At 59.1% G+C, this 57,671-nt stretch carries 52 protein-coding genes (1 of these 52 running past the window's edge); 20 read left to right on the top strand and 32 right to left on the bottom strand.

The window, feature by feature from the left end; all coding sequences use genetic code 11:
• The 3 genes in view from fdhF to D777_RS14385 are tightly spaced (at most 22 nt apart) and all read right to left on the bottom strand, a layout consistent with a single transcriptional unit that may run on beyond the window.
• A protein-coding gene (fdhF, locus tag D777_RS14395; RefSeq protein WP_036133602.1) for a formate dehydrogenase subunit alpha crosses the window boundary here: on the bottom strand, positions 1 to 962 show its start. It extends 1,939 nt beyond the left edge of the window; 962 of the gene's 2,901 nt are visible here — the first part of the coding sequence; the start codon lies at positions 960 to 962; its stop codon lies off the left edge, out of view.
• 22 nt (positions 963 to 984) lie between these two features.
• Entirely contained in the window at positions 985 to 2,523 is a 1,539-nt protein-coding gene (locus D777_RS14390; protein WP_036133598.1) for a formate dehydrogenase beta subunit, read from the bottom strand.
• A 9-nt stretch (positions 2,524 to 2,532) separates the two neighbouring features.
• Positions 2,533 to 3,009 carry a formate dehydrogenase subunit gamma gene (locus D777_RS14385; protein ID WP_036133595.1) on the bottom strand — a complete coding sequence of 159 codons (477 nt, stop codon included), beginning with the start codon at positions 3,007 to 3,009 and terminating at the stop codon, positions 2,533 to 2,535.
• A gap of 82 nt (positions 3,010 to 3,091) precedes the next feature.
• Here D777_RS14385 and D777_RS14380 point away from each other — a divergent pair, with 82 nt between their 5' ends.
• Complete coding sequence (locus tag D777_RS14380; protein WP_036133593.1) at positions 3,092 to 4,168, top strand: substrate-binding domain-containing protein; 1,077 nt, start codon at positions 3,092 to 3,094, stop codon at positions 4,166 to 4,168.
• 13 nt (positions 4,169 to 4,181) lie between these two features.
• Here the strand turns inward: D777_RS14380 and D777_RS14375 are convergent, their stop codons facing one another.
• Positions 4,182 to 4,808, bottom strand: a complete 627-nt coding sequence (locus D777_RS14375; protein ID WP_036133589.1) for a YbhB/YbcL family Raf kinase inhibitor-like protein — start codon at positions 4,806 to 4,808, stop codon at positions 4,182 to 4,184.
• A 146-nt stretch (positions 4,809 to 4,954) separates the two neighbouring features.
• Here D777_RS14375 and D777_RS14370 point away from each other — a divergent pair, with 146 nt between their 5' ends.
• Positions 4,955 to 5,695 (top strand): spermidine synthase, encoded by a 741-nt coding sequence (locus tag D777_RS14370; protein ID WP_036133585.1) that lies wholly within the window; start codon positions 4,955 to 4,957, stop codon positions 5,693 to 5,695.
• Positions 5,696 to 5,770: 75 nt separating this feature from the next.
• On the top strand, positions 5,771 to 5,941 hold the full coding sequence (locus tag D777_RS18075; RefSeq protein ID WP_201443388.1) for a hypothetical protein: 171 nt from the start codon (positions 5,771 to 5,773) through the stop codon (positions 5,939 to 5,941).
• A gap of 30 nt (positions 5,942 to 5,971) precedes the next feature.
• Here D777_RS18075 and D777_RS14365 read toward each other — a convergent pair whose 3' ends face one another.
• Positions 5,972 to 7,360: an alanine/glycine:cation symporter family protein gene (locus tag D777_RS14365; protein WP_036133583.1), complete on the bottom strand. Its 1,389-nt coding sequence runs from the start codon at positions 7,358 to 7,360 to the stop codon at positions 5,972 to 5,974.
• Between the two features lie 23 nt (positions 7,361 to 7,383).
• Positions 7,384 to 7,944 carry an LOG family protein gene (locus D777_RS14360; RefSeq protein WP_036133580.1) on the bottom strand — a complete coding sequence of 187 codons (561 nt, stop codon included), beginning with the start codon at positions 7,942 to 7,944 and terminating at the stop codon, positions 7,384 to 7,386.
• A 155-nt stretch (positions 7,945 to 8,099) separates the two neighbouring features.
• Here D777_RS14360 and D777_RS14355 point away from each other — a divergent pair, with 155 nt between their 5' ends.
• The 5 genes from D777_RS14355 to D777_RS14335 all read left to right on the top strand — a co-directional run bounded on the left by D777_RS14355 (position 8,100) and on the right by D777_RS14335 (position 14,542).
• A complete protein-coding gene (locus tag D777_RS14355; RefSeq protein WP_036133576.1) occupies positions 8,100 to 10,235 on the top strand; it encodes a NosR/NirI family protein in 2,136 nt (711 codons plus the stop codon).
• Between the two features lie 76 nt (positions 10,236 to 10,311).
• Positions 10,312 to 11,622 carry an NAD(P)/FAD-dependent oxidoreductase gene (locus D777_RS14350; protein WP_036133572.1) on the top strand — a complete coding sequence of 437 codons (1,311 nt, stop codon included), beginning with the start codon at positions 10,312 to 10,314 and terminating at the stop codon, positions 11,620 to 11,622.
• 45 nt (positions 11,623 to 11,667) lie between these two features.
• Positions 11,668 to 13,392 (top strand): potassium/proton antiporter, encoded by a 1,725-nt coding sequence (locus D777_RS14345; protein ID WP_036133570.1) that lies wholly within the window; start codon positions 11,668 to 11,670, stop codon positions 13,390 to 13,392.
• Between the two features lie 116 nt (positions 13,393 to 13,508).
• Positions 13,509 to 14,063 carry a L,D-transpeptidase family protein gene (locus tag D777_RS14340; protein WP_227501787.1) on the top strand — a complete coding sequence of 185 codons (555 nt, stop codon included), beginning with the start codon at positions 13,509 to 13,511 and terminating at the stop codon, positions 14,061 to 14,063.
• A gap of 197 nt (positions 14,064 to 14,260) precedes the next feature.
• On the top strand, positions 14,261 to 14,542 hold the full coding sequence (locus D777_RS14335) for an Lpp/OprI family alanine-zipper lipoprotein (RefSeq protein ID WP_036133564.1): 282 nt from the start codon (positions 14,261 to 14,263) through the stop codon (positions 14,540 to 14,542).
• A gap of 61 nt (positions 14,543 to 14,603) precedes the next feature.
• Here D777_RS14335 and D777_RS14330 read toward each other — a convergent pair whose 3' ends face one another.
• The 8 genes from D777_RS14330 to D777_RS14295 all read right to left on the bottom strand — a co-directional run bounded on the left by D777_RS14330 (position 14,604) and on the right by D777_RS14295 (position 22,892).
• Positions 14,604 to 15,395, bottom strand: coding sequence for a slipin family protein (locus D777_RS14330; protein ID WP_036133561.1), 792 nt, complete (start codon positions 15,393 to 15,395; stop codon positions 14,604 to 14,606).
• A 20-nt stretch (positions 15,396 to 15,415) separates the two neighbouring features.
• Positions 15,416 to 16,858 (bottom strand): NfeD family protein, encoded by a 1,443-nt coding sequence (locus tag D777_RS14325; protein WP_036134386.1) that lies wholly within the window; start codon positions 16,856 to 16,858, stop codon positions 15,416 to 15,418.
• Positions 16,859 to 16,903: 45 nt separating this feature from the next.
• On the bottom strand, positions 16,904 to 17,656 hold the full coding sequence (locus tag D777_RS14320) for an SDR family oxidoreductase (RefSeq protein ID WP_036133558.1): 753 nt from the start codon (positions 17,654 to 17,656) through the stop codon (positions 16,904 to 16,906).
• 47 nt (positions 17,657 to 17,703) lie between these two features.
• Positions 17,704 to 18,756 carry a L,D-transpeptidase family protein gene (locus D777_RS14315; RefSeq protein ID WP_036133554.1) on the bottom strand — a complete coding sequence of 351 codons (1,053 nt, stop codon included), beginning with the start codon at positions 18,754 to 18,756 and terminating at the stop codon, positions 17,704 to 17,706.
• A 50-nt stretch (positions 18,757 to 18,806) separates the two neighbouring features.
• Complete coding sequence (locus tag D777_RS14310; RefSeq protein ID WP_036133550.1) at positions 18,807 to 19,376, bottom strand: TMEM165/GDT1 family protein; 570 nt, start codon at positions 19,374 to 19,376, stop codon at positions 18,807 to 18,809.
• Positions 19,377 to 19,623: 247 nt separating this feature from the next.
• Positions 19,624 to 21,015 carry a DHA2 family efflux MFS transporter permease subunit gene (locus D777_RS14305; RefSeq protein WP_036133547.1) on the bottom strand — a complete coding sequence of 464 codons (1,392 nt, stop codon included), beginning with the start codon at positions 21,013 to 21,015 and terminating at the stop codon, positions 19,624 to 19,626.
• 6 nt (positions 21,016 to 21,021) lie between these two features.
• The gene (locus D777_RS14300; RefSeq protein ID WP_036133544.1) at positions 21,022 to 21,447 is read right to left on the bottom strand and encodes a MarR family transcriptional regulator; all 426 of its coding nucleotides are present in this window, start codon (positions 21,445 to 21,447) and stop codon (positions 21,022 to 21,024) included.
• Positions 21,448 to 21,608: 161 nt separating this feature from the next.
• Positions 21,609 to 22,892, bottom strand: coding sequence for an MFS transporter (locus tag D777_RS14295; protein WP_036133540.1), 1,284 nt, complete (start codon positions 22,890 to 22,892; stop codon positions 21,609 to 21,611).
• Between the two features lie 275 nt (positions 22,893 to 23,167).
• Here D777_RS14295 and D777_RS14290 point away from each other — a divergent pair, with 275 nt between their 5' ends.
• From D777_RS14290 to D777_RS14275, 4 genes are all read left to right on the top strand, one after another.
• Positions 23,168 to 24,070, top strand: a complete 903-nt coding sequence (locus D777_RS14290) for a helix-turn-helix transcriptional regulator (RefSeq protein WP_036133537.1) — start codon at positions 23,168 to 23,170, stop codon at positions 24,068 to 24,070.
• A gap of 12 nt (positions 24,071 to 24,082) precedes the next feature.
• On the top strand, positions 24,083 to 25,813 hold the full coding sequence (locus D777_RS14285) for an ExeM/NucH family extracellular endonuclease (protein WP_036133533.1): 1,731 nt from the start codon (positions 24,083 to 24,085) through the stop codon (positions 25,811 to 25,813).
• Positions 25,814 to 25,946: 133 nt separating this feature from the next.
• Entirely contained in the window at positions 25,947 to 26,834 is an 888-nt protein-coding gene (locus D777_RS14280) for an alpha/beta fold hydrolase (protein ID WP_036133530.1), read from the top strand.
• A gap of 162 nt (positions 26,835 to 26,996) precedes the next feature.
• Complete coding sequence (locus D777_RS14275; protein WP_036133527.1) at positions 26,997 to 28,067, top strand: AraC family transcriptional regulator; 1,071 nt, start codon at positions 26,997 to 26,999, stop codon at positions 28,065 to 28,067.
• Here D777_RS14275 and queE read toward each other — a convergent pair whose 3' ends face one another.
• Both queE and queC read right to left on the bottom strand, forming a co-directional pair.
• On the bottom strand, positions 28,068 to 28,724 hold the full coding sequence (queE, locus tag D777_RS14270; RefSeq protein WP_036133524.1) for a 7-carboxy-7-deazaguanine synthase: 657 nt from the start codon (positions 28,722 to 28,724) through the stop codon (positions 28,068 to 28,070).
• The gene (queC, locus tag D777_RS14265; protein ID WP_036133521.1) at positions 28,724 to 29,389 is read right to left on the bottom strand and encodes a 7-cyano-7-deazaguanine synthase QueC; all 666 of its coding nucleotides are present in this window, start codon (positions 29,387 to 29,389) and stop codon (positions 28,724 to 28,726) included. The genes queE and queC overlap by 1 nt, the downstream gene beginning before the upstream one ends.
• A gap of 187 nt (positions 29,390 to 29,576) precedes the next feature.
• On the opposite strand from queC, the gene D777_RS14260 reads away from it, so the two are divergent.
• A complete protein-coding gene (locus tag D777_RS14260) occupies positions 29,577 to 30,110 on the top strand; it encodes a 3'-5' exonuclease (RefSeq protein WP_036133519.1) in 534 nt (177 codons plus the stop codon).
• Positions 30,111 to 30,123: 13 nt separating this feature from the next.
• Here D777_RS14260 and D777_RS14255 read toward each other — a convergent pair whose 3' ends face one another.
• Positions 30,124 to 30,363: a hypothetical protein gene (locus D777_RS14255; protein ID WP_036133517.1), complete on the bottom strand. Its 240-nt coding sequence runs from the start codon at positions 30,361 to 30,363 to the stop codon at positions 30,124 to 30,126.
• Between the two features lie 547 nt (positions 30,364 to 30,910).
• Here D777_RS14255 and D777_RS14250 point away from each other — a divergent pair.
• Positions 30,911 to 31,183 carry a hypothetical protein gene (locus D777_RS14250; protein ID WP_036133514.1) on the top strand — a complete coding sequence of 91 codons (273 nt, stop codon included), beginning with the start codon at positions 30,911 to 30,913 and terminating at the stop codon, positions 31,181 to 31,183.
• A gap of 33 nt (positions 31,184 to 31,216) precedes the next feature.
• Here the strand turns inward: D777_RS14250 and D777_RS14245 are convergent, their stop codons facing one another.
• Genes D777_RS14245 through D777_RS14235 form a run of 3 tightly spaced genes read right to left on the bottom strand, consistent with a single transcriptional unit; the run spans position 31,217 to position 35,751 of the window.
• Positions 31,217 to 31,630, bottom strand: a complete 414-nt coding sequence (locus D777_RS14245; protein ID WP_036133511.1) for a response regulator — start codon at positions 31,628 to 31,630, stop codon at positions 31,217 to 31,219.
• Positions 31,631 to 31,665: 35 nt separating this feature from the next.
• Complete coding sequence (locus D777_RS14240; protein WP_036133508.1) at positions 31,666 to 32,226, bottom strand: hypothetical protein; 561 nt, start codon at positions 32,224 to 32,226, stop codon at positions 31,666 to 31,668.
• Between the two features lie 36 nt (positions 32,227 to 32,262).
• Positions 32,263 to 35,751: a response regulator gene (locus tag D777_RS14235; RefSeq protein WP_150112665.1), complete on the bottom strand. Its 3,489-nt coding sequence runs from the start codon at positions 35,749 to 35,751 to the stop codon at positions 32,263 to 32,265.
• Between the two features lie 171 nt (positions 35,752 to 35,922).
• Here D777_RS14235 and D777_RS14230 point away from each other — a divergent pair, with 171 nt between their 5' ends.
• Entirely contained in the window at positions 35,923 to 36,930 is a 1,008-nt protein-coding gene (locus tag D777_RS14230) for a hypothetical protein (protein ID WP_150112655.1), read from the top strand.
• A 14-nt stretch (positions 36,931 to 36,944) separates the two neighbouring features.
• On the opposite strand, the gene D777_RS14225 is transcribed toward D777_RS14230, so the two are convergent.
• Positions 36,945 to 37,193, bottom strand: a complete 249-nt coding sequence (locus tag D777_RS14225) for a hypothetical protein (protein WP_036133497.1) — start codon at positions 37,191 to 37,193, stop codon at positions 36,945 to 36,947.
• 208 nt (positions 37,194 to 37,401) lie between these two features.
• Between D777_RS14225 and D777_RS14220 the strand changes: the two genes are divergently transcribed.
• On the top strand, positions 37,402 to 37,746 hold the full coding sequence (locus D777_RS14220) for a hypothetical protein (RefSeq protein WP_036133492.1): 345 nt from the start codon (positions 37,402 to 37,404) through the stop codon (positions 37,744 to 37,746).
• A 2-nt stretch (positions 37,747 to 37,748) separates the two neighbouring features.
• Here the strand turns inward: D777_RS14220 and D777_RS14215 are convergent, their stop codons facing one another.
• Positions 37,749 to 39,035 (bottom strand): EstA family serine hydrolase, encoded by a 1,287-nt coding sequence (locus D777_RS14215; protein WP_036133488.1) that lies wholly within the window; start codon positions 39,033 to 39,035, stop codon positions 37,749 to 37,751.
• Positions 39,036 to 39,162: 127 nt separating this feature from the next.
• Positions 39,163 to 40,380 (bottom strand): GGDEF domain-containing protein, encoded by a 1,218-nt coding sequence (locus tag D777_RS14210; protein ID WP_051669124.1) that lies wholly within the window; start codon positions 40,378 to 40,380, stop codon positions 39,163 to 39,165.
• A 143-nt stretch (positions 40,381 to 40,523) separates the two neighbouring features.
• On the opposite strand from D777_RS14210, the gene ybaK reads away from it, so the two are divergent.
• Positions 40,524 to 40,994 (top strand): Cys-tRNA(Pro) deacylase, encoded by a 471-nt coding sequence (gene ybaK, locus D777_RS14205; protein WP_036133483.1) that lies wholly within the window; start codon positions 40,524 to 40,526, stop codon positions 40,992 to 40,994.
• A 99-nt stretch (positions 40,995 to 41,093) separates the two neighbouring features.
• Here ybaK and D777_RS14200 read toward each other — a convergent pair whose 3' ends face one another.
• The 9 genes from D777_RS14200 to D777_RS14160 all read right to left on the bottom strand — a co-directional run bounded on the left by D777_RS14200 (position 41,094) and on the right by D777_RS14160 (position 54,265).
• Positions 41,094 to 43,337: an NADP-dependent isocitrate dehydrogenase gene (locus tag D777_RS14200; RefSeq protein WP_036133480.1), complete on the bottom strand. Its 2,244-nt coding sequence runs from the start codon at positions 43,335 to 43,337 to the stop codon at positions 41,094 to 41,096.
• Positions 43,338 to 43,650: 313 nt separating this feature from the next.
• Positions 43,651 to 45,642, bottom strand: coding sequence for an acetoacetate--CoA ligase (locus D777_RS14195; RefSeq protein WP_036133478.1), 1,992 nt, complete (start codon positions 45,640 to 45,642; stop codon positions 43,651 to 43,653).
• Between the two features lie 16 nt (positions 45,643 to 45,658).
• Positions 45,659 to 46,438: a 3-hydroxybutyrate dehydrogenase gene (locus tag D777_RS14190; RefSeq protein ID WP_036133475.1), complete on the bottom strand. Its 780-nt coding sequence runs from the start codon at positions 46,436 to 46,438 to the stop codon at positions 45,659 to 45,661.
• 12 nt (positions 46,439 to 46,450) lie between these two features.
• The gene (locus tag D777_RS14185; RefSeq protein ID WP_036133472.1) at positions 46,451 to 47,815 is read right to left on the bottom strand and encodes a TRAP transporter large permease; all 1,365 of its coding nucleotides are present in this window, start codon (positions 47,813 to 47,815) and stop codon (positions 46,451 to 46,453) included.
• A complete protein-coding gene (locus D777_RS14180) occupies positions 47,815 to 48,453 on the bottom strand; it encodes a TRAP transporter small permease subunit (RefSeq protein ID WP_036133469.1) in 639 nt (212 codons plus the stop codon). The genes D777_RS14185 and D777_RS14180 overlap by 1 nt, the downstream gene beginning before the upstream one ends.
• Positions 48,454 to 48,567: 114 nt before the next feature.
• On the bottom strand, positions 48,568 to 49,620 hold the full coding sequence (locus D777_RS14175; RefSeq protein WP_036133468.1) for a TRAP transporter substrate-binding protein: 1,053 nt from the start codon (positions 49,618 to 49,620) through the stop codon (positions 48,568 to 48,570).
• A gap of 324 nt (positions 49,621 to 49,944) precedes the next feature.
• A complete protein-coding gene (locus tag D777_RS14170; RefSeq protein ID WP_036134384.1) occupies positions 49,945 to 51,357 on the bottom strand; it encodes a sigma-54 interaction domain-containing protein in 1,413 nt (470 codons plus the stop codon).
• Positions 51,358 to 51,504: 147 nt separating this feature from the next.
• On the bottom strand, positions 51,505 to 53,616 hold the full coding sequence (locus D777_RS14165) for a 3-hydroxybutyrate oligomer hydrolase family protein (RefSeq protein ID WP_036133465.1): 2,112 nt from the start codon (positions 53,614 to 53,616) through the stop codon (positions 51,505 to 51,507).
• A 286-nt stretch (positions 53,617 to 53,902) separates the two neighbouring features.
• Positions 53,903 to 54,265, bottom strand: a complete 363-nt coding sequence (locus D777_RS14160; protein WP_036133462.1) for a DUF6164 family protein — start codon at positions 54,263 to 54,265, stop codon at positions 53,903 to 53,905.
• Between the two features lie 87 nt (positions 54,266 to 54,352).
• Here D777_RS14160 and D777_RS14155 point away from each other — a divergent pair, with 87 nt between their 5' ends.
• From D777_RS14155 to D777_RS14145, 3 genes are read left to right on the top strand one after another with little or no spacing between them, the layout of a single operon-like run.
• Positions 54,353 to 55,768: a DUF2868 domain-containing protein gene (locus tag D777_RS14155; protein WP_036133459.1), complete on the top strand. Its 1,416-nt coding sequence runs from the start codon at positions 54,353 to 54,355 to the stop codon at positions 55,766 to 55,768.
• Positions 55,765 to 57,195, top strand: a complete 1,431-nt coding sequence (locus tag D777_RS14150) for a GTPase/DUF3482 domain-containing protein (protein ID WP_036133456.1) — start codon at positions 55,765 to 55,767, stop codon at positions 57,193 to 57,195. Before D777_RS14155 ends, D777_RS14150 begins: the two co-directional genes overlap by 4 nt.
• A 49-nt stretch (positions 57,196 to 57,244) precedes the next feature.
• Positions 57,245 to 57,640 (top strand): ectoine synthase, encoded by a 396-nt coding sequence (locus tag D777_RS14145; protein ID WP_036133452.1) that lies wholly within the window; start codon positions 57,245 to 57,247, stop codon positions 57,638 to 57,640.
• Positions 57,641 to 57,671 lie beyond the last annotated feature (31 nt).

Below are 57,671 nucleotides of genomic sequence, written 5' to 3'. Positions count from 1 at the left end.
GACACCGCGCGCCAGGGCTCTTCGATGGATTCCCGGATCATGGGCTCACAGATGCGATCCTTGTGGGTGGCATAGCCGAACGCGAACCGGCCTTTCACACAGGCATGGCCATGGTTGGCGTCTCCGCCCTTGTACGGCACCATCCGTATCAGCTGGCCTCCCTTCATTTCTGCCTTGAAGGAACAGCCGACGCCGCAGTAGGCACAGGTGGTCACCACGCTGTGCTCTGGCTGGCCGGCGTCAATCACGCTCTTTTCCATCAGCGTCGAGGTGGGGCAGCTCTGCACACAGGCGCCGCAGGACACGCACTCGGAATCCATAAACGGCTCACTCTGGCCAGCGGACACCTTCGAGTCAAAACCACGTCCTTCGATGGTCAGGGCAAACGTACCCTGAACCTCTTCACACGCCCGCACACAGCGTGAGCAGACAATGCACTTGCTTGGATCAAAGCTGAAATAGGGGTTGGAATCGTCGGTTTCGGCAGCCAGATGGTTTTCACCCTCAAAGCCGTAACGCACCTCCCGCAAGCCTACCGCGCCAGCCATGTCCTGCAGCTCACAATCGCCGTTGGCCGGGCAGGTAAGGCAATCCAGGGGGTGGTCGGAGATGTACAGCTCCATGATGTTCCGGCGCAGCTTCGCCAACTTGCCGTTCTGGGTGGTGACCGCCATACCGTCGGCCACCGGCGTCGTACAGGAAGCCGGATAACCCCGTCGGCCTTCTATTTCCACCGCGCACAGCCGACAGGAACCGAAGGCCTCGAGGTTATCAGAGGCACAGAGTTTGGGAATCTGGATACCCAGCAGGGTCGCGGCCCGCAGCACGGATGTGCCTTCCGGCACCTCGATGTCATACCCATCGATGGACAGTGAGACAGTGTTTTCCGACGTTGCCGGCGGTGTGCCGTAATCCAGGTCCGGCTTCAGGGCGGGTTTTCCGGGATCAAAATATTGCAGCATGATGTGCCTCCACTCGATTCGGTCAACCCGCCAGGTCGTCCGGGAAATGTTTGATCACACTCTGCACCGGGAAAGGGGTCATCCCTCCCATGGCACAGAGCGACCCATCCACCATGGTGTCACACAGGTCTTCCAGCAGGCCCAGATTGGCCTCCCGGTTCTCACCAGATCGAATACGATCAATCACCTCCACACCACGCACTGAGCCAATCCGGCAAGGCGTGCACTTACCGCAGGATTCAACGGTGCAGAACTCCATGGCGAACCGGGCCTGCTCGCCCATGTCCACGGAATCGTCAAACACCACCACACCGCCATGGCCGATACCGGCCCCGAGTTCGGCAAAGGCCTCGTAATCCAAGGGGGTACCCCACTGGCTTTCCGGCAGGTAGGCCATCAGGGGGCCTCCCACCTGCACCGCCTTCATGGGCCGACCGGTGGCGGTACCGTCGCCAAAATCTTCCAGCAGCTCTTTGAGCGGAACGCCGAAGGCCAGTTCGATCAGCCCGCCGCGGCGAATATTGCCCGCCAGCTGAACCGGCAGGGTGCCCCGGGAACGGCCCATGCCATAGTTGGCGTAGGCCTCACCACCTTTGGCCATAATGAACGGCACCGCCGCCAGGGACAGCACGTTGTTGACCACCGTGGGCTGGCCGAAAAGGCCGACAATCGCCGGTAGCGGCGGTTTTGCCCGCACCAGCCCGCGCTTGCCCTCGAGGCTTTCCAGCAGGGAAGTTTCCTCGCCACAGATGTAGGCGCCGGCACCAAGCCGGACCTCCAGGTGAAAGGCTCGGCCGCTGCCAAAGACATCGTCACCGAGATAACCCGCCGCCTCGGCCCGGGCGATGGCCTCATTGAGCATCCGATGGGCGACCGGGTATTCCGAACGCAGATAGATATAGCCCTGCGTAGCACCCACCGCCATGCCGGCGATGGCCATGCCTTCGATCAGCATGTATGGATCGCATTCCATCACCAGACGGTCAGCAAAGGTGCCGGAATCCCCTTCATCGGCGTTGCAGACGATGTATTTTTGCTGCTGCCTGGGCTGATCGTGCACGGTCTGCCACTTGATGGCGGTCGGGAAGGCGGCTCCGCCACGGCCACGCAGGCCCGAGGTTTTCACCTCATCGACGATGCCTTGCGGTTCCATGGCCGCAGCGCGGGCCAGACCCTCGAAACCGCCATGGCTACGATAATCGTCCACCGATAACGGGTCGGTAAGTCCGATACGGGCGAAGGTCAGTCGCTGCTGCCGTTTCAGGTAGGAATGTTCTTCGATATTGCCGAGGCACCGCTCATGCCCCGACTGGCCGTCCAGCAACCCGGCGCCGATCAGGCCGGCAACGTCGTCAGGTTCGACAGGGCCATAGGCCACACGCCCCTGGCCAGCGTCCACCTCAACCAGAGGCTCCAGCCAGCACAGACCGCGAGAGCCATTACGGATCACCGTGATGTCGACGCCCTGTTCGGCCGCCTTCTGTTCAATCAGCCTCGCGACTTGATCTGCACCGAGGGACAACGCGGTGGTATCACAGGGTACATAAATTTTTGTCGTCATTGTCGGCCCCTATTCCAGTTCGAGCGTCGACGTGGTGAGTTGTTCCGCCAGTCGGTCGAATTTTTCCGGGGTCATCCGGCCATGGATGCTGTCATCCACTCGAATGGAGGGCGCGCAGGCGCAGTTGCCGAGACAATAGACCGGCTCCAGGGTGATCTCACGATCTGTCGTGGTCTGGTGATAGTCCACAGCCAGTCGCTGACGCACATGCTGTTCCAGTGCCCGTCCGCCCATTGCCTGGCAGGCTTCGGCGCGGCACAGCTGAACGACATGGCTGCCCGGCGGGGTCGTTCGGAAGTGATGGTAAAAGCTGATCACGCCATGCACTTCGGCGCGGGTCTGTTGCAGGGCATCGGCAATCAGGGGAACCGTTTCGGGGGGGATATATCCCAGTCTGTCCTGAATGGCGTGCAGGATCGGCAGAAGAGCACCAGGCTGATGCCGATGGGCATCCAGAATGGCCCGGGCCTGCTTCAAAATATGCATTATTGTTCCTACCTATTTTTGTTCTGTTACCCTATAAATCGCACAGTACCACTCTGACCAGCCACTCGGAATATGAATCAGAATGCATAGGAAGAAGCTCAACATTGTCCCCTCCCTGCTGTTCCGGACAGATCACAACGAATGGTTCGAGCCGGTACTTTTCAGGCTGCTGGAAAGCATCCGGGAGAGCGGCAAGCTCACCGCGGCGGCCCGCACCAACAACATCTCCTACCGGCACGCGTGGAACCTCCTTAATCGTGGTACGGATTTCTTTGGTGTGCCACTGGTCGAAATGCGAAAAGGCCAGGGCACGCAGTTGTCTGCCCTTGGGGAAAAGCTGCTGTGGGCTGACCAACGGGTGAAGGCTCGCCTCGAGCCCCAGATTGCAAGCATGGCCTCGGAATTCAATGACGAGATACAGCAGATTCTTGCCGGTGCCCATCGGGTGCTCCGCATCCATGCCAGCCACGGCTATGCCGTCTCCTTGCTGCCGGACATTTCAGAACAACTGGAAATCAATCTGCAGTTTCGCAATCCGGACGAGGCCCTGGCGGCACTTCAGCGGGGCGACTGCGACATGGCCAGCTTTCACTTCCCCACCTGCCCGGCGTTGGCCGAGAAGATACTAGAGCACTACCAACACCACCTTGAGGGCCAGGATTATCAGCTGATCCGGCTGGTCACCCGGCAGGAAGGCCTGATGATGCGACCCGAACTGGCCGGCTCTGTTCAGTCCCTGCCGGATTTGGTGGCAACGCAGGCGAGATTCATTGGCCGGGACCGGCATTCGGGCAGCCGGATCCTCCTCAACCTTCTGCTGGAAAGGGAAGGGCTTGGGGAAGGGGACATCAACCGGATGCCCCAGGAAGAGCTCACGCACACCGCGGTTGCGGCATTCGTCGCCTCGGGGATGGCCGACGTCGGTTTCGGGGTGGAAGCTGCCGCCCGTCAGTTTGGCCTTGAGTTCATCGCCCTGACCAGCGAGCACTACCTGCTTCTCTGCAAAAAAAACGGATTACCTGACGACGATCTCGCCGACCTTATCCGCGTGGTACAAACCCGCGCCTTCCGTGAACAGCTTGAGCAGGTACCGGGTTACGCGCCGGACAAACCGGGAGAGGTGACCAGCTTCGAGCAGCTGATCACCGAAGACCGCTAACGGGCCTCTGCCGTCATGACCGCAGGTCAGGGTTGAGCGTGTAGGTTCCGGTCACCCGGGCGCTGGCCAGCACGTGTCCGGCCATGGCATCGCGGACAGCGTTGCCATCAAACTCACCGCTCAGGCCGAGAGTTTCGACATCCAGGGCATGAACCTCGTAGTGGTAGTGATGCAGCAGCTCATCGTTCCACGGCGGGCATGGCCCGTCGTATCCACCGTAGGTTCCGGCCATATCCGGATTACCCGCCAGGAACTGGGTGTAATTGTTCACACCACGCACACCGAACGCGGCAGGACCCGGCTCTTTCCCCTTGGGGCTGACACCGTCACTGTCCTCGCCTTCGGGAATGCGACTGACATTGGCGGGAATGTCCACCAACAGCCAGTGAAAGAAATCCACCCGCGGCAGATCTTTGGAGACCGTCTTGCCCTCCTGGTTGACGTCCTCGGCAACACTGGGGACGTCCGGATCAAACATGATCACCACAAAGCTTTTCGTGCCCTCCGGAGCGTCTTCCCACACCAGCTCCGGGTTGCGATTGGGGCCGAAGCTCATATGGTCCTGTTCGCTGAAGACGCCAAACGCGAATTTTTCCGGGACCGGTTGTCCCTCTTCGATTCCTCGAACCTCTAGTTTCACGACGTTCTCTCCTGTAAAACACTGGTTTTTATCAATGATCAGGGTGCCTTACGCACATAAGTTCTGTGGTACAAAGGTTTTAGCAGTGCAGTCATACCTCTGTCCAGAGCAACCCGCGAGTCCAGAAACCAGCCGGATACCATCACATGTTCAACCAGGGCGAGATTGTTCATCACACCCGGGACGCCATTGGCAGCATCTTGGTTGTCGACTATCGGAAGCACCGGGTCATGACGTTCAACTCGATATTCGAGCAGAGCAAGATTGACCGCCGCCACCCCCATCTTCCTGTCCATGAGTATAACCGGGCCATGATGCTGCCGGCTGCCTTCATGACACCACAGCATGTCACTGTGCTCGGCCTCGGTGGCGGGGTCATGGTCACCGGCTTTCATCACCTGCTGCCGGAGTGCCACATTCACGCAGTGGAACTCCGGCAGTCGGTTGTCGATGTCGCCCGGGAATACTTCAGCCTTCCGGACAGTGCACGGGTCAGGGTCACGGTTGCCGATGCCCGGGAGGCCCTTGAAAACATGCCATCTGCCAGCACCGACTTCCTGCTATCCGATCTGTATTCCCACGACCGGATGAGCCCGACCCAGGCCCAGAAGCAGTTTGTGGACGACTGTAGCCGCGTGCTGACCGACGCCGGGTGGCTGGTGCTCAACTACCACCGGACACCCGACCCGGAAGGCCCGTACTTCCAACAGCTGCGACAGCACTTTTCGGTGGTACTGTTATTGCGCACCCGAAGCAACAACACCGTCATATACGCCAGCAAGCAGGGATTCGATGCCCTGTCGTCAAAAGATCCCAAGCTGCAGGCCCTGGAGAGCCATTTTCCGATCGGATGGCGCCAGTTGATGACCAAGGTCACCCGGGTTTGACCCGGGTCAACTTGAACCGGACCGGGGATGATCCATAGTTATAGGTAACCCATTCATTCCGGCAGGAGACAGCCCATGTCCGAAGAAGAGTACAAGCAACTGCACCCCATCCTGACCCAGGTCACCCAGACCTACGTGGACCTCTACACCAACAAACCCAACGAGGAAAACCGGCAAAAGCTGATCAAGCTCGAAGCGCTGCTGCACGATAAGCTCGAGACACTGAAGAAAGCCAGAGGTGAGTGAGAGACGCCGCCATGCTCAGGAAGCGGTGATTTAAAGCACCGCTCCTGCAGTACGGCGCAGGAAGTATTCCCGCGTCATACGAAACACCAGAGGTGACAGCAGGAGCAGGGCGATCAGATTGGGAATTGCCATCAGGCCATTGGCGATATCACACAGGCCCCAGACCAGTTCAAGATCCATCACGGCGCCCACCGGCAGCATCAGGCAGAACAGGTTGCGGTAGAGCCTGATCGACTGGGTCCCGAACAGGTATCCGGTGCCCCGATCGCCGTAGTAGCTCCACCCCACCACGCTGGAAAACGAAAAGAACAACAGGGAAACGGTGACCGCCAGTTTACCGAGATCCGGCACGGCGGCGTTGAAGGCCATGGTGGTCAACTCCGAGCCGCTGACACCCGTCGTCCAGACTCCCGTCGTGATGATCACCAGGGCGGTAATCGTGCAGACCACCAGGGTATCGAACAAAGGCCCATTCATGGCAACCAACCCGGCACGGACCGGCTCATCGGCTTTGGTGGATGCCATGGCGATGGGCGTGGTGCCAAGACCGGCCTCGTTACTGAACACCCCTCGGGCGACCCCGAACTGGATGGTGGTCATCACCGCCGCGCCAGCAAATCCCCCGGTGGCTGCGGTACCGGTAAACGCATCCGACAGAATCTGAACAAATGCACCAGGCACGGCCTCTGCATTGATCCCCAGCACCACCAGGGCGCTGCCGACATAGAGCACAAACATCAGCGGCACCAGACGGGACACCACCTTCCCGATCCGGCGGATGCCGCCGACAATCACCAGCCAGATCAGCCCGCCATAGAGAAGGCCGATAAACAGTTTGACGCCAAATATGGTTCCCTCATCCGGGGCGTACTGAACCACGTCCCGCAACGAGAATTCCAGGGTATCGGCGACAGAATTGGCTTCCACCATATTGCCGGTGCCGTAGGCGGCGATGATCGCGCAGAGTGCGAAAAACTGGGCCATGGGCTTCCACCTGGGCCCCAGGCCCCGCTCGATGTAGTACATCGGCCCGCCTGAGTAGCCGGTTTCAGGATCATAGCTACGGAACTTCAGCGCCAGGGTGGTGCTGGCAAACACCGTAGCCATGCCGAAGATGGCCGTCACCCACATCCAGAAAATGGCGCCTGGACCACCGAGGGCAATCGCGGTAGCCACGCCGGCAATATTGCCGTTGCCGATGGCGGCAGAGAGGGCAACGGTGAGGGCACTGAAGTGACTGAGCTCTCCGTCCCGGGAGGTTTCCTCATCCCGGCCGCTCATGATGCGCAGGGACAACCCCAGCCTCAGTAGCTGGATGAAGCGCAGACGAATACTCAGATAAAGACCGGTACCAACCAGCAGCACGATGGTGAGCGGACCCCAGACAACCGCGCCAATGTCGTTCACCCAGTCCTGCATCTGAAGTCGTCCCGGTCAGTGATTCAGGTCCATTTTTCGTGGGGAGGCTGATAGTTCCGGAAGCCTTCGACGAGCTGCTCCGGCTGGTCCGCCAGAATCAGCATGTCGATGTATTCCTGTTTCAGGAAACCGGCGGATTCCATGCCCTTCACTGCGGTCAGCAGCGGTTCATAAAAACCGTTGACGTTGTAGAGCGCACAGGGCTTGTGATGAAAACCGAGCTGCCCCCAGGTCCAGGCTTCGAAAATCTCCTCCAGGGTCCCGATTCCGCCGGGCAGGGCAACAAACGCGTCAGCCAGCTCGGCCATCTTTGCCTTACGTTCATGCATGTCTTTCACCACATACAGTTCGGTGAGGCTGCCATGGGCGAGCTCACGATCCCGGAGATGCTCGGGGATCACCCCGTAGACACGGCCACCACTGGCCAGTACCGCGTCGGCGACCGTCCCCATCAAACCGACGTGCCCGCCACCGAACACCAGATCAATGCCGTTCTTCCCGAAATACTCGCCCAGCTCCCGGGCCCGTTGCGCATACGACTCGTCGTTCCCAGGACGGGAACCGCAATAAACGGCAATTTTCATGACGCTGTGTCTCAACTCCTTTGCTTGCCAGAGATGGCTGTGCGGACGAGGACTACTCACAAAGTAGCACCCTGCTGGCTCCGAGGTCGCATTGTCCCGGACATCAAAAACTCTAGCATGGAGACACAAACAACAAGAAATTTCAGGAGTACCCCATGGCAGGGCGCCTTACGCTCTTGGCAGTGCTCTTTATTGGCTGTTTCTGCTTTCAGGCCAACGCCTGGGCCGAACTGACGGATGAGCGCCGGTCCCAGATACAGACACTGTTCCCCGAAGCGACAGAGATCCGGGACAAGTTGTCCGATTTTCCCGTTTATCCGGTCTACCAGGTCACCGAGCTGATTGGCTATGCCTATGAATCCGTCGAATTCAGCAACCTTCAGGGTTTTGCGGGCAAGCCGATCCAACTGCTGATCGGCCTCGACATTCGTGGGCGCTTCACCGGGGTCACGGTTTTGGATCACCACGAGCCGGTGTTCCTCCACGGTTTGGGCGAACAACCATTGTTCGATTTTGTGGATCAGTATGCCGGGCATTCCCTGCGCCAACAGGTGATTATCGACACCTCCAACTCGCGGCACAGCGGCAAAACCAGTGACGGCGACGTTGTGCATTTCGACGGTGTCAGCAAAGCCACCGTGTCGGTGCTGATCATCAATGACACCCTTTTGTCCTCGGCTCTGAAGGTCGCGCGCACCAAACTGGAAGGCTTCACCCAGGCCGCGCCGACCCGGGCAAAACCGGACTTCTACGAATCTCTCAGCTGGCCGGAACTGGTTGATCGCGGCTATATCGGCAACTGGCAAATCAGCAGCGCGGCTGTGGAAGAGGCTCTCGGGCGCCCTCTCGACGACTATCCGGACGCCCCCGACGTCTCCCCAGACAAGCCATTCAGCGAGCTCTACTTTGCCTACATCAACTCGCCCATGGTGGGCCGGAACCTGCTTGGCGACGACGGCTATCAACGGCTGATGGACAAGGTCGGTGACAGCGCTCAGGTCATGGCGGTCCTGTCCCGGGGCGCCTATCCCCACCTCGGGCCGGACTTCGTCCCGGCCAGCACGCCCGACCGGCTGGGCATGATCCAGAATAACCTCGCGGTGGAGATGCGCGACCTGAACCTGTTGGACAGCAACATCCAGTTCCAGGCGCGGGGCATGCCCGTATTCGACAAACTCTCTCTGTTCCGGGTCGGCGGCAATGCCGGATTTAATCCCGGGGCCGAGGCGAGCCTGAAACTGGCCGTGGAGCTCGCCCGCAATCATCTGATGGTCGACAAGGCCACCCTCGAAATCCCGGTTGCCTTTGCCCCCGAGCTTTTCGAGAAAGTCGAGGTTGCTCCGGGACCCGGTGACAACAAACAGGCCATCTGGGTCGGCCTGTGGCAGGAACGCTGGTGGCAGATCAGCCTGCTGGTGCTCAGCCTCACCGTACTGACCGTTGTCTTCGCCCGCCAGCGCACCCTGAGCCGCCACCCAAAGGCCATGCACCGGTTCCGCTGGGGCTTCCTGTTCTTCACCCTGTTCTTCATCGGTTTCTATGCCCAGGGTCAGCTGTCGGTCGTGAACATCTACACCCTGCTACTGGCACTCTGGGACGGCTTCTCCCTGGATGTCTTCCTGTTGGATCCGGTTATTTTTATTCTCTGGACCTACACCTTCGTCACGCTGTTCATCTGGGGCCGCGGCCTGTTCTGTGGCTGGCTGTGCCCGTTTGGCGCCTTGCAGGAAATGGCGTCCTGGCTGGGGCAAAAACTTGGATTCCGCCAGATCAAAGTGCCCGAAAACTGGCACCGCCGACTGATTCTGATCAAGTATCCGATTCTGCTGGGGCTGGTGGCTACCGCCTTCTACTCCCTGACCATGGCCGAGAGACTGGCGGAGGTGGAGCCCTTCAAAACCAGTATCACCCTGTTCTTTGTCCGCTACTGGCCATTTGTGCTCTACGCCGTCGGCCTGCTGGTGGCAGGCATGTTTATCCACAAGTTCTACTGCCGCTATCTCTGCCCGCTCGGGGCGGGCCTCGCGGTGCTCGGCCGTTTTCGCCTGTTCAGCTGGCTGGACCGGGTCGAACTCTGTGGCAACCCCTGCCAACACTGTAAAAATGAATGTGGCATCAACGCCATCCGCAAGGACGGGCGCGTGGACTATGACGAGTGCATTCAATGCCTGGAGTGCGTGATCATCCTTCAGGATGACAATCAGTGTGTTGATAAACGACTGAAAGCCAAACGAAAAAAACAACCCAGAGTTCTGGCAACGGATGCAATTGAAGTGGTTGAGGTGACATAATATGGACCAGTGACGACAGCCAAGCGCTTTCCATGACAAGAGCGCTTGGCTCTCTTTACTTAAAGGTCTGATAGTCATGGAAAACACACCTCATATCGTCGTTGTCGGCGGTGGCGCTGGCGGACTGGAGCTGGTGACCAGCCTCGGCAACAAACTCGGCAAAAAACGCAAAGCCCGCATCACCCTGGTGGATGCCGATCTGACTCACGTCTGGAAACCGTTGCTGCACGAAGTTGCCTCCGGCTCACTGGACGCCAGTACCAACGAGATCAACTACCGGGCCCATGCCCGCAAACACCACTACGAATTCCAGCTTGGTCGCATGAATGGCCTCGATCGCACGGCCAAAGAGCTGGTGATTGCGCCCTTTATCGATCGGGACGGCATTGAAGTGGTTCCGGAAAGGCGCATCAGCTATGACACCCTGGTCATCGCCGTCGGCAGCACCGCAAACGATTTCGGCACCCCCGGTGCACAGGATAACTGTCTGTTTCTGGATGGATTGGAACAGGCCCGTCGGTTCCATAATCTGATGCTCAACGCATTCCTGCGCAAGAATCATGAAGCTGGCCAAGGGCACGAACACACTCTGAACATCAGCATCATTGGCGCTGGCGCAACCGGCGTCGAGCTGGCCGCTGAGCTCAGACTGGCCTCACGGGAGCTGCCGGTTTACGGCATGAACCACCTCAAACCCTCTGATGTTTCCATCTCCATCATCGAGGCGGCCGACCGCATTCTCCCGGCGCTGCCGGGGCGGCTCTCTGCCGCAGCTACCCGCGAGCTGGAGCGTCAGCATGTCAACGTGCTGACCGGCCAGCCAGTCAGCGAGGTCCGCAGCAACGATATCGTAATGAAGGACGGTACCGAACTGCCCTCGGAAATGACCATCTGGGCTGCCGGCATCAAGGCGCCGGGATTTCTGGCCGAACTCGATGGCCTTGAGGTGAACCGGGGCAACCAACTGGTGGTGGAACAAACCCTGCAAACCACGCAGGACACCGACATTTTCGCCTTCGGCGATTGCGCCGCCTGCCCGCAACCGGACTCCGATCGGCCAGTACCACCCCGGGCCCAGGCCGCCCATCAACAGGCCGATGCCCTGTTCAAGACGCTGTGTAACCGTCTGGAAGGTAAAGAAGACGTACCATTCGTCTACAATGACCACGGCTCGCTGATCAACTTCAGCCGCTACACAACCGTGGGAAATCTGATGGGCAACCTGTCGGGCCGAAGCATGTATATTGAAGGTAAAGTTGCCCGCCTGTTCTACGTATCCCTCTACCGCATGCACCAGGTGGCGCTGCACGGTTTCGTTCGTACCGGCATTATCTGGCTGATGGATAAAATCAGCCGTGCGATGCACCCGCGTCTCAAACTACACTAGAGGGAACGTCCCGGCCGCAGGGCAAGTTTTCTTTCTGGAGTGTGAATGGATCCGATTCTGCCACTGATTGGCGCCCTGATGCTGGTGATCAGCATAGTTCTCAGCCCGATTTCCAGCCGGGTGGGCATGCCCGTCCTTCTGATCTTCCTCGGCGTGGGTATGCTAATGGGCGAGGACGGGCCGGGTGGCATCGTGTTCGACAACTTCGAACTGGCGTTCGTGGTCGCCAACCTGGCACTGGGCGTCATTCTGCTGGATGGTGGCATGCGCACCCGGGCAGAAACCTTCCGCGTCGGACTGAGACCGGCACTGGTACTGGCAACGCTGGGGGTATTCCTGACCGCTGCAGGCGCAGCAGTGGTGGCACGATGGGTATTCGACCTGAACTGGTCTACAGCCCTGCTGATCGGAGCGATCATTTCCTCCACCGACGCCGCGGCTGTTTTTTCTCTGCTCCAGGGCCGTGGGCTGCATCTGAACGAGCGGGTTAGCGCCACGCTGGAAATCGAGTCCGGAAGCAACGACCCCATGGCCATCTTCCTGACGCTGACCCTGGTGACGTTCATCAGCAACAACGACATCGACGCTGGCTGGGAAGCCCTGCTGATGCTGATCAAACAGTTCGGCCTGGGTGGTCTTTTCGGCATTCTCGGCGGCTTTGCTGTGGTGGAACTGGCCAACCGGATCCGCCTGACGCCCTCGTTATACCCGCTGCTGGTCGCCGCTGCCGGAATCTCCATATTCTCCGCCACCAACGCCCTCGGCGGCTCCGGATTCCTCGCCATCTACCTGACCGGAGTGGTCATTGGCAATCGTCCGGTGCGTATGATGCCGATGATCCTCCAGGTCCACGACGGTCTGGCCTGGCTGGCGCAATTGTGTCTGTTCCTGATTCTCGGCCTGCTGATCACACCGTCTGACCTGCAGCCGCTGATCGGAGGCGGCCTGGTACTGGCATTGGTACTGATCTTCGTCATCCGCCCTCTGACAATTCTGATCACCCTTTGGCCATTTGGCTTCAAAAAACGAGAGCTCGGCTTTATCAGTTGGGTCGGATTGCGCGGAGCTGTACCCATTGTGCTCGCACTCTTTCCGGTGATGGCCGAGATTCCCGAAGCGCAGCTGGTGTACCACATGGCGTTTTTTATTGTTCTGGTTTCGTTACTGGTTCAAGGCACCACCATGGCGCCTCTGGCCCGCAAGCTGCGGCTGGAAGTACCTGCCGGGGACGATCCCTATCGTCGCCTGCCCCTGGATGCGCCAGCGGCGGGCGACCACGAACTGATGCTGTTTCCTCTGCGGGGTGATAACTGGCAAACACCGAGAAAACTCAGCCAGTTGCATTTCCCTGAAAACACCGCCGTCGCTGGCGTCTTCCGCAACCGGGTGTGCCTGCAACCCAAGGCCGATCTGGAAGTCTCCAGCGGTGACATGGTAGCCATGTTTGCGACGCCAAATGTTCTGAATGAGCTGGGCAAATCTCTCAGCGGACGCCATGCACCAAAGTATCTGGCCGAGCGCGCGTTCTTCGGGGATTTTGTGCTGAATGGCGACGCGCTGCTGGGGGATGTCGAGCAGGTGTACGGCATCGAATTCGACGATCTGCCACCGGAGCTGTCCCTGGCCGAATGCTTTGCGCGCCGAACCAAGGGGCACCCGGTTGTGGGTGATATCGTCATACTGGGTCCGGTCACCCTGGTGGCCCGGGCCACGGATGCCGATCAGGTCACCAAAGTCGGCCTCAAGATGGACAGTTCACAAAACAACTGAACAGGAAAAGAGATAACCAAAAAAGTTAACAAAACCCCTTAACAGATGGCCCACAGCCTGTGTTATAAACTGCCTGTACGAAGATTAATCATCCGTAACTTATCAGGTTTATGTACATGCGTTTTCTGGTTACAGGCTGGCTCCTGGCCCTCTCCCTGCTGCTCCCCACCACCGGTACCGCGGAAGAGTTACTGGCCAGGGCAGATCTGAGCATGCCGTCCGCCGGGTCGTTACAGCAGAACTCCCCACTCATCAGTCGGGTACTGGTGCGTAAGGGGGAGCGCCGCCTTTACCTGATGAATGGCGAACGCGTGGTGCGGAGTTACCGGATTTCCCTCGGTGACAACCCTGAAGGTCACAAGCTCTACGAAGGTGACGAGCGCACCCCGGAAGGCGACTACACGCTGGACTGGCGCAACGCCGGCAGCGACTTCTACAAATCCATCCACATATCCTACCCCAGTAAACGCGACCGGGAACTGGCCAGCGCCTGGGGCCTGGACCCCGGCGGTAGCATCATGATCCATGGTCTGCCCAATAACGCCGGCGACATGGCATTTGCCTATCAGGGCCTGGACTGGACCGATGGCTGCATCGCGGTGACCAACGAGGAAATCGACGAAATCTGGAAAATGGTTGCCGATGGAACCCCAATCCGAATTCTTCCGTGAAGAGCTAATGACAGCCGCATTAAGTTGTTGTCATAAGCTAGGAAATTTTACGTATCCTTAGTTAACATTTTATCGCTGACTGTTTTACACTGTTTAACGACTCCGGTAGTCACTGCCTATCGGGCCATGTTGACAGGAGGTCGTCTATACTGACTTCCGGATCACAGGAAATAAAACGACCAATAAGGGGATTTACCATGCGTAAACTGACGATTGCCGGGTTTGCACTGGCTACTGCACTGACTGCAGGTTGTGCCACTACTGATCAGGCTGCCATCGACGAAGCGAATGCAACTGCAAGCTCCGCCGAGCAGACTGCGGAAAACGCACTGAACACCGCTAACAGCGCCGCCAGCGATGCACGTACTGCCCAGCAGACTGCTGAAGAAGCTCTGGCCGCTGCCAAGGCTGCCCAGAAAGCAGCTGACGAAGCGAACGAGCGCGCCAAGCGCATGCTCGAGCGTTCCAGCATGAAATAAGCTCAGTTTATGCTGACGCTTGAAAAGGCCGGTACAACCGGCCTTTTTTGTGCCCGCACCATCAGTCAGCGGGCGTTTTCCTGTCCGAGCCAGGCTTTTCGCCGGCACCAGCCATGAAGCCTTTGACCATTTCCAGAGGTAGCGGGAAAACAATCGTCGATGAATTCGACGTGCTCATGTCCGACAGCGTCTGAAGGTAACGCAGCTGCATGGCACCGGAGTTGGTCGACATGACCTCGGCAGCCTCTACGAGTTTCTGCGAGGCCTGCAGTTCCCCCTCGGCGTGGATAACCTTCGCACGACGTTCGCGTTCCGCCTCTGCCTGACGGGCAATGGCACGGATCATCGACTCGTTGAGATCCACATGCTTGATCTCCACATTCGCCACCTTGATACCCCACTCCTCCGTTTGGGCGTCAATAATCTCCTGAATATCCGAGTTAAGCTTGTCACGCTCTGACAGCATTTCGTCCAGATCATGCTTGCCCAGCACCGACCGAAGCGTGGTCTGAGCCAGCTGACTGGTGGCGGAATTGAAATCCTCCACCCGGATTATCGCCCGTTCCGGGTCAACCACGCGGTAATACAGGACGGCGTTGACTCTCACGGTCACGTTGTCTTTCGAAATGACATCCTGGCTCGGCACATCAAGAGCAATAACCCGAAGATCGACCCTGACAATTTGCTGGATACCGGGAATCACAATGATCAGCCCGGGGCCTTTGACCCCCTGAAAACGCCCCAGAAAGAATACAACCCCACGTTGGTACTCGGGCAGTATCTTTATCGCGGAGCCAAGGATGAGCAGCAGCACCACCGTCGGTGCAAGATACGGAATCAGATTACCAATCATAGGGCCTCCTTGATTCGCCGTTAGTGGTCATCGTTCGACACCGATGAGCCACCCGTTTTTTCTACAGTCACCAACAATCCCTCGATCGCGGTCACCCGCACCGGATCACCGTTGCTAACAGGCTCGCGGCTCTTGGCATTCCAGCGCTCACCGCTGACCCGCACATGGCCACGATAGTGATCAGACTCCGGCGTAAAACTATCGAGCGCGACACCGTGTTCATGAACCAGCTGTTCGCTGCCACTGACCGGGTGTCTTCGCCGCAAGCCGATAAACCGGGTCACGGTCCAGAGAATAAAGCCGGCTGCCACAATGGCGGTGCCTCCGATGGTTGGCAGGGAGATATTTCGATGGCTGCCATCCATCAGGATCACCGAACCCGCCACGAATGCGACAATGCCGCCCACCCCAAGCATGCCGAAGCTGGGTACAAATGCCTCCCCGACTATAAACGCCAGGCCCAGCAGGATGAGTGCAAGGCCGGCGTAATTGACCGACAGCACCTGAAACGCAAACAGGGCCAGAATAAGACTGATGGCACCGATAACGCCGGGCACGATGGCTCCGGGGTTGGCGAGCTCGAAAATGATTCCGTAAAAACCGATGATCATCAGGAAGTAGGCAACATTCGGGTCGGTGATGACCGATAGCAGTTTGGTGCGCCAGTCCGGCTGGGCTCGCGCGATGTCGAGATCCGCTGTTCTCAGGGTCACCGTCCCGCTGGCCATCTGCACCGTTCGTCCATCAATCTGTTGCAACAGGTCCCGGATACTCGGCGCAACAACATCAATCACATTGCGGGCCAGGGCTTCATCCGCCCCCAGATTCACCGCTTCCCTCACGGCCTTTTCTGCCCAGTCAGCATTACGGTCGTGACGCTGGGCAAGGCCACGGATGTAGCTGACCGCGTCCTCCAGTATCTTGCGCTCCATCGGGGTACTGCCCCGGCGTTTGCCGTCTTCGTCGACCGCCCCATCCGACCCGGAGTCACCATCGGACTCCGGGTCACCGGGTGACTCACTACCGGGCAGCCCGCCCATCTGAACCGGCGTGGCCGACCCGAGGTTTGTGGCCGGCGCCATGGCCGCGATATGACTGCCGTAAAGAATGTAGGTACCGGCGCTGGCGGCTCGGGCACCCGACGGGGAGACATAGGTTGCCACCGGAACCTCGGAGGCGAGAATGGTCTTGATGATGGTCCGCATGGAGTCCATCAACCCGCCCGGGGTGTCCATCTCCAGGATCACCAGGTCCGCATCACCGGATTCCGCCCGTGCGATACCCCGGCTGATGTAATCCATAGTAGCCGGGCCGATCGGGCCCTGTACGGAGAGAACCAGAGCCCTTCCGGGCGAGGAAGACTGGGCGGAAACCATGCCCACAAGAGAGAGGAGGGACAGTGAGAGCCCCAAGAATAGAATGGAAGCCCAGCCCAGGAGGCGACCCGGCCGGGGTGATCTCATGGGATGGAGCAACGACATACTGCCTCCCCGGATCTGTTCAGGTGGTCAGAAAATCCTCGCCAGAATCGATACCGGCAACCGACGCATGACAAAACCAATCGGTGTCCATGGCCAGGAGGGAACAAAGCACTCCTGCTTACCGGACTCGATAGCCTTGACCATGGCTTTACAGCCGGTCCGGGCATCGACAATGAACGGGGTGTTTTTCACCTTCTCGTTGATTTCCGTTCGAATGTACCCTGGATACAGTGTAGTCACCCTAATGGGCGATTTCGCCTTTGCCAGCTCAACCCGCAACCCTTCGGACAGCGCAGCGAGGCCAACCTTGGTCGCAGCGTAGGTGGTCACATTACCCGGCATACCCCGAACAGCAGTAACAGAGGATACGGTCACCAGATGGCCATGGTTCTGTGTACGGAAAATTTCCATGGCCGCCTCCATCTGGGCGAGGGCGGACACAAAATTGGTTTCGGCGGTCTGGCGATTGGCCCGGAACTTACCGGTGCCGAGCGGCTGCCCCTTACCGATACCGGCATTGACGACGATCCGGTCAATCGTGCCGAACTCCTCCTGGAACTCCCGGAATACGTCGAACACCTGGTCATGATTATCAACATCCAGTGCCCGGAGGCTGATGGTGATATCCGGGTGCCTGGCAAGCAGGTCATCCCTGAGACTCTCCAGCCGATCGGTCCGCCGTGCACACAGGGCGAGGTTATCGCCCCGTGCCGCAAACTCCCTGGCCATGCCTTCGCCAAGGCCGGAACTGGCGCCGGTAATCAGAATGGTGCGACTCATGGATTCTCCTTGTACTGTACGGTGGTCAAAACGGTTGCCATCGCGGCTTAAAAGTACAGTTTCTGCTCAGGCTCCGCCTTTCCTTTCGGGGCCTTATCGCTGCCTGATTGATCAGTGGCCAGACGGGTCAGTTGTTCGCCCACCATGGTGGGAATGCCATCCGCCTGGTCGACCGCCAGTTCGATCGCCTGACGCTGAACCTCAACGTCCGGGTGCCGGGTACGGAACGCTTCCACTTCCGCGAGAACCTGGCGCCAAAGCGTTTCGCGATCCTCAGGTGGGTAATCGTCGTCCGGCCGATGTACTTCAAGCCAGACTTCGCCACCGGATAGCCCGATCTTGACCGGGTCCCGCACCACCTGAACCGGCGTCCCCTTGGGAACCTGATAGACGAAGCGGGAAATGTCCTCGTTGTACATCCGGAAACAGCCATGGCTGACCGCCATACCAACGCCGAACTTCTTGTTGGTGCCATGAATCAGATATCCCTTCTCGCTCAGCAGCAGCGCATGTGTTCCCAACGGATTCTCAGGCCCTGGTGGGATCATCTTGGGAAGAAAGTCACCGGAACGCTCGTATTCCGCGCGAATGCTTGCCGGGGGATACCAGGCGGGAGATTCCAGCGGCATAGTCACCTTGGCATCGGTCAGCGGTGACGGATTTTCCTCTGTCCCCACGCCCACCGGATAGACCTGCACACCCTGTTCGGTGAAGTAGTAGAGACGGTACTCCGCCAGGTTGATGACAATCCCTTCGCGCCGGGCATCGGGCATCAAATATTGTCTCGGCAGGGTAATCGTGGTGCCCTCGCCGGGCAGCCAGGGATCAACGCCGGGGTTGGCTTTGACCAACTCCAGGTAACCCATGGCAATGCGGTTGCCAATGGCAGCAAAGGTATCCTCATACCGCGTGGTCATTGCCGCCAGTTCACCCGCCAGATCTCCCCGGATGGCAAAGGTCGGCACCCTGGGCGAGCGATCAGGCTTCGCCGCGGATTCGGCCTCAGAGCCCTCACCCTGTTCCGGTTCGGAAGCCGCTGCACTGCCCGCGCTCCCCAGAAAAACCGACAGGGCCAGTACCCACAAAAGTCTGAACGTCATAGAATTTTCCGCGTATCTCATAGTTCTGCTGCTACAGACAGTCCCGCTGTTCAGGAGTTCATAAATGTTGTCCACAGGGTGACCACCGCCAGGACAATAAACAGAATGCTGGCACCAATCCGTGCCGTTGCCAGGGGCAACCGTTCCATCAACCAGCGTCCCGCCATGATAACCGGTACGTTCGCAATCAACATCCCCACCGTGGTCCCAAGGATAACCCAGACCGTCTCCGGATATCTCGCCGCCAGCACCACGGTCGCCACCTGGGTTTTATCTCCGATTTCCGCCAGGAAGAACATGATCGTGGTTGCCATGAAGGCTCCCATGCCGAGAAACTTGGAATCTTCACTGTCGTCTTTATCGGGAACCAGCAACCAAAGCGCGATCGCGATAAAGCTCACGGCCAGAATCCACGGCAACCAGGCTTCGGGAATGAATGAGGCAACCCAGGCGCCCAGCCAGGCCGAAAGGGCATGATTCAAGACGGTGGCGATCAATATGCCAAGGATAATCGGCGTGCGCTTGGCGTAGCGTGCAATCAGAAACAGCGACAACAGCTGGGTTTTATCACCGATCTCGGCAATGGCTACGGCGAGGGTAGAAGCGAGAAATGCGTCCATGAAAAGCTCCAGGGCGGACAGTAACAGACGAGAGGCAGCGCACCTTCCGCCCAATGGAGGTGACCCTGCCTCAGGTCTTGCCAATTCCGACGATGCGTCGTCCGGAACACGATAGCCATGGAGATTGACCCCAAGTATGTTGACTACCGTCCGTGGTGGATTCGCTGAACCACCGCGGAGGCTACTCCCCTGAAGGAATCCGAATACTAGCCAATTCCCGACGTTGGGGCAAGCACCACCCCGGGTGTCAGGCCCGCATTCTCCAGACCGGGAGCACCGCGACAGCGACAAAAACCGCAACCAGCCACCAGGCCGAATGGAAAGCATCCAACGTTGGCAGGCCACCACTGTGATCGCCGAACTCAATAGTCAGGGCGACAATATTCACACCAAAGGCGCCTCCGAGCTGGCGTGTGAAATTAATGGTACTGGAACCTGCCCCCAGCTGCTCTGGCGCCAGAGGGTTCAACGCGCCCGTGGACAGTGCCGGTAACATGAACCCGATACCGATTCGGCCCAGTATGGTCCAGAGCGCCAACCAGCCAAACGCCAGTGTCAGTTCCGAAAGCGCAAACAGCACCGCCGACGCGGCAAACAGGACCATACCGCCCACCACCAGGCCCCGTGAACTCTTCCGGTCTGCCAACCGGCCGGCGAGAGGAAACGTCATGCCAAGCACAATCCCGGCCGGCAGCATCAACAGACCGGCCTCGGTCGCGCTGAAACCCAGGGCGGTCTGAACAAACAGGGGCACCAGGTAGGTCGAGCCGTACAGCGCCAACCCCAGGGCAACAGCGCCCAGATTGGCATAGAGAAATGTGGGAATGGCCAGCAGCGACAGGTTAACCAGAGGATGTCGGGCTCGACGTTCACGGATGACGAACCCCACCACCAGCATCAGGGCGGCTAATCCACCACCGAGTACCCGGGGTTCCTGCCCGGCAAGATCCTGCAACCGGTTCAGCGTATCCAGAGACAATCCCAGCGCGGCGCCGAGCAGGACCAGCCCGATCAGATCAAAAGGATAGGGCTCGGGGCGGGAGGGCGGCAGCGGCAGATAGCGCAACGCCATGAAGACACCGACCAGCGTCACGGGAGCGGGCGCAAACATCACGTAGCGCCAGTCCAGCTGGTCAACGATAAAACCACCCAATACGGGTCCGAGCGCCGGGGCGAGAATCACGCCCATGCCATAGATACCCATGGCCTGACCGCGTCGCTCCCGGGGGAAAATCCGGAACACCAGATACATCCCCATGGGCTGCATCAGACCCGCCATGGCACCCTGACCAACCCGGGCGGCAATCAACTGCTCCGGGGTGACGGCAAAGCCGCCGGCAACCGAAATAGCGGTAAAGACCAGCATGGCACCAGCCAGGGTTTTGCGGACACCAAAATGATCCAGCAACCAGCTGGAGGCGAGCATTGTGGTGGTCATGGCGGCGATAAATCCGGTTGCGAGCCAGTGCACCTGGCCCTGACGAATACCGAACTCCACCATGATGTCGTGCAGTGCCACATTGACTACCGTCGCACTGAGTACCGTGGCCATGGTACCCAGCATGACCGTTATCACCGCCAGCCAACGCCAGCGCTCGCCATAACGGGCTTTCAGCCCCTCGACCGAGTTATCTGCCAACAGGGATCACTTCAGCTTTTGCGCGTTATCCATGATCTTTTCGAAAACCTTGACTGAGTTTTCGATTTCTTCGTCGGTAATGCCAACCAGCAGCTCTTCCCGCAGCTTTTCCGCCCGGGCGCTCAGATCGTCCATGAATTCCTTCCCCGCCTGAGTCAGGAACAGGCGACGGGCACGGCGGTCGTCCGGGCAGGGCCGGCGTTCAATCAGCCCCTGCTGCTCGAGGCTGTCCAGCAAACGCACCAGAGTCGGGTTCTCAATGGCCATCAGACAGGCGAGTTCCCGCTGAGTCAGCCCCTCTCCCCCTTTCGAGAGATAGACCATCGTACTCCAGCGAGCCTGGGTCACACCCAGATCCTTTAACCGCTCATCCAGCATTTTTCTCCAGCGGCGGGTCACCCGGGCAACAGCAAAGGGAAATTGATCTCTCATGGTCAAGCACTCCATCAACAGGGCCGAAAACGTCCAAACTGGCTGCAATTCGACCTGAATCTAAATATTGTCGGAAGGCCAACAATAGTATGCTAACCATTGTGATAAAAACAGATGTGAATGCAAATATATAATCGGGGAAAACCGAAAATGTAACAGCGTCAGCCAGCCTGACGCTGTTCCTCGGATGCCGCCTCAACGTCCGCTGACTCAGTGAACTCTTCATTACGGGGATCCATTTCCGTGAGCACCGGCGATGTCTCCGGCATGGCGGCCACAAAGTGCTCCTGCTCTGCCACAGGCACATCCACGGTATGGCTGATCCGGTAACTGGTAATCACGGCCAGCGTCAGCAGGAACGTGGCATTGCCGAAGAACAGCCCTTCCGGCCCCAACAGATTGATCATTTGCGCCATCACCACCGGCCCGATCACGCTCCCCACACCATAACTGAGCAACAGGGTCGCGCTGGCAGCAACAATCTCGCTGGTTTCCAGACGATCATTGGTGATCGCAACGGAGATGGGATAGATGGTGGCAGACAGCCCCGTGAACACCCCGACAAACAGCGTCAGCAGCCAGAGATTGAAGGTTCCGATCAGAGCCACCGCGACAGCCGCACCGGCCGCTACAAGTGCGGTCACGAACATGACCCGGCGACGGTCAAAACGATCACACAGCCAGCCAATCGGCCAGGCCAGAATCATTGCGGAAACAATTGCACTGGCCATGAAGGTGGAGGTTTTGGCCACATCCAGGCCGATCAGCGTTGCATAGACCGGCCCCAGCGCGTAGAAGCCGCCAATCATCGCGCCACAAACAACCGCGCCGGCGACCCCGGAGAAAGAGTCTCTGGCAAGCGTGAATATGGAGATACGCTGAACCTGCTCGATCACCGGTGCTTCCATACGGGTCAGGGACAACGGCACCAGAGCCAGGGTTAACAGAATGGCCGCCAGCGAGAATGGCATGAAATTAGCCGGATCTCCGATATTAACGAACAACTGCCCGCCCGCCACGGAGAGGTAGAACACCAGCGTGTAGACGGCAAACAGCGCGCCCCGGTTGGTGTTGGTGGCGCGACTGGAAAACCAGCTTTCGATGACCACCAGGACACCCGCAATGCTGAACCCGGACAAAACACGCAAAACCGACCAGAACACTTCTGAGATGGCCATCGGGTAGAGCAGTGCCGCCACCGCCGACACGGCAGCAAACGCCGCAAAAGCACGAATATGGCCGACCCGCCCAATGATCCGGTGCACGGACAGGGTACCCAGAACGAACCCGATGGAGTAACACACCAGTATCCAGCCAATGGTGTCAGGCGACACCCCTTCGATGCTGAGCCGGATACCGAGCAGAGTCATCAAAAAGGCATTGCCACTGACCAGCAGGACTATGCTGGCAATCAGCGCAGACAGAGACGCGACCATTCGGGTCATCGGTTATTCTCCATACCCAGAAGGGGCTGGTTCATGTCAAGTGGAAAGCGTAGTATCTAAAGGCGGACTTTGCCGGCGGCGTATTAGACCAGCACGCAGTAGATGGAACTACTAGGCACTTGCCGAAACTTGTGAACCACGTCTCACCTCCTTCCAGAGGCCGCGAGACGCGGCTTTTACACAGTTTTACATTATTAATGTGCCGTAACAGAACCCGCTTGCCAGAGCAGGTAACATGGAAAGCGAGCTATTCATTGGACCGTGAGCGCCTCGTTATGAAGAAAACGGACTGGCCCATCCGCTGGGACTTGCTACTTCGCTATCGCCTGATCGAAACCATTGCACTGTGGGAGGGTCGACTGACCACCAACCACATCTGTCATAGCTTTGGCATTGGCCGGCAGCAGGCTTCCAAAGACATTAACACCTACCTCCGTGAACTGGCACCGGGCAACCTGATCTATGATCGTCATCTCAAGGGGTATGTTCCGGCCAAGAAATTTTCTCCAGTGGTCACCCGTGGTGTGGCCAGCGAGTACCTTGATCTCCTGGCAAGCCAGCAGAATCTGAGTCATACCTTTGAAGCCCTCAACCTTGGCCTTCCAGGCAGCACCGTTGTGCAGGCTCCGGACCGGGTAATCGCCCCGGAAACCATGCGGGCCGTCGTCGCTGCAACTCGCCATGGCCGGCAGCTGAGGGCCAGCTACGTCTCCCTGAGCCGACCGGAAGCCGCCGAAAGCATCCTGGAACCTCACACCCTGGTCAGTGATGGCAATGGCTGGCACCTGCGAGCCTGGTGTGACTCCAACCGGGAGTTCCGGGATTTTGCACTGAACCGATTCCAACGTATTCCCGAGGCGCTTCGCATCAAGGCCAAACACACCCGTGACCAGGACGAAGACTGGAACCGTGACGTCACCATGGTTCTGACGCCAGATCCCCGGCTGACCGAGGCCCAGCAAGCCATCATCGCCTCCGATTACGGTATGGAAAGCGGTCGCCTGGAGATCACTACCCGCGCAGCGCTGGCACCGTATGTGCTTTCGCGCCTGGGAATCACCCTGGACAACCAGCATCCCGATCCGCTGGTACAGCAACTGGAACTGGCCAACCCCGACGCGCTGGGCTTTGGCAGCAAACGCGAAAGAGCACTGAAGGCCGTTGCCGGCCTGCGCTAGTTCACTGCAGTGATGGTTCTCCCGTCCCTTCGCCACGGGATTCTGGTACTGCTGCTAACACCGATTGCGGCAGCGGCGGAACCCTGTGGCGAAACCTCAGCTCCCATAATCCCCATCTCGAGCATTCAGGGTTCGTCGGATATCTCTCCGCTGTCAGGAAAAACCGTCACGGTCGAGGGCATCATGACGCGCGATGCCCGAGGCAAGGGAGGCTTTCGCGGATTTTACCTGCAGCAAGCGGACCACCTGACCGACTCAGACCCCGACACGTCCGAAGCGCTGTTTGTCTACACAGGACGAAAACAGGGCCGGCCCGAGCAACGGATCCGGGTGCGCGGAACCGTCAAGGAGCACTACGGTCTCACCGAACTGACCAACATTCAGGACATCCATGTCTGTGGGCAAGGCACCATGCCGGCCCCTCTTCACCTTGCCCTGCCATGGCCCCGGGATCCCGAGAGCTTCGAAAACATGCGCGTGGTTTTCGATGCCCCCCTGACCGTCATCGACACCTACAATCTTGCGCGTTTTGGCGAGCTGGCCCTGAGCAACGGCGACCGGGTTCACCCGAACGAGAGTGGCTCACCCATCGCCTCCGAAACTGACGAACTGTTGCTGGATGACGGTCAGTCACGGCAAAACCCCCACCCCATACCCTGGCCTCCGCGAGGTCTTTCCGTCGGCAATACCGTCCGAGCCGGGGACACCCTGCAAAGGGTGGCCGGAATTCTGGATTACCGGTTCAACAGCTGGCGGATCCAACCCGATCAGCCACCGGAGTTTATCGCCAGCAACCCCCGCAAACCCGCTCCGGAACGTCCAGCCGGGGATCATCTGCGAATCGTCACTCAAAACCTTCATAACATGTTCAATGGAGACGGACAGGGCAACGGTTTCCCCACAGCCCGGGGTGCCCACTCAGCCGATGCATTCAGACGCCAGCAGCAACGGCTGGTGGCAGCGCTCACCGCTCCGAATCCTGACATTCTGGCGTTATCCGAACTCGAAAACGACGGCTATGGCGCCGACAGCGCCGCACACTCGCTGGCGAACGCACTGGGCCCGGCGTGGCGATTGGTAACAACACCAGAGGAAGACGGGGAGGATGCAATCCGCACCGCGATACTCTATCGCAGCGACCGGGTAACCCCGGTCGGTTCACCAAAGCGGCTGACCAGCGGCGCATTTAGCAACCGTGGGCGACCACCGCTTGCTCAGACCTTCCGACGCCTCGGCGGACAGCTTGCAGTTCAGGTTGTCGCCGTGCATCTGAAATCCAAGTCCTGCCGTGGTGCCAGCGGTGCGGATTCGGACCAGGGGCAGGGCTGTTACACCAATCGACGCGTACAGGAAGCGAAGAGCGTGACCGATTGGCTGGCGTCGTCGCCAACGCCCGACAAACTGGCCGGAACCCTGATTACCGGCGATCTCAACAGCTACGCCCGGGAGGCGCCTGTCCGGGAGTTTGAAAAGGGTGGGTACACCAGCATGCTGCACCACTTCCACCCGTGCACCGACCAACATTGCCCACACTACACCTATCGCTACAAGGGTGAGAAAGGCTCCCTGGACTACGCCCTGGCATCAACGCCGCTGGTGGACCATATGGTTGATGTCCGCAGCTGGCTCATCAATGCGGACGAGCCCAGGGCGCTCGGATACCAGGGACCTGCTGCAACGTCATCAGCCCGCCCCTGGCGATCCTCCGACCACAACCCCCTGATCATTGATATTGCCCTCTGAATTGAACCCACTGGTTGCTTCCTTGCCGACGCGAGTGTGGCGAACAGGCCAAGGCCCCCTGTGTCGACGCAGGTACACTGGTTAGCCAAGATCAAACGCCGGGTTCATTTCACTGGCACGAATGGGGCATACCATGAAAATACCGACACCCAACTTCTGGCCGGCAGCAAGAACCGGTCAACGCATTCTGCTTCAAGCCCGGCGACGCGAGGCATCCGTCGACGGACACCGTATGGTATTTCTGGAAAGGGGTGCCCCCGGCCCCGGTGTTCCCACCGTCGTGCTGGTCCATGGTTTTGCGGCCATGAAGGAAAACTGGGCCTTCTGGCTTCAGAAGCTACCCCGCGAATGGCACGTCCTGGCTCCGGATGTTCCGGGCCTCGGCGAAAGCGACTATCGCGCGGATGCCAGCTATCGCTATGAAGATCAGGCACGACGCCTGCAGGCGTGGCTGGCTACCATCCCCACCGACAACCTGCATCTGGTCGGCAGCTCCATGGGCGGCGCGATCGTGTCCGTGCTCGGCCATCTGATGGACCCCGCTCCGCGTTCAATCACATTGCTCAACAGTGCAGGCATCCCCGAACACCCGAACGTCGATCTGGACGCACCGTTCGAATCCGACCGGGACGAGATTCTGATTCCCGGTGACTGGAAAGGCGTTTACCGCATGTTCAATAGTGTCGGGAACGGCAAGCCCACTGTTTCGGGAGTCGCCATGGCCGGCCTGCTGGGGCCTGACCTGCTGGGCCGTACCGATGCCCTGCGCCACATTTTCGCAGATATGGTCGCCGACGCCCTGGCACCAGCCCGCTACCTGAGCGCTGACACACCGCCACTGCAGGTGCAATGGGGCGACCGGGATGTGATCACACCCACCCGCTGTGTCGATTGGTTCGAACGCGCCACACCCCAGGCCGAGGTTCATGTGTTTCGTGGCGTTGGCCATCTGCCAATGCTGGAGACGCCGGGTCGCTCCGCCCGGGTTCTGGAGGAATTCATTGGGCGTCACGGTCACTGACCGCAACAACACCGCGCTTCGGCCCCGTAAAACGGGTCAATTGGCCCCTCTGGCCCATTGACCCGTCAGCCAAGTCATGGGGGTCGATGGCGGAACTGGGCATAATCAAAACAGATTACCGATCCCTTACATAACAAGAACAGCCTAGAACGAGGAAACCCGATGCGCGCCTCCGTCGCAACTGCACAGGATCTGGGTATGCCGGCCATCTACCTGCATTTGTTGGCCGAACTGCTCAATACCATTGGTGTCGACGAGCGGGATCTCCTGCTCAGGGTGGGTCTGGACCCACTTCGGCTCAACTCCACAGACCTGCGTGTCAGCCAGTCCCAGGCGAGCGAGTTCGTGACCCGCGCCATCATCGAAAGTGGTGAGCCTGGCCTGGGAATCATGCTCGCCCGCGAGCTCAAGCTCCCTCTCCATGGCGCCCTGGGCACCGCCGTCATGAGCAGTCGTACATTGGGGGAAGCCTTGGACCTGATGGGTCGCTACCTCACGCTGCGAGCCCCTCATCTGAAGGTATCCCGAAGGGACGCTGGCCAGAATGCCTGGTTCCGGGTCACCTGTGATATGGACCTCGGCCCTCTGCAGGGTTTTATCATGGATTCCATGCTGTTTGGCTGCGTCACCATGGGCACGCAACTGACCGGATCGACCGTACCTGGCTCACGTGTGTTGCGCCGCGGCCCGGAGCCCACCTATTTCCATCGTTTCCGGCAGATGATCCCGGTACCGGTGGAGTATGGCGCCACGGAAGATGCGCTGCTTATTCCCCTGGCCGCACTCGATATGCAGATTCGCTTCTCTGACGATCAGCTTGCTGCCAGCTCCAGGGCAAAGTGTGAAGAAGCGCTGAAAGAGCTGACCGAGGACGCCGGCTTTGCCTGCCGTGTTCGCCGGGTCATCGAGACCAGCCACCCGTTTCCGCCGAAGCTGGCGCGGGTAGCCGGCACCCTGTTCGTCTCGGAACGAACCTTGAAGCGGCGATTGCAGGAAGAAGGAGCCAGTTTTCAGAACCTGGTCGACCAGGTACGTTTGGAACGGGCCGGCGAACTGCTTAAAAACACCGGTATGAATCTGAGCCAGATTGCCGATGCGCTGGGCTATGCCGACGCGGCCAACTTCACCCGCGCCTTCAAGCGCTGGACTGGCCAGAGCCCGAGCCAATATCGCACCGCAGCCCTGAAACCCGGCGCTGCCCGCCAACGCCCTTCCATGGCCGCTGGACTGTAATCAGTCGATGCCCACAATCTTGTGCATTTGCAGGGTAAGGCGCCATCGGGGGTGGGACAGACAATAGTCCGTCGCTCTGCGGGTATTGCTCTGCTTGACCGAATCCAGGCCATCGTCTGGCAAGGTCGGGGAGGCCATGGGAGACAGAAAATAGTGCTCGGCCCGAATATCCAGAAATCGCTCAGGCGGCGCCAACGGCTGCGGAAACACCAGTTTCAGCTCATTGCACGACTTGATCACTACCTCGGCATCGGCCTTCGGACTAACGCACAGCCAGTCGATACCAGCCGGGGCCGGTAAGGTTCCATTGGTTTCCACTCCCACTTCAAACCCTTGCTGGTGAAACGCCTCAATCAGCCTCTCATCCAACTGCAAAAGCGGCTCACCACCCGTGCAGACCACATAGGGACGACCCGACGCCTCCGGCCACAATGAGCGGATATGAGCGGCCAGCGCATCGGCAGTTTCGAACTGGCCACCATTCTGACCATCCGTTCCGACAAAGTCGGTATCGCAGAAGTTGCACACCGCATCGGCACGATCCTTTTCCCGGCCGTTCCACAGATTGCATTTGCTGAACCGGCAAAACACCGCGGCCCGACCGGCCTGGGCACCTTCGCCCTGCAGGGTGTAGAAAGCTTCCTTGACCCGGTACATCAGACACCATCCTCATAGGGCAGCGGATCTGTCGCGCCATGGGCGGCGAACGCCTCCAGCCTCTCAACACAGGAGCCACAGCGGCCACAGGCTTTGTCCCGGCCGTTGTAACAGGTCCAGGTCTGGCCGTAGTCCAGGCCAAGCTCAAGGCCCTTTGCCAGGATCTCACTCTTGTCCAGTGTCATAAACGGCGCCGCGATCCCAACAGGGTCGTAGTTTGCGACCCGGCAGACCGCATCCATTTTCTCCACAAACTCAGGCCGACAGTCCGGATAAATGGCATGATCGCCGCCGTGGGCGCCATACCAGACTTCCCCGGCGCCCACCGTCACTGCATAACCGGTCGCCAGGGACAGCAGGATCATGTTGCGGTTGGGCACCACGGTGGATTTCATGCTGTCTTCTTCATAATGGCCCTCGGGCACATCGATATCAGACGTCAGCGCGGACCCTTCCATGACTTCACTCATGGCTCGGATATCAACCACCTTGTGCGGGATGTCGTGAGCCTCGCACACGGCCCTGGCGCAGTCCAGTTCGCGCACATGCCGCTGTCCGTAGTTGAACGACAGCGCATGCACCTTCAGCCCACGAGCTCGGGCCAGGTGCAGCAGAGTATAGGAGTCCATACCTCCGGAATAGATTACGACGACAGTGTCAGTCATTCGGGCTCCCCGTATAGTGTTAATCGCCTTGGGCTGGTTTACTTGCTCACCCCAAGACAGTCAGCTGTCATCGGGTTTTTACAATGAATGGACATATTGTAACAGTGGATGCTCAGGTTGGGTTCGCGTCTGGTGATCTGGCCGGGTACACTCAGCTAAAAAACGATATATAAACTACACTTTGCCAATGACCACTGATATTCGCCCGGCTTTCATCGACTTTGAGGCATCCAGCCTCGACCTGATCGCAAGTTACCCGATTGAGGTAGGTATTTGCATGCCGGATGGTGAACTCCACAGCTGGTTGATCGCCCCTCACGTACTTTGGCAGGACTGGTCCGAAAGTGCGGAACAGGTTCATGGTATTTCCAGAGAGACTCTGCAATCGGAAGGGGCTTCCGTCAGCGAGGTTGCCGAGAGCCTGAACCGGCTGCTGCCGAACCAGGTGTTTTGCGATGCCTGGACTTTCGACAGCTTCTGGCTTCATCGCCTGTTCAGGGCGGCCCGGGTACGCCCGGAATTCCAGCTGGAATCCATTTCCATGCTGCTGGACAGCCAGCAGGTCCGGGAATGGGCGGGTGTGCGTCAACGTGTCATCAACGACCTGGGGCTTCCCGTGCACAGGGCTGCCAATGACGCTCTGATCCTCCACAAAACCTGGGAGCAGATTGTTCCCCAGCAGCAGAGCGAGTCGCTGCCGGGCCACAGTCACCAGGCCTGAAACGAATCAGACGTCAGTGGCGGATGCCACGAAGCCTTGCGGCAACGACTTCCAGCCCGTCGCGAAGGGTATTCAGGGTCCAGTAGCTGACCAGGGCCATCAAGCCGGCTCCGACAACGGTAAACGCGAGGTCTTCTCCCACCACTTTTTCCTGCGCCAGCACCATATACAGGACCAGTACGGCAATCAGTGCGGCTTCAATCAACATATGGGAACGAAACTTTTTTCTTGCGGCTCCGGCTGCGTCGGCCATTTTCTTCGCTTTCAACCTCTAAGATAAGATGCAACGAGTGATCAGTTAGTATGCAAATTATTGCAGGGGAGCCGTATAGAATCTGTACGAATTAGTGGCTACGAAGTTTCCACTACCGCAAAAAAAACGCAGCCCACTGGGCTGCGTAGAAAGGAGAGATCCATCCGATACCTGGCGCGGCAGATATCGTGGATTGCACAACGTAAAAACACGTGACGCTGTGCATTATCGATTTCCCGGAGCCCCCCGTCTGTAGGGGTTTGCCGAAGCAGACAGGCTCTTGCAAACCGCCGATTTGCCTATACACTGATTGATGAACCGACACCCAGAAGGGAACAGAAGCCAGATGACTCCACAAACCATTTTTTACGCCGTCAACGATTGCCACCGTGGGCAGTCTGCGCGTGCCATGGAAAAAGACATCTAACGGCTTTCGGTCAGTCCCGGGAGCCATTGCAGCGACCGGGCCAAGCTTCTCCGCAAACCCCCGGTTGCCTCAGGCTCCGGGGGTTTGTTTTTGCAGCCGCAAAACGACAAGGAGAACATCATGAAAAGACATCCGACACCACGTGCAGCGAACCAGCCGGTCAATCATCGTCAGGGCGCTATCAGACGCCCGGAAAAGCTGCCACTGCTGGATGCGATCTGTAAGAAACTGAATCAGCGCGTCAATCTGGACGACGAGCAGCGGGTGCTGGGCCTCTATGAGCGGGGCTGGATTTTCAAGGGGGTGCTGGGCAATCTCGACGGTGCCGAAGCCCGGTACGTTCGCGCCCTGGCAACTCGCTACAATTCATGGATTGCCCGCCAGGTCGCCTGAAGGGGCAGCCTGGCCTGGTTGGGGCCTGACCGTTCAGTGTTGACGGTTCAGGCCCTGCATCATCGCCAGATCACCGCCATGAACCATGGCGTAGTTGTTAACCACATCGTGAATCTTTTCCTGTGAATAGGGCTTGACCACGTAGCCATTGGCTCCCGCGCTGATGGCGCGCTGAATACTGTCGATCGAATCATCGGCGGTGACCAGGACAATGTGTTGTTCCGCCCTCCGATTCTTGAATTCCTGCATCAGGTCGTGCCCATCACCATCCGGCAACCCAAGGTCCAGCAGGATAATGTGAAATTCCTTGTCCGCAAACGCCGAGCGAGCCGAGGCTGCATCCTCACATTCCGTGACGGCGGTCGCCCCGGCGTTGTAGAGCATGGATACCAGTCGCCCCCGCATAACCGGTTCATCCTCGACTACGAGGACCGCGAGATCTGTCATTGCTTGTCTCCTGTTATTCTTTTCAACCGGATCACCTAGAGGCCATCACTACCCGCTCGCCGCGGTAAATCCAGAGGTGCAGAACGTGGTTCCCGAAGGGCCCCCGCGTCCGTGAATTGTCTTGCCGATTCCCCATCCGTCTGTCCGACACCGGTTTCTCTGCCGAACCCGGTCAGGATATTGCTGATACTCACGGCCGTGGTGTACAGGGAAATGGCCACGATCAACAGAATGGGCTGGATGAAGGCCACAAACCCGGGCACATCAGCGCTGCCCAGAATACTGAGGATCAGGATGATTGAGGGACCCAGGACCACGAACAGTGTCAGGGCGATAAAGAACACGATCCGCTCCTTGTAACGCCCGAGATCCCGATTAGTGACCAGCCCCAGAACGAACTTGCCGATGGCCAGGCCCGCCAGAATGGCAGCCGCAATACTGAGATCCGGTCGCATCAGGGTTTCATAAAGCTGCCCCTCCCAGAGCCGCTGCATACCGATCACCAGAAACGGAAACAGCACGAACAGGATGTCCGCATAGGTACCGTACATCATGCTCAGTGATTGGCTCTCACTGCGTTGCTGGCTGTTAGTCATGACCCTTTACCTGCCTGTCATTTTTTGGTGAATCGTTCATTGCGATGCCGCCATAGCTGATACTGCCTTGGCTATCATCGCCGTCAAGTCCTCTAGTTCGCTACCAACCCTGTCCCAATCCGGTGCATCGGTTTTCAGCAAGGCCTCCACGGCACCGGCCTGGGTGGTCATCATGGGATAGCCCATGGCGCCGGCGGTTCCCTTGATCTGATGCGCTTCTGTTCTCAACGTTTCACGGTCGCCGTTGAGCAGCGCTTCGGCCATTCGCTGCTGCCTGGCGGTAAGCCCATCCAGAAACTGACGGACCAGTTCCGCTATGTCCTCATCCTCGTCCTCGCTGCCCGGCGGCGAGACGGTAGACGGCAGGAAGCGATCCAGCAATGCCTGCAGGTGCAGGTCGTCAATCGGCTTGTTAAGGGCACCGTCACAGCCTGCCTCCAACAGGGCCTCAATTTCCGACTGATCACCGGCGGTGAACGCGATGACCGGTCTCCGGAAGCCCGCCTGACGGAGCAGGCGGGTCGCCGCGACACCATCCATACCGGGCATGTGGCGATCCATCAGTACCATCTGTATCGACTCTGCCAGCGCGCGGCGCACCGCCTCTTCACCACTACTGACCACCACCACGTCCAATCCCCGCCGCTCAAGCATCCTCTGAACCAGGTGGCGGTTGTCCGCATTGTCCTCGGCGACCATGACGGTCCCGGCGTAGGTCGGTACATCGCCGGGCACGGCATCCGGACGAATATCGAGATAACGGGCGAGAACCTCGTAGAAGCGCTGCTTGTCGATGGGCTTGGCGAGATGTTCATTGCAGCCGGCCAGTCGATAGTCGGCAATATCCTCGGACATGACGTTGGCGGTCAGGGCAATCACCGGCGTGTTGACCCCGGCCTCCCGCAGCGCAGCGGTGGCGTCCCGGCCGTTCATTACCGGCATCTGGATATCCATCAGGATCAGGTCGAACGATTCCTTCAGCGCCAGCTCAAGCGCCTCGGCGCCATTGCTCACATGCACCAACTCGGCGCCGGTTCTCGAGACCAGCAGCGACACCAGGCGGCGGTTCACCTCGTTGTCTTCGGCGCAGAGAATCCGGCCAGACAGGTGGGGCGCGGTTACCATAGGTATGGTTCGCCGGCGCTGGTTCAATTCCGAGGCATCCCGCAGGAAATGTACGTTATCCAGCGCACCGGTGCGAATCATCAGCTCGAACTCGCTGCCTTCCCCGTAGGTACTGTTGACCTGTATCGAGCCGCCCAGCATTTCTGCCAGCCGCCGCGAAATACTCAGTCCAAGACCGGTTCCGCCGTACTGCCGGGAAATGGCCGCGCTGCCCTGGGCAAACGGATCAAACAGCCTTCCCAGCTGTTCCGGCTTCATACCGATGCCGGTGTCCACCACCCGGGCAACCAGACGCTCACCCCCGCGCTCACACCGGATGGCCAGGGAAATGGAGCCCTTGTCGGTAAACTTGAGCGCGTTGCCACACAGGTTAATGATGATTTGCCGGAGCCGGGTCGGGTCGGTCTGGATCTGCTCGGGCAACGGAAACTCGCAGATAATATGGAAATCCAGTCCCTTCTCCCTCGCCCGTGGCTCAAAGAAGGCTCGAATCTCGTCCAGCAGCTCCGGCAGATTGACTGACACGATATCGACAGCCAGCTTGTTGGCGTCGATCTTCGAGTGATCGAGGATGTCATTCACCAGATCCAGCAGATGCCGTCCGCTGCGCACCACGGTTTCGGCGCTGCTGAGCTTCTCGCGCTCATTCAGATCCGGGTCCAGCAAGGTCTCGCCGTACCCGATGATGGCCGCCAGCGGGGTACGGATTTCGTGGCTCATATTGGCCAGGAACTGGCTCTTCGCCTCCGCCGAGTTGCGGGCCAGCTCTTTTTCCAGGCGCTCATGCTCCCGCTCCCGTTCAATACGCTGGCGCTGATGGCTCTCGGTCGCATCGATGCAGGTTCCCTCAAGATGCGCCGGCTCGCCGTCCGCGTCGTAGACCGTGTGCAATGAGATGGTGGCCCAACGCTCTGCGCCATCCCGGGTCAGGTATCGGGCCTCAATGCCCTTGACCGTTCCTCTGGCCTCGAGCTGTTCGACGACCAGACGCCTCAGGCGGTCGTCGGCGATCACCGTATCCAGAACATCAAGACGCCTCTCCAGCAACTCCCGACTGCTGGTATACCCCATCATTCTCGCCATCGCGGGGTTGGCCGTCACGAAGCGGCGATCTACCGACATCTGGAAGACGCCCTCGATGGCATTATCGAACAGAGACTGGTAACGCTGCAGGTTCGACAATGCTCTCTGGCTCCAGCCCAGGGCCTCACCCTGTACCTGCTTGATCCGGTCAGCCAGGGCAAAGGAGAACAGAATGATCTGCGCCACCAGGCCAAACTGCGGAGAATAATTGGTGAAGGTATTCAGGGGTAGCACGCCCATCACCGTGAGGGCATAGATGCCAAACCCGACAAGCGCCAGCGTCCAGGCAAAGAAGTAGGAGCGGGCCGCCGGGTTGTAATAGCGCCAGGAAAGGTAACTCACCACGATCAGTATCATGCTGAGCAGGATCGACCCGACCACGATCCATTGCATGGCCACGTGGTAGGGCAGGAACATGGACAACAGGAACGTGGCTACGACCGAGTAGAGGCAAAGCCGGATAACCTGATCAAGATCCGCCGAACGTTCCCGGGTTTCCAGCAGGGACCGGGCCATCAGCAGGCCCCAGAACCAGGTGGTGATGATCTGGAAGTGCAGGAATTCCTTGTGGAACAGCATCGGCCGGCTATCCAGTAGCTGGATACCATGCACCTGCTCGGTGGCGATAAAGACCGTTGCTGACACCAGGTAGAGCACATAGTAGATGTTGCTGCGCTCGCGTACCGATACGGCGACAAACAGGTTGTAGGCAAGAATGGCCAAAATGGCGCCAAGCAGGATGCCACGAACGGCCTCATCCACCGACACCTTGGCAATATAGCTGTCCCGGTTCCACAGACCGATCGGCAGGCGGAAGGTGTTGGTATTGATCACCCGCAGGTACACGGTAGTCACCGAGTCCGGCGCCAGCTCAAGCCGGAACGTCGGGTTGGGCACTTCCAGATCGCGCTCGGCCCAGCTGTCGGCATAGCCGGTACGACGCTCGTCCACCAGCTCACCGTCACGCACCAGGTAAAGCCGGACATCATCAACCAGCGGCAGAGCCAGCTCCAGCACCCAATCCATGCCGGAAGAGCCTCCCCGGGTTTTCAGATCAAACCGGGTCCAGTAAGCTGATTCGGTGTAGCCGAAGTTGAGTACACCGCCTTCATGGCGGGTCAGCCCGTCGCGACCGAGTGCCTGCAGGTCCTCGATGGCAAGGCTCTTGTCCGGGTCTTCCAGGTACCAGATGCAGCTGCCAAGGTCACGGACGGAATCTTTTCCGCTGCTCAGTATGATGTTCCCGTCCTGGCAGTCTGACTGAGCAAAGGCGGAGACAGGAACCAGCAGACCTGCCAACGCCAGAGCCGCTAGCATAAGCAGTGCCAGTGCATCGGATGCCAGATGTAACCGTTGCCGCAAAATGTGATCTCCGCGAGGGTAGATGCTGGATTTATCGTTTATTGTCAGCACTCGATCAAGGGACAAAGACCGCGGTTATCCACTTTAGCCGTTTATGCACAGATAAGCACCTCAGGACCACCTGAAATGAGACATTCCTGCATGTTCGCCGCTCTTTCCGTCGCCGCCTTCGGGCTCAGCGGGTGCGGCATGGAAGACACCGGCCCGGTTGCGTTCAACCCGGCGACCAATGTCGATGTCACTTTTTCCAGTTTCACCCTGACCGAAGCCACCGATACCTTACTGTTTGGCGATCTGTTCGCCGCGGTTCAGCCAGCGGGGACCGAAGGTACCCGGGCTGCGGAGCTCGCGGCCGGCATTCGAGCCCAACTGGCTGCATTCCTGACGCTGACCTACACCGCAGACAGCGAACCCGTGCTGGAATCGGCCCGCAACCCCCTCGATCTGATGCGCCGGGTACTTGGCGAAGATGAGATCGGCAACTTCCGGGCGGGGAAAGAGTACATCAGCTCCCGCATCGACGAGACCGCAGCCGGCGAGTACAGCAACACCACCAACGACGTCTCCATTCGTTTTACGGATCAGCAGGCGCTGCTCGACGGCGAGCCGCTGACGGATTACCAGTGGCGATATCCGATTCTGAAATGGGCCTACACGCCGGACACATCCGATCGGGTAACCCGAATCATCAGCTGGGTCGCTTCCGGAGATTTTGCCGAAGGCAGTACACGCCCGAGTGCTACCCTCGGCACCCAGTTCCTGCCACGGGATTTCCTGGCCCTGGGCTACAACGATGGTGCCAGGCTGCACAGCGAGGGCAGCATCGTGATTGAAGGCGAGCGGGAAATGTCGTTTGTGCGAGAGTATAACGGTGAAAATACCGACGTCATCAACATTGATGGCACCGCGATCGGCACGAACGGGGGAACCACTGGCGGACCAGAGTTCGAGTTTGCGGGTAGTACGGTCGATTGCGTTCGGGTGGAGATGGATTACGACACCCTGACCGTCAATGTCTTCACCTCACTGAATGAAGCCCCGCAGGATGGCGATACCAATAATCCGGCTTACTGTCTGAACAAAGCAAACCCTGACGAAAACTACCAGGGCACGGCTTCCACTCTGAGGCCCTGAATTCACACCGGCGTCTAGCGGTGGTGAACGCCGCCGCTCATGTTCCAGTTCGCCATGAAGCCACGTTTCCGGTCGATCATACGCCGGTAGGTGGAGATCATAATGGCGGCATGGGGAGCCTTGGTCAGGCGCAGGGTTTCGATGCGTCGCTCAAGACGCTCTACTTCGGAGTTGATCTGCTGCTGGACATGGCTGCGAACGCTGTCGTGCTGGTCCAGCTTCACTTCGCGCCCGGTCTCGGTTGGTTGTGTTGGTTTATCCATTTTTATTCCTCATCCACTGAGTTCGGAAAGATCCTTCTTCCACGGCTCAAGTCTGCAACAGCATCAGACAAAGTACAATAAAAATGAATGGACTTTCACTTTTATTGCCCCCGTGGTCGCAGAACCCTTTCTCTTTCTATACACGAACATCAGCCTGCTATAGTTCCCTTTATCATCGTCCCAAACTGACCAGGAGCCCATTCCCGTCATGACCCAGACCTCCGTCGCCGATACCCTGCGCGAATACCTGTCGTTGCTGGAACTGCTGGACGATGCATACTGGGAAGCCAGCACCATCCCGCATAAGGACATGCTGTATGACATCATCAGCATATTCAGTCAGGAGGTAGCGGAGATAAACAAGCTGAGCATCCAGGATCACCACTACCCGTATGAGGTGATCACGGAAGGCATTCGGCGGGTGGTGCCCAAGCTCGAGCGCCTGGATGAGAATCGAGAGGACGTGATCCAGCGTACCCAGACACTGACCGACTTCCGGGATATCCTGTCGTCAGTGCTGGGCATCCTTGAGGCGCAGTTGCAAACGCTCTAGCGTCACGCGGCAGCGAGAGGCCGCTGCCCCTCAGGGATCAACGGGAAGCGGTTGCAGACGGTGTAAACAAACCGTGCCAGGGCCGGGAGGTGGTGGCCCACAATCGGGAAGCCGGTGTTGAGAAGGCTCACGGAAATATCCCTCGCGGAATCGGCCCAGCACAGCTTGTTGATCAGGCCGATGTGCCCGAACGCGTAGCGACTCTGCTGCCCCCAAAGCCCCACGGGATTACCACCGAGCATCATGCCGGCACTGAAACGCATGGGTACCAGCATGGTACGATCCATCTGTAACGAACCAAACTGCTGGATGGAACGCCTGACGGTCATTTCGCTGCAAATCCGATGCCCGTTCCAGACACCGCCATTGAGCATCATCTGGAAAAACCGGCCCATCTCTTCGGCGGTGCCACACAGGTTTCCGGCCGGAATCACCGCCTCCTGAAAGCGAGGATCGTTGGTCACTTGCTCCACTGTCCGGATATCCCCGCCCAAGGCCCGATTTACAACCCAGGAGACCGGGAACACCGGCGTTGGACCGGTGGCGTAGTTAGTGGCAAGAGATGATAGATCCTTGGAAGCAATGCCGTAGGTGAACCACTTCATACCCATGGGCTGGCGCAAATGCGTATCCAGGTACTCCTCAATGGTGCCGCCCGTCACCTTCTCCAGCACCCGCTGAAGCACAAAACCTCCGGTAATGGCATGATACGCAACCTTGGCGCCATCCACTTCCACCGGCTTGGCCTCGCAGAGAAGTCGCCAAATCTCGTCTTTGTCCCAGAGCACGTCGATGGGTGTTTCCCTCGGAATCGCCGGGATACCGCCCCGATGGGACAGGATCTGGTGCACGGTGATGGTCCGCTTGCCGCTCTGGGCAAATTCCGGGCAGTAATAGGCAACGGGGTCCATCAGGTTCACAAGTCCCTGCTCCGCCAGCATGTGCATCAGCAACGCCGTTACCGCCTTGGAAGCAGAGAAATAGCAGATCGGGGTGTCGGTGGTCATCGCCACCCTGGTCGCCTCTGGGCCGTCACCAGGCCCGTTTCCGGTCGCGTGCCCAATGGCCCGATGCAGTATCTGTTCGCCCCGGTGGCGCACTGAAAGCTGGATACCCGGGTGCACACCCGTGCGATACAGGGCTTCGGCACTCTTCCAGATGTCTTCCACGGTGTCACGGCTGACGCCAACGGCTTCCGGCTTTTCATGCTGCCGGTCGCAGCTGGTCACAGTACTCAGATCCTTGGGCACCTGGCAGGTATGGAGGGCACGGCGGGCAAATCGATTCATCCGGTTAAACCTTTATCAGCGTTCTGTTTTTATTCTAGTGTCGAGGCCCACGCGTCGATCCGCATTGGCCGAATTCCAGCGCGATCGCTGTCACAGCATCCAACCGCCCGGGAATCCCGGGCCTTGGTCAATCAGTATGGACGTCCTCCGGCATTTGCGCCAAAGCCACACAGTTCCGGCCCGCAGCCTTGGCCCGATACATAGCCCGGTCGGCAGCTGCGCACAGCGCTGACCCGGTCACCCCATGATCGGGGTACACCGCCACACCAACGCTGATTGTCAGCGCAACAACATTCCCATCCCCGAGAGGCTGGGGCGTAGCGCTGACATGCCGGCGCAGCCGCTCAGCGGTTTCCCGGGCTTCCGACATCTCCATCTCCGGCATCACAATCACAAACTCTTCACCGCCAAAACGGCCGACGGAATCCACAGTGCGAACACTGTCGACCAGCAAGGCCGCCACCGATTGCAACACCGCGTCACCTGCAGCGTGACCATAGGTGTCGTTTACTTCCTTGAAATGGTCAAAATCAATCCACAGCATCGCCATGGGTCGCTGGTAACGCCTGGCCCTCTCCAGCTCTTCGTCCAATACCCGGGACATCTCCCGGCGATTCAGCAGGCCGGTCAGCGGATCCCGGGTTGCCATTTCCTCCAACTCATCCCGCAAACGCTTGCGATCGGAGATATCGAGCACAATGCCTTCCAGCAATGTCTCTCCCTCACCTCCACGGATCGCCCGACCGCGCTCCCAAACCCAGATTGTCTCGCCGTCCTTGCGTGTCAGCGCATATTCCACCGAATAGGGCGCTTCGTTCGCTAACCCCTCCCGGATGTCGCACAGCAATCGCTCATAACTCTCGGGCTCCAACAGATCCTGATAGCTCACCGCACGGCTACCCATCAACTCCTCGGGCTCGTATCCGGTCAGTGCCACGCAGCCCTCGGAGACGAAAAGCATCGTGCCATGGTCATCGTAGCGACACCGATAGGCCATGCCCGGCAGGCTGTCCATTAACACGGTCAATTGCCGCTCCCGTGTTCTTAACGCCAGGCTTTGCTGATGCTGCAGTCGGAGCAGGGCTCTATCCCGGACGAGCAGCCGCAGCAGTGTCAGGAACAGGACCAGAGCGGTAACCAACACGAAAAAGACACCCTTCCAGGTCTGAACCCGGGACAGGGTTGCCGAGTCGGTCACCAGGGCTTCCACCACGCGGTCAGAGAAGGTAATCCAGAGCAGGCCTGCCAGCGCATAGAGCGCGGTGGCCATCAGAGCCCTGCGCAGGGGATGCAACTGCACCGATAATCGGGATCTCACCGGTCTCCGGTCCGGTATCTGGCTCATGGGTGCGGCCCGTTCTGACAATTTGTACCTGTCTGAAAAATAGCCATTCCCAAGCGGTAAGTCGAGTTACCAATCCGTGTCCAGCAGACACTGATAGTGTGGTAACGTTTTGCGAACATCGACACACAGGTCAGGAGACACCGATGACCCCGGGCATCAAGGCAGCCAAGAAGGCCGGCGTTGCACACACAATTCATGAATACGAACACGACCCCGCAACCACCAATTACGGGACCGAAGCCGTGGAGAAAACCGGTGCCAATCCGGGACAGGTGTTCAAGACGCTGGTAGTGACGGTGGACAACAAGGAGCTGGTCGTCGGGGTGGTACCGGTCGCTGGCATGCTCAGTATGAAGCTGATTGCCAAGGCCGCCGGTGGCAAAAAGGCTGTCATGGCCGACCCCCAGGCGGTGCAACGCAGCACCGGCTATGTGCTCGGCGGCGTCAGTCCGCTGGGACAAAAAAGACGGCTACGGACGTTTATTGACGAATCAGCCGGAGATTACGAAACCCTCTTTGTCAGCGCCGGCAAACGTGGGCTTGAGATCGAGCTGGCACCCGCGGATCTGGCCACCCTGACGCGGGCCGAGTTTGCGCCATTGCAACAGGATTAGCGTGCGCCCAACAGACATAAAAAAACCGGAGGGCTGCTGCCAGCCTTCCGGTTTTTTATTCACAACAGTCAGGCACCAGCCTGACTGCTTTTCTCAGCTTCAGCTCACAGATGCACGGGCATCGGCCAGGATCTTGTTGAGGGTTGCGCTGGGCTGCATGACCTCAGACACCTTCTCCATCGGCGCGTGGTAGTAACCACCCAGATCCGCGGGATGACCCTGAACAACGGTCATCTCTTCCAGGATCTTGTCCTTGTTCTCTTCCAACTGTGCAGACAGCTTGGCGAAGAACGCCTTCAGTTCCTGGTCGTCGTCCTGGTTCGCCAGCTCTTCCGCCCAGTAACGAGCCAGGTGGAAGTGGGAACCACGGTTGTCCAGCTCACCGGTCACCCGTGAAGGCGACTGGTTGTTCTCGAGCAGACGCTCGGTGGCCTTGTCCATGGTCTGACCAAGCAGACGGGCGCGCTGGTTGTGCTTTTTCTCGCCCAGCTCATCCAGTGAAACCGCCGTTGCCAGGAATTCACCCAGGGAATCCCAGCGCAGATGGTTCTCTTCAATCACCTGCTGTACGTGCTTCGGCGCGGAACCACCGGCACCGGTTTCGTACAGACCACCACCGTTGAGCAGCGGTACGATGGAGAGCATCTTGGCACTGGTACCCAGCTCCAGAATCGGGAACAGGTCGGTGAGGTAGTCCCGCAGAACGTTACCGGTCACGGAAATGGTGTCCAGTCCACGGATCAGACGCTCCATGGTCCAGCGGATAGCACGGACTGGAGACATGATGTGGATTTCCAGACCATCGGTGTCTTCTTCCGCGAGATACTTCTCAACCTTCTTGATCAACTGAGCATCGTGGGCACGCTCATCGTCCAGCCAGAACACGGCAGGCATGCCGCTGGAACGGGAACGGTTAACCGCCAGCTTGACCCAGTCACGGATCGGCAGGTCCTTGGTCTGGCAGGCACGCCAGATGTCGCCTTCCTCAACCTTGTGCTCGGTGAGCACAGTGCCGTCTTCAGCAATCACACGAACGACGCCGTCTTCCTTGATTTCAAAGGTCTTATCGTGAGACCCATACTCTTCGGCCTTCTGAGCCATCAGACCAACGTTAGGCACGGTGCCCATGGTGGTCGGGTCGAATGCGCCGTGGGTCTTACAGAAGTTGATCACTTCCTGATAGATGGTGGCGTAGGTGGACTCCGGCATTACCGCCTTGGTGTCCTTCAGCTTGTTGTCCCGTGCCCACATCTTGCCGGAGTTACGGATCATCGCCGGCATGGAGGCATCAACGATGACGTCGCTCGGGACGTGCAGGTTGGTGATGCCCTTGACGGAATCCACCATGGCGATTTCCGGACGGTGCTCGTAACAGGCGTGCAGGTCTTCCTGGATCTGCTCCTGCTTGGATTCAGGCAGCTGCTTGATCTTTTCGACCACGGAAGACAGGCCGTTGTTCGGGTTGACGCCGATCTCATCGAACAGCTCACCGTATTTGTCGAACAGGTCCTTGTAGAAAACCTTCACCGCGTGACCGAACACGATCGGGTGAGAGATTTTCATCATGGTGGCTTTCACGTGCAGTGAGAACATTACACCGGTTTTTTCACAGTCGGCGATGGCATCTTCGAAGAATTTCACCAGCGCCTTCTTGCTCATGAACATGCCGTCGAGCACTTCGCCTTCCAGCAGCGGAAGGTCGGCTTTCAAAACGGTCTGCTCGCCCTTGGCGTTCTCGAATACGATGCGGGCATTGGTGGCCTTGTCCAGGGTGACGGACTGCTCGCTGGAGTAGAAGTCACCGCCGCGCATGTGAGCAACGTGAGTACGGGAAGCCGGGCTCCACTCACCCATGGTGTGCGGGTACTTGCGGGCAAAGGCTTTAACGGCCGCCGGCGCACGACGGTCAGAGTTACCTTCACGCAGAACCGGGTTAACGGCACTGCCCAATACTTTGGCGTAGCGGGCGTGGATTTCTTTCTCTTCGTCGGTCTCAGGGTGTTCCTTGTACTCGGGAACCTTGTAACCCTGTTCGTTCAGCTCTTTGATCGCCGCGCGCAACTGAGGAATGGAGGCGGAGATGTTTGGCAGTTTGATGATGTTGGCTTCGGGATCTTTGGTGTATTCGCCCAGCTCGGCCAGTGCGTCCGGAACCCGCTGATCTTCTTCGAGATAGTCCGGAAAACCCGCCAGAATACGCGCCGCGAGAGAGATGTCGCTGGTTTCAAATTCAATGCCAGCCGGCTTGGCGAAGGTTTCCAGGATGGGAAGAAGTGACCGTGTCGCGAGGGCGGGGGCCTCGTCGGTCAGGGTATAGACAATCTTTGCTTTGGATGATGTCATTTTCGTCCTCAGGCTAATGGGTGGGTTCAGGACGGCCACGGCTGGGTCTGGCGTCTTGTGAACGTCTGGCCTCAGCGATGACTGATTTGGAACTTTTGATAGACCTACTAAGATAGCATTTTTCGCGTAATTTTGGTTACGATCTTAGTATAAGAACGGACTAAAAATGCCTGATCTTCCGTGACAGGACGATGAAATGGCGGGATTTTACGAAACTTTCTAACATTCTGGATTGAGGAAATGGTGGTGACGCAGGGAAAGGGGCGCGGGGCGAGCTTTGCACTCAACCACGCGCCACTGGGGACATTCGGTCTCAGTTCCCAGGCAACAGGCTCGCTGCGGCCAGACAATCCCGGATCTGGTCGAGAGCTTCCGGGTTGCCCAGGGCGTCCCGGTTGTCGGCTTTTTTGGAGCCGTTGATCAGCCGGGCGACGGCCAGTTCCACTTTTTTACCGCTGCGGGTGTAAGGGATATCAGGTACCTGGACGATGTGTCTGGGTACGTGACGTGGGCTGGCGCCTTCGCGGATTCGGGTTTTCAGCTGTTTGAGCAGGTCGTCGGTGACTTGCTGCCCTTCGGTCGGGACCACCAGCAGGACGACTTCCACGTCGCCATCGATCTGGCGGCCGACCACGAGGCTGTCTTTCACCTCCGCCACGGTTTCTACCTGACGGTAGATTTCGGCAGTACCGATGCGCACGCCGCCCGGGTTCAGGGTGGCGTCGGAGCGGCCGTAGATGATGGCGCCGCCGTGTTCAGTGAATTCGATGAAGTCGCCGTGGGCCCAAACTCCCGGGAAGGTGTTGAAGTAGGCATCCTTGTAGCGTTCGTTGTCCGGGTCCTGCCAGAAGCTGACGGGCATGGAGGGCAATGGCTGCCGGCACACCAGTTCGCCACGGCCGGAGCTGACCGGCTGGCCATCGTCACCGTAAGCCACGGCATCGACACCCAGGAAGCGGCACTGGATTTCACCGCGGCGCACTGGCAACAGGGGCGTCGCGCCCACGAAGCAGCCACAGATGTCGGTGCCACCGGCGATGGAGCCGAGCAAGGCGTTTGGTGAGCCGTCACTGTAGATCCAGTCATAATCTTCCGGCAGCAGCGGCGAGCCGGTGGAGAAAACAACCCGCAGCTTGCTCTGATCGAGATCTTTGGCGGGCTTCAGTTCGCCCTTGCGGCAGCCGGCAATGAAACGGGCACTGGTGCCGAAGTGGGTGACGTTTTCGTCCGCGACCACTTCCCAGAGGTGGTTGAGGCTCGGGTAACCCGGGGAGCCATCGACGGTAATGACGGCAGCACCGGTCATCAGGGCGGAGGCCTGCCAGTTCCACATCATCCAGCCGCAGGTGGTGAAGTACAGGAAGCGGTCTTCCGGACCGACATCGCCATGGAGCATCAGTTCCTTGGCATGGTTGACCAGCAGACCGGCGTTGCCATGCACGATGCACTTGGGTTTACCGGTGGTGCCGGAGGAATAGAGGATGTAGACCGGATGGTTCGGGGCCAGGGGAGTGAATGACGGCGCTTTGCCTTCGCCAAAGGCCAGGGCGTCTTCCCAGGTGGTCACCAGATCACCCTGCAAGGGCGGCTGTTCCGGCAGTTGCTGCACGCTGACCACGGCTTTCAGACTCGGCAGGCCGGCGATCAGTTCGGCAAAATCGTCCTGACGTGCGAAAACCTTGCCGCCGTATCCGTAACCATTCACAACGATCAGCGCGGACGGTTCGATCTGGCCAAAACGGTCCAGGATGGCGCCAATCCCAAAATCGGGAGAGGCGGAGCTCCAGATGGCCCCCAGGCTGGTGGCCGCCAGCATGCCTACGAGCGCTTCGTAGCCGTTGGTCACCACACCAGCCACTCGGTCGCCGCACTCGATTTTCTTGCTGTGCAGAAACGCTTCCATGGCTCCGACATCCGCTTTCAGTTCAGCGTAGGTCTTGCGCAGGACTGGTCGGGTCTCACAGTAAGCCACCACCGCTTCCCGGTTGGCGTGCTCGCCGTCGGCCAGGCGCAGCAGGTTGGCGGCAAAGTTCAGGCGCATGCCCGGAAACCACTCGGCGCCGGGCATGTCACGGTTGCCCAGAACCCCATTGGCAGGGGTGTCGCAGACCAGTCCGCAGTAATCCCAGACTTTGTCCCAGAAGGTTTCCAGCTCATCAACAGACCATTGGTGCAAGGCGTGATAATCGGCGAAGGGGCCGTAACCCTGGTCTTCCAGCCACGCCTTGAAGCGGCCCATGCGGGAATGGGTCAGCGTGTCGTCCGAGGGCGACCAGACTATGGGAGATTGTTCAGTTGTACTCATCTGTCTTTCCTGTTCTTTACTGCATGTGCCAGCCGTGGCTGACAACGATGGACTGACCGGTCAGGGCCGCGGATGGGAAGGCTGCCAGGTGAACCGCCAGTTCGGAGACGTCCTCCAGGGTGGTGAACTCGCCATCCACTGTATTCTTGAGCATGACCTTGCTGATCACCTCCTGTTCCGAAATGCCCAGCTCTTTGGCCTGCTCCGGAATCTGCTTGTCCACCAGCGGCGTGCGGACAAAGCCGGGGCAGATAATGTTACTGCGCACACCGTGCTCGGCGCCCTCTTTAGCGACGGCTCGACACAATCCCAGCATGCCGTGCTTCGCGGCCACGTAGGGCGCTTTCAGGGGAGAAGCCTCCAGTGAATGCACCGAGCCCATGTAGAGCATGGTGCCGCCGCCATTGGCGTACATTTGCTTGAGAGCAGCACGGGTCACCAGGAAGGCACCGTCAAGATGCACGCTCATGACCTTGCCCCAGTCCGCAAACGACAGTTTGTGAACGGCGTCGATATGCTGGATTCCGGCATTGGCGAGAGCGATATCAAGACCGCCCCATGTGTCGACAATCGCAGCCACACCGTCGTCCACGGCCTGCTCGTTGGTCACATCCATGGCCAGCGCCATAGCCGTGCCACCGGCCTGTTCAATGGCGGCGACGGTATCCTGCGCGCCTTCAAGAGTCAGATCGGCAACGGCCACACGGGCACCTTCACGCCCATAGTGCTCGGCAATCGCCCGCCCGATTCCGCGTCCTGCCCCGGTGATCAGGGCAATCCTGTTTTCCAGACGCATGATGGTCTCTCCTTAGTCGTAAGCAATACTTGGCAGCCAGGTCGCGATCTCGGGAACCAGGAACACGATGGCAAGGGCTACCAGCTGAATAATGATGAACGGCACAACGCCGCGATAGATATCGGTGACCTTGATCTCCGGCGGCGCGACACCCTTGATATAGAAGAGGGCAAAGCCAACCGGTGGGGTCAGGAACGAGGTCTGCAGACACATGGCGAACATGATGGTGAACCACACCAGGTCGAAACCCAGTTGCTGAACCACCGGTGCCACCAGCGGCAGGATGATCAGCGTGATTTCCACCCAGTCCAGGAAGAAGCCGAGCAGGAAGACCGCGAACAGGATGGTCAGCACCACACCGTAGGGGCCAAATGGCAGGCCCAGCAGCGCCTCTTCAATGACCGTATCACCACCAAGCCCCCGCAAAACGACGGAGAATGCCGTTGCACCCAGGAAAATCGCAAAGATGAAGGCCGAGGTACGCGTGGTCTGTTGCAATGAGGAGTTCAACACTTTCAGGTTCAGACGCCGGGCCGCGAACGCCAGAATCAGGGCACCGAGTGCACCAACACCGGATGCCTCCGTGGGCGTGGCAACGCCTGCAAAGATGGAGCCCAGCACACCAAGGATCAGGGCCGCGGTCGGCAGGACGGCCTTGGCGACTTCCCACACCACACTCCAGCTGACCTTTTCCAGGCCTTCAGGAACCGGCGCCACATTGGGTTGAAGCAAGGGCCGAATGAGGGCGTAACTCACGTACATCGCCCCGAGCAACAAGCCTGGCAAAAAGGCGCCCATGAAGAGGTCGCCCACGGAGGCCTCGGGAACGGCCAGGCGGTCGGCCATCAGCACCAGCATGATGGAGGGAGGAATCAGGATACCCAGGGTTCCTGTCGCACAGGCGGTGCCCACAGCGAACCCCTTGTCGTACTTGTTCTCCATCATCACCGGTAGCGACAGCATGCCAAGAAGGACGACAGAGGCACCGATAATACCGGTGGTGGCCGCCAACAATACGCCAATGACGATCACGGTAACGGCGAAACCGCCACGAACATTGCCAAACAGTTTGACCATACTTTTCATCAAACGCTCGGCGACGCCGGACTGATCCAGCATGATACCCATGAAGATAAACATGGGTAGAGCGACCAGGGTCTCGCTTTCAACGATCCCCCATATCCGCTCTGGCACCAGACCCATGGAGGAGGGGTAATCGAACCATAGATTGGCACCAAAATCTTCCACGGCGATAACGCCGATCAGGGTCCAGACAACGGCCGTACCGCCGAGAACCCAGGCAACCGGATAACCGGTCATCAGCAGCACCCCGAAGGTGAGGAACATGCCGATTACAAACAGGGTTTCAAGCTCCATCAGGATGCATCCTCTTGATTGTTATTGTCACTGGCGATCCGGATGGGACGGGGAAATCCGAACAACAGGGCCGTCACCTTGAGCAGGCGGGAAACGGCGGCAACGATAATGAGCGTGAACGCCAGGGCCAGCACGGCCTTCAGCACCCAGCGATTGGACAACCCAGCCGGGGCCTGACTGGTTTCACCAATCTCCCAGGAGCTGATGGCGTAGGGCACCATCTCGTAGACGGCAAGCCCGAGAAACGGCAACAGCAGGAGCAGAAGCCCAAGCAGCTCGATCCAGGCCTGGGTTTTCAGGGACAGGCGCTCGTGAATCACATCCACCCGAACGTGGTCATCCACAACCAGGGTGTAGGCAAGACCCAGAAGCCAGCCGGCGCCAGCCAGGTGCCACTGCACCTCTTCCAGCAGAACGGAGCCCTGTCCGAATACGTAGCGGCCGACAACCGCCCAGATAATCACACCGGTTACCACAACCCAGAGCCAGGACGCGCTCTTGCCAATCGCACTCAGAATGGCATCCAGCCACTGGCTGATTCGGGTTGTGGGCAATTCGGTATGATGGTGTAGAAGTTCGTCTGCGTCGGTAACCGACGCCCGCGGTGTATGCGAAGAGTCTTGATCAGACACCGTCATGGTGGAGTTCCTCACTCAGAAAGCCGTTGCAGTGAAATGCGGATGGCCCCGAAGGGCCATCCGTAGGTCTTGCGCGCCGGAACTCCGTCCGGCGCAAGGAGTCAGGCTCCAGCCTTACAGCTCGGCCGGCAGGTAGGCACGCTTGTCCCATACCTTGTAGGTCTTCATGAATTCCTGCTGGCTCTCGTAGACTTTCTTGAAGTCAGCATCCTTGGAGGCCTCTTCTTCCAGCACCTCTTCGGTGACCGCTTTCAGCTTCTTGAGAACGTCAGTGGGGATCTGGTCCGCGTGCACACCTTTCTCCTGGAATCCGGCAAGCACGGAACCGTTCTTGTACTCACCCTCGGCCAGACCAAGTGTGGTGGCGGCAGTACAGGAAGCTTCGACCAGCGCTTTCTGGGACTTGGACGCACCGTCCCACTCATCCTGGTTAATCAGCATGTACTGGGCGGTAAACTGCTGGTGCCAGCCCGGGAACAGGTTGTATTTGACCACCTGATCGAAGCCCAGGATCTGGTCGATGGCCGGCATGGAGAATTCGGTGGCATCAATGGTGCCTTTCTCCAATGCCTGGTAGAGCTCACCGCCTGGCATCATGGTGACGGACGCACCCAGTTTCTCCAGAACCTTGCCGCCAAGACCGGCAAAGCGGATCTTCATGCCCTTGTAGTCGTCCAGGGATTCGATCTTGTTGGCGTACCAACCGGCAGTTTCGGGCCCGATGATGCCGCACAATTGGGCGTGAACCTTGAAGCCCTTGTTGTGATAGGTTTCCTGCAGCAGCTCGTGGCCGCCACCGTAGTAATACCAGCCGATGTAAGCCCACGGCTTCATGCCGAACGGAACTGCGGCAAACAGGGGTACGGCCGGAACCTTACCCTGGTCATAGCCGATCCAGGTGTAACCCGCCGATACCTTGCCGTCAGAAACGGATTGCAGAATATCAAAAGGTGGAACCAGCTTGCCCGGCTCGTAGACACGAACCTGGATGCTGCCGTCAGAAGCGGTGGTGAGGTTGTCTGCAACCCAGGCGGCAGGGGAGCCCAGACCCGGGAGGTTGGTCGCGAAGGCAACGGGCATTTTCCAGCGGAGGTCGTCGGCAAACGCAGAACCCGTGGTGAGAGCGATCGCACCGGCAACCCCGGTGAGAGCCTTGAGAAGTTTCATTGGCAAGTCTCCTAGCATTGTTATTGTATCTGGCCCGGTGGCTTACACCTGAGAGGCCTTGTCTGAGTATAGTCAGACAACGCAGGAACAGACGGACACGATAAGGTGTGGGTCCAACAGATTGCGCCAGTCTTGTTCTCTACGTTGTTCTGACGTCCTGCGCTTCGACAAAAGCAGACACTGTGCCAGAAAGTTTTTATTTATAAATTTCAGCAGCTTATGAAATTAATGAAAAATCTTGAGAGAGGAAGCGTCCGGCGAACCGGACGCATATAGACATCAGTCGTAGGGGTTTGTACGGACAGCAGGACATCTGTCCGGAAATCAGGACATCTTGCCGAGTTTTTCGTACAGCACGGAACGGGAAATACCCAGCAGCTTGGCCGCCCGGGTGCGATTGCCCCGACTGGCCACCAGCGCCTCTTCAATGGCCTGGGCCTCCGCTTCAGCCAGGGTTTGTGACAGGGGGCGCACGGGCTGGGGGGTTAACGATGATGTCGGCCGGGTGCCACTGCGCGGCAACACCTTGAAGATAGCATCGGCATCGAGCAGCCCCCCTTCTTCACTCATGGTCAATGCTCGCTCAAGAACATTACGCAGCTCCCGGATATTACCGGGCCAATCATAACTGCCGAGGGCCGATACGCCGGCATCGGTGATCTCTCCGCGCATGTCGAGACCGTCACAGATTTCACCCAGCAGCGCCTCACACAACACACCAAGATCCACCAGGCGATCTCTCAACGGCGGAATCGGAATTTCCAACACGTTCAGCCGGTAGTAGAGGTCGGAGCGGAAGTCCCCCTCGGCAATCATCGCTTCCAGATTCCGGCTGGTGGCGGCGATTACCCGGACATCCACCTGGCTCACCTTGTTAGAACCCAGCGGCTCGATCTCGCCTTCCTGCAGAGCCCTCAGCAGTTTGGCCTGCAGTGGCAGCGGCATGTCGCCCACCTCATCCAGAAACAGGGTCCCGCCATTGGCAAGCTGGAACTTTCCTTCCCGGGTTCGGCGATCCGCGCCGGTATAGGCTCCCGGCGCTACGCCAAAGAACTCGGCTTCGAGCAGGTTATCCGGGATGGCGGCCACGTTGACACCAACGAACGGCTTTTCCGCCCGGGCCGATACCGAATGGATCGCCTGGGCCAGCACCTCTTTGCCAGTGCCGGTCTCGCCCAGCAAAAGCACGGGCATTTCCCGGCCTGCCGCCAACCGGGCGCGCCGCTTGACCTCCAGCGCTGCCGGACTGGCGCCGACAAAATCCCCCAGGCTGTAGCGGGTACCCCGGGCCTTTTTGGCCAGAGCCTTGCGGGCCGCAGCCAGATCCTGATGCAACCGGCGATATTTCGACACCAGAGGCGTCAGGGGCTGGAGATCGTCGTAGAGTACAAAAGCCACGGCACCGACAATCCCGCCATCGTCGTCATAGAACGGCAGCCGGGTCACCACCAGTTGCTGCTGATTGTGCTCCATGATGTCCAGCAGCAAAGGCTTGCCGGTCTTGACGACCTCGGGCATGCGTGTCTGTGGAATCACCTGACGCACGGGCTTGCCGATAACCGCAGACGGATCCCCAAGCCCCAGAAGGTGGGAATAACTGCTGTTGATCCAGGTAATGCGGGCATCACGGTCCACCGCAATCGCACCAGCGCTGGCCTCCTCGAACATGGGAAACAGGGCCTCGATCAGGTCTCTGGTAATCCCATTCCTGGAATTCTCGGAAAACAGCTCTGACATGTACCGTGCACCATCGGGTTGAATATTGTTCATGGAATAAACCCCAGCGCCCGGTCTGGCCGGGCACAGTCACGGAAGTATATGGGCCCCCTGATTCCGGGGCAAACTGATACCCGCCCGGCTCGAATACTCCGGGCGGGGTCCTGTTTACTCCGGAATCCGGAGCTGGTTATCGACAAACTCGATCCGGTCAGCAGTGGCTGGCTCAGCCTCGATCGGCGGCAGATTACTCTGCGCCAACGGTGTGCTGATATCCCCGCGCGGTACCGTCCGAACCACCTGACTCGGCGGCAGCGGCTGGTCGTCCGTGAGGTGCGCCCACATCAGGTCCAGAGCCTGGAAGTAGTAGTGATGCAGGGGCACATACCGATCCGCGACACCGGCAAAGCCGTTCAGCACATCCAGGTGATGGGCGTTCAGGATTTCGTAGTAACGCAGGTTGCTGTCATCACCTTCCACACGCTGGTTCAGGCCATAGTAGGGTCGGGCCGTATGGTTGATCGGCAGGATGGCATCGGCCCGACCAGTGACATAAACCGCCGGCTTGCCATGCAGGTCGCCGGACGCGCGTACTTCATCAATGCCGTCGGCGATAGCATCCGCAAGCGTCGCGGCGTCGCCACTGAGCGGTGCACCGGTGACCACATCGCTGCCCTGGGCCAGGCTACGGAGACACAACAGGGCATCCAGTCCGTAATCGGCCTGACTTGAGCTTGGTGACACGCTGCTGGCCAGGTGAGTCGGCTGACCCTCGGCACTGTCATAGACAATGTTGACTCCGGCCGTGGGTGGTATGCCATTACTGGACGAGAACAGAGCCGCCTCGACATTGTCCGTTATCGGGGTCACCGCACCATTACTGTCGGTCGCGGCCAGGCTCAGGTCACAGACGCGATCTTCCACACCGGCACGGCCGTAAGCGTTGGCGTAGGTCATGGAGATGCTCTGGGCGACCGCCAGGCCGAAGTGCACCGGTGCCAGCAGATTCTGTTCCGGCTGAATGCCGAACTCCTCATTGAGAATACGCAGCGCGTCCGAGGCCCGTTCATCCAGCGTCGCACCGGTGACCAGCCCTTTGTTGGCAAGCGAACTGCAGATGTTCTCACCCACGGCCGGCGGGTTAAAAACGCCATTCAGCGGCGCGACATCGCGGATCTCCGGGGCCTGGTTGGCACAGCCCTGCCACACCGCGAGCGCCGTGGTGTAGTCCAGCAGACTGCGGCTATGGCTGGTAATGGACACACCGTCGCCCTGCTGTATGGTAAAGCCGTCATCGACCATCGGGTTTACATTCGGTTCCGACACCGCCACCCCGTCAATCAGGCCGTGCTGGTCCTGTTCGGCAGCCCGCAGTGACGAACCACCGCCGTTGGACACACTGGACGCAATCACCAGGGTGTTCTTCGGCGTGATGGTGATACGGCGTTCACCGTTACCCAGCTCCTGGCCGAACTGCTCATTGAGCGCATAGAACCCGAATTCAATGGATTGCAGGACATGCTGCCCCCAATCAGCCTCGGGGTTAGCTTTCGAGTGCGCATGCTTCCAGGCGAAATGGTCCGGCGTCGCGGCATTGAAATCGGCCAACTCTGATTCAGTGAGGTCCGCCCGGAACTGCACCGGTTCGTCCGCGGAAGTCAGAGAACCATCCAGGCGCTGGGCCGCGCCAGTTTCCAGGTTGTGGGAACCGGTCCCGGTGCCCTTATCGGTGTAAACCACGGCACAACCCTTTTTCAGGCCCCATTCACCCGCGGTTCCGATGGCACCGTAGATGCCCCGGGAACCGGAAGAGGGCGCTGTGACCATGCACGGCCTGTCGTCATCAAAGGTGTCCGGAACCTGGGCCATGACCGTCACAGGCTGGTTGCGGCCCGGTACCGACACCAGCGCTCTGTATTCGGTTCCAGCGATCATGCCTTCACCACTGGCATCAACTTGCGGCCCGAAAAATTCGCCATAGCCGCCACCCGGCACAGTATCGACCAGAGCACGGTAGTTGTTGTAAATCGCCAGACGCCGCAGTTCGGCTGGGGTGGGGTTGAGGGGATCTGCAAACGTTGGTTTTGTCGCGTCCGCCAGCCCGCTGGCGCCAAGCCCGGCAGTAAGCAGATCATCGGTGATGCCGTCGTAGTGAGCCTGTTCGACGTTACCCCGAACAAAATCAGGGAGGGTGTTAATCGCGGGGTTGCTACTGTCCTTGCAGGCTGTCAAGGCAAGGCCAGATGCACCGATCAGGGTGCAGATCATCAATCGCTTCATGGTCGTTCCTTGTTTGTTGTTGTATACGAACGGGCCAAATGGCTGGGCCAGGGCCCTGTGGCCGCTATGCGCATCCTGTGCCAACTAGGCAACCATATGTTTTTTAAGCGATTTATCTGAAGTCAGCTGCGGGGATGGGAGAAGGCATCCGGAAATCCGGACAACGAAACGCCGGCTCAGTGGGAAAGGTTGCGGATATCAAGGCGGTCGGGGAGAAACGTCCAGATTACCGGACGATGACCGGATTTCCGGACACGCTCAGATTGGCCCGCGTTATTTTTACCATTTAACCAAGGCGGACAAAGGGCAGGAGACTGACACCAACAATAACGACAATGGCGATCAGGGCAGCGAAGGTACGCAACGGGTGCCGGCGAATCATGGCCGCAACGCCGACGCTTTCACCCCTGGCCTGGCGTTCTTCGTAAGCCTTGCGCTGATCATGCAGTCGCTGGAGCTGATACTGCTCCAGCAGTGCCCGGGCGCGGGCCGCTTCATCGTTATCATGCACCCAGAAACCACCCATGCTGATGCCCCAGCGGCTCGGGGGTGTCTCGTAGTACGGCACCCCATGCTCTTCGAACAGGGCACGGATCTCGTCGGCCTCGTCATCGGGGACATGGCGAAGATTCATCAGGTGATGGGGCATATGGACTCGTTATCTGGTATCGGAAGCGGGAATCCCTATATCCTAGCAGCAAAGGACGATTGACCGAATTCACCATCGGGATACTGCATGACCAACCACCCCCTCCGACTGCTGCTGGAGTTTGATGCCCGCTGCCAGCGGGACAAGGAACAGCCACCGGCCTTTCTGCATCGCCGGGACCGGAAGTTTGCCCTGATTTGCCAGCAAGAGGGGGAGCAGCCCACGCCGCAGCGCTGGCTGGAACACATGAAACGTCTGAGTGGGCCCGGCAGCGCCCCACAGGCAAGTGAGAAAACACTGCTGCGATGGCAACACCTTCGGACCCTGTTCATGCTTTCCGGTGCAGTGTTTGGCGTCATCGCCATGACCGGATTGCTGTTCTATGACGCCGCGCAACGCATCAACATGACCGTCATTCTGGCATTCGTCCTGCTGCAGCTGTTGCTCGCACTGTTTACCAGCGTCCAGTCCTGGGTGGGCTGGCAACCCTGGCACTGGCTGCTGAGGCGACTCCAGAGACGGTCTGCCGGAGTGGACCAGATCCCGGGCGGGCTGCAACCCCTGCTGATGGCCGAAGCGGCTCACCGTGGCGGGATCTGTTTCGGGCTGACGGGCTTGCTGACGCTGTTGCTCATGGTGGTGATTCAGGACCTGGCCTTCGGCTGGAGCACCACCATCAACACGGCCGCGTCCGGCTACCACCATCTCTTGCTGGTCGTGGCCACACCCTGGTCATGGTTCTGGCCGGATGCGGTGCCAACGCTGGAGCTGGTCGAGGCCACCCGATTCTATCGCGTCAACGGGGGCAGCGAGATTGCCCCCAAGGCCTGGGGCCAGTGGTGGCCATTTGTGGCCATGCTCTGGACTTTCTGGGTGCTGGTGCCTCGCCTGCTGCTGGCGGCCCTCGCCAACTGGCTGGTTCGCCGCCGCGCCCAACAGGCCCTTGAACGGCACCCAGGCCTGCAAGCCCTGCTTTACCGGATGGAAACCCCCACCCTGGATACTGGCAACGAGCACAATGATGCTGACGACCTGCCGGACACCCGAACCCGGAGCGACCTCCAGCCGCTTCCGGATAGCCACATCCTGCTGTGCTGGGCCGGCGCCGGAGCCCCGGAACTGCCGGCCGGCCTTGCCGGCACCCGGAACCTCATCCTCAGAGCGGGCGGCAGCGCCACGTTGCGTGACGATCACCGGGCGATTGAGCAGATCGGCACTGAGCTCGCCCGGGATGCCGAACCGGCGGTCCTGATCATTACCCGTAGCTGGGAGCCACCGACCGGGGAATTGCAGGATTTCCTGGAATCCGCTCTCGAGCTCTGGCCGGAAACCACCCGCGTTGCCCTGGTACCGCTGGCTCAGCACGCGGACAGCGAGCCCGCTCCACATCTGCTCAATCCATGGCTGCGGTTTGCCGAGCGTCTGGGCGAGGCCAGAATCAGCGTCAGTGTGCCCCAACTGAGCTGGCAGGAACCGTACGGCCTTGAGGAACCATCGTCATGACAGCTGCACCCGTCTTCGCGGTGGTCGGCCACCCAAACAAGGGCAAATCCAGTGTGGTCGCGACCCTGTCCCAGAACGACGCCATCGCCATCGCTCTGGAACCGGGCACCACCCGGAAACAACAGGCCTATCCTCTGAAGGTTGACGGCCAGGTGCTGTACACCCTGGTCGACACCCCGGGTTTCCAGCGGCCGCGACGGGTACTGGAGTGGCTGGAAGCGCACAGCGCCTCAGCCTCGGACCGTACCGAAACGGTTCAGGCGTTTGTAACCCAGCATCGGGGCGATAACCGGTTCACCGATGAATGCGAGTTGCTGTCCCCCCTGCTGGAAGGCGCAGGCATCATCTACGTGGTGGACGGGTCCGTGCCATACAATGCCGAACACGAAGCCGAAATGACTATCCTGCGCTGGACCGGCCGGCCGAGCCTGGCACTGATCAACAGCATTGGCCCGGATGATCACAGTGAGAGCTGGCAGGCGGCGCTCGGGCAATTCTTTCAGGTTGTTCGAAAATTCGACGCCGTTCGCGCTCATTTTGACCAACATCTCAGCCTTTTGCGTGCGTTCGGACAACTTGAGCCCGCCTGGGAAACTCCCCTAGCCAAGGCCACAGACTACCTTTCAGAGCAGCGACGTCGGCGCCGCGAGCAATCTGCCCAGCTGATCGGCAAGGCGCTCACCGACATGATGTCGTACCAGGAGACTCGAATCCTGACCACAGATCAGGCCACCAGTACCGGGGACGACGCGCTTGCCGATCAACTCCGGCAACGCTGGTACCAACATCAGCGCCAGCGGGAACAAGGCCTGCGACTGAACATTGAACATCTTTATCAGCACAGACGGGTGCAGCGCCAGGAAGCCGAACTGGAGTGGCACAGCGAACACGATCTGTTTTCCGAGAACAGCCGGAAAGCCTGGTCCGTGAGCAAAGGGTACCTGGCGACGGCCGGTTTCGGCGCTGGCGCTGTCAGCGGAGCCGGAATCGATGCCCTGACCTTCGGCTCGTCTCTGGGAACGGGAGCTCTCGTAGGCGGCCTGATTGGCGCCGCGGGGAGCTATTTCTATGGCGACCGGCTGGTGCTGCCCACGCTGGATATCGGGGTCCTCAAGAATGGCCTGAAAACAGCGACGTTTGGCCCGGTTCAGGACAGCCAGTTCGGTTACGTTGTGCTCGGACGCGCCATCGATCACTGGTGGCATATCTGTCACCGCAACCATGCCGGGCGGGAACTTCTCGATCTGGAACCCGCAGATCACCACTGGCTGAGCCGACTCGACAAGGCCAGCCGGCAGGAGATTCAGAAAACCTTCGACCGGTGCCGCAAGTCCCGTCCACTGGACGACCGACAACGGCAGAAATTCACGTCCGCTGTCGAAAAGGCCATGCAGGTTTACGACAGTTGGCGGTTGAACCGCCCCTGAGGCGCATGTTTATACTGTATAGCTTCCAACACTTATTGGGGATCTGCGAATGAAAATTGTACGAGTGCAAGACATTATTGGTACCGAGCGGGAAGTGCAGGGCCCAGGCTGGACCAGCCGCCGCATGCTGCTGAAAAAAGACGGCATGGGTTTTTCCTTCCACGAGACCATCATCCCGGCCGGTGCGGAGCTGAACCTCTGGTACAAGCACCACCTGGAAGCCGTTTACTGCGTGGCCGGCAACGGCACCATCACCGACAAGGCGACCGGTGAGACCCATGAAATTACCGACGGCACTCTGTACGCCCTCGACCAGCATGACCAGCACACCCTGCGCGGCGGCACCGAGGACATGCGTCTGATCTGCGCCTTCAATCCGCCGGTCACCGGCCGGGAAGTGCATGACGAAGACGGTGCCTATCTGCCCGATACCAGCGAAGACTGATTCAGAACCTGTGGCCGAATACAAAGCCACA

The organism is Marinobacter nitratireducens (assembly GCF_000708045.1).
Taxonomy (GTDB): Bacteria; Pseudomonadota; Gammaproteobacteria; order Pseudomonadales; family Oleiphilaceae; genus Marinobacter; species Marinobacter nitratireducens.
Note: the sequence above shows the minus strand (reverse complement) of the source record. Positions and strands in the feature narration are given on the sequence as shown.

Coding starts and splice junctions, on each gene's coding strand:
- D777_RS14200 (WP_036133480.1), bottom strand. CDS start 43,337: ATGACATCATCCAAAGCAAAGATTGTCTATACCCTGACCGACGAGGCC.
- D777_RS14145 (WP_036133452.1), top strand. CDS start 57,245: ATGAAAATTGTACGAGTGCAAGACATTATTGGTACCGAGCGGGAAGTG.
- D777_RS14175 (WP_036133468.1), bottom strand. CDS start 49,620: ATGAAACTTCTCAAGGCTCTCACCGGGGTTGCCGGTGCGATCGCTCTC.
- D777_RS14215 (WP_036133488.1), bottom strand. CDS start 39,035: ATGAATCGATTTGCCCGCCGTGCCCTCCATACCTGCCAGGTGCCCAAG.
- D777_RS14380 (WP_036133593.1), top strand. CDS start 3,092: ATGCATAGGAAGAAGCTCAACATTGTCCCCTCCCTGCTGTTCCGGACA.
- queE (WP_036133524.1), bottom strand. CDS start 28,724: ATGTACCGGGTCAAGGAAGCTTTCTACACCCTGCAGGGCGAAGGTGCC.
- D777_RS14390 (WP_036133598.1), bottom strand. CDS start 2,523: ATGACGACAAAAATTTATGTACCCTGTGATACCACCGCGTTGTCCCTC.
- D777_RS14335 (WP_036133564.1), top strand. CDS start 14,261: ATGCGTAAACTGACGATTGCCGGGTTTGCACTGGCTACTGCACTGACT.
- D777_RS14150 (WP_036133456.1), top strand. CDS start 55,765: ATGACAGCTGCACCCGTCTTCGCGGTGGTCGGCCACCCAAACAAGGGC.
- D777_RS14250 (WP_036133514.1), top strand. CDS start 30,911: ATGAAAAGACATCCGACACCACGTGCAGCGAACCAGCCGGTCAATCAT.
- D777_RS14365 (WP_036133583.1), bottom strand. CDS start 7,360: ATGCAGGACTGGGTGAACGACATTGGCGCGGTTGTCTGGGGTCCGCTC.
- D777_RS14235 (WP_150112665.1), bottom strand. CDS start 35,751: ATGCTAGCGGCTCTGGCGTTGGCAGGTCTGCTGGTTCCTGTCTCCGCC.
- D777_RS14320 (WP_036133558.1), bottom strand. CDS start 17,656: ATGAGTCGCACCATTCTGATTACCGGCGCCAGTTCCGGCCTTGGCGAA.
- queC (WP_036133521.1), bottom strand. CDS start 29,389: ATGACTGACACTGTCGTCGTAATCTATTCCGGAGGTATGGACTCCTAT.
- ybaK (WP_036133483.1), top strand. CDS start 40,524: ATGACCCCGGGCATCAAGGCAGCCAAGAAGGCCGGCGTTGCACACACA.
- D777_RS14310 (WP_036133550.1), bottom strand. CDS start 19,376: ATGGACGCATTTCTCGCTTCTACCCTCGCCGTAGCCATTGCCGAGATC.
- D777_RS14280 (WP_036133530.1), top strand. CDS start 25,947: ATGAAAATACCGACACCCAACTTCTGGCCGGCAGCAAGAACCGGTCAA.
- D777_RS14325 (WP_036134386.1), bottom strand. CDS start 16,858: ATGAGATCACCCCGGCCGGGTCGCCTCCTGGGCTGGGCTTCCATTCTA.
- D777_RS14315 (WP_036133554.1), bottom strand. CDS start 18,756: ATGACGTTCAGACTTTTGTGGGTACTGGCCCTGTCGGTTTTTCTGGGG.
- D777_RS14300 (WP_036133544.1), bottom strand. CDS start 21,447: ATGAGAGATCAATTTCCCTTTGCTGTTGCCCGGGTGACCCGCCGCTGG.
- D777_RS14255 (WP_036133517.1), bottom strand. CDS start 30,363: ATGGCCGACGCAGCCGGAGCCGCAAGAAAAAAGTTTCGTTCCCATATG.
- D777_RS14290 (WP_036133537.1), top strand. CDS start 23,168: ATGAAGAAAACGGACTGGCCCATCCGCTGGGACTTGCTACTTCGCTAT.
- D777_RS14295 (WP_036133540.1), bottom strand. CDS start 22,892: ATGACCCGAATGGTCGCGTCTCTGTCTGCGCTGATTGCCAGCATAGTC.
- D777_RS14185 (WP_036133472.1), bottom strand. CDS start 47,815: ATGGAGCTTGAAACCCTGTTTGTAATCGGCATGTTCCTCACCTTCGGG.
- D777_RS14285 (WP_036133533.1), top strand. CDS start 24,083: ATGGTTCTCCCGTCCCTTCGCCACGGGATTCTGGTACTGCTGCTAACA.
- D777_RS14240 (WP_036133508.1), bottom strand. CDS start 32,226: ATGACTAACAGCCAGCAACGCAGTGAGAGCCAATCACTGAGCATGATG.
- D777_RS14385 (WP_036133595.1), bottom strand. CDS start 3,009: ATGCATATTTTGAAGCAGGCCCGGGCCATTCTGGATGCCCATCGGCAT.
- D777_RS14190 (WP_036133475.1), bottom strand. CDS start 46,438: ATGCGTCTGGAAAACAGGATTGCCCTGATCACCGGGGCAGGACGCGGA.
- D777_RS14330 (WP_036133561.1), bottom strand. CDS start 15,395: ATGATTGGTAATCTGATTCCGTATCTTGCACCGACGGTGGTGCTGCTG.
- D777_RS14220 (WP_036133492.1), top strand. CDS start 37,402: ATGACCCAGACCTCCGTCGCCGATACCCTGCGCGAATACCTGTCGTTG.
- D777_RS14160 (WP_036133462.1), bottom strand. CDS start 54,265: ATGCCCCATCACCTGATGAATCTTCGCCATGTCCCCGATGACGAGGCC.
- D777_RS14195 (WP_036133478.1), bottom strand. CDS start 45,642: ATGAGTACAACTGAACAATCTCCCATAGTCTGGTCGCCCTCGGACGAC.
- D777_RS14245 (WP_036133511.1), bottom strand. CDS start 31,630: ATGACAGATCTCGCGGTCCTCGTAGTCGAGGATGAACCGGTTATGCGG.
- D777_RS18075 (WP_201443388.1), top strand. CDS start 5,771: ATGTCCGAAGAAGAGTACAAGCAACTGCACCCCATCCTGACCCAGGTC.
- D777_RS14350 (WP_036133572.1), top strand. CDS start 10,312: ATGGAAAACACACCTCATATCGTCGTTGTCGGCGGTGGCGCTGGCGGA.
- D777_RS14180 (WP_036133469.1), bottom strand. CDS start 48,453: ATGACGGTGTCTGATCAAGACTCTTCGCATACACCGCGGGCGTCGGTT.
- D777_RS14260 (WP_036133519.1), top strand. CDS start 29,577: ATGACCACTGATATTCGCCCGGCTTTCATCGACTTTGAGGCATCCAGC.
- D777_RS14155 (WP_036133459.1), top strand. CDS start 54,353: ATGACCAACCACCCCCTCCGACTGCTGCTGGAGTTTGATGCCCGCTGC.
- D777_RS14230 (WP_150112655.1), top strand. CDS start 35,923: ATGAGACATTCCTGCATGTTCGCCGCTCTTTCCGTCGCCGCCTTCGGG.
- D777_RS14340 (WP_227501787.1), top strand. CDS start 13,509: ATGCGTTTTCTGGTTACAGGCTGGCTCCTGGCCCTCTCCCTGCTGCTC.
- D777_RS14355 (WP_036133576.1), top strand. CDS start 8,100: ATGGCAGGGCGCCTTACGCTCTTGGCAGTGCTCTTTATTGGCTGTTTC.
- D777_RS14275 (WP_036133527.1), top strand. CDS start 26,997: ATGCGCGCCTCCGTCGCAACTGCACAGGATCTGGGTATGCCGGCCATC.
- D777_RS14345 (WP_036133570.1), top strand. CDS start 11,668: ATGGATCCGATTCTGCCACTGATTGGCGCCCTGATGCTGGTGATCAGC.
- D777_RS14165 (WP_036133465.1), bottom strand. CDS start 53,616: ATGAAGCGATTGATGATCTGCACCCTGATCGGTGCATCTGGCCTTGCC.
- D777_RS14210 (WP_051669124.1), bottom strand. CDS start 40,380: ATGAGCCAGATACCGGACCGGAGACCGGTGAGATCCCGATTATCGGTG.
- D777_RS14170 (WP_036134384.1), bottom strand. CDS start 51,357: ATGTCAGAGCTGTTTTCCGAGAATTCCAGGAATGGGATTACCAGAGAC.
- D777_RS14360 (WP_036133580.1), bottom strand. CDS start 7,944: ATGAAAATTGCCGTTTATTGCGGTTCCCGTCCTGGGAACGACGAGTCG.
- D777_RS14370 (WP_036133585.1), top strand. CDS start 4,955: ATGTTCAACCAGGGCGAGATTGTTCATCACACCCGGGACGCCATTGGC.
- D777_RS14225 (WP_036133497.1), bottom strand. CDS start 37,193: ATGGATAAACCAACACAACCAACCGAGACCGGGCGCGAAGTGAAGCTG.